Origin of the sequence: Lysinibacillus sp. NPDC094177 (assembly GCF_050279145.1) — a bacterium.
In the GTDB taxonomy this organism is placed as follows: Bacteria; Bacillota; Bacilli; order Bacillales_A; family Planococcaceae; genus Lysinibacillus.
In genome coordinates, this window is record NZ_JBNNTW010000008.1 from 69,117 (window position 1) to 126,787 (window position 57,671).

A 57,671-nucleotide genomic window follows, 5' to 3' on the forward strand; every position below is an offset into this window, starting at 1 on the left:
ACGGCGACAGCAACAAAAGGGTTTTGTCTGTGCGAAAGCGAAGCGACAGCAACAAAAGGGTTTTGTCTGTGCGAAAGCGAAGCGACAGCAACAAAAGGGTTTTGTCTGTGCGAAAGCGAAGCGACAGCAACAAAAGGGGTTCATTCTGTGCGAAAGCGTAGTGCAACGAAGCGACAGCAACAGCACCGAAGTTGGTCACGAAGGCGTTATCACAGGATGTGATGGTTTTAGCCTTCGTTCCTCTATTCGCTGATCCCCAAGGAGTCGCCCAGTTTCCACCGACCAACTTATCAACATGACAAACGTTTTATCAAAAATTTCATCCAACTTTAGAGTTTCATCTGAATACTTTTACGTTTTATCGCCCAACTTTTGAATTTTATCGACTAACTTTCACGTTTTATCACCCAACTTCTGAATTTTATCGACTAACTTTCACGTTTTATCACCCAACTTCTGAATTTTATCGACATCCACCTGCCAAAGCGAGTAGCCTTGAACGGAAATCAACCCTCGTTTTGCTATGAGCCATACTTTAATAGTTTTTCAACAACATAAAAGGAAGCAACCATAATGAAACATGGTGCTTCCTTTTATTATTTTACTTATTGAATTAATTCATCAACATTTACATATGGCAAACCTTGAGAATCTGCAACTGCCTTGTAAACGAGATGTCCATCTATCGTATTAACACCTTTTTTCAATGCAGCATTTTCAACACATGCTTGTCTGTAACCCTTATTAGCAATTTGAAGTGCATAAGGAATTGTATTATTTGTTAAAGCAATTGTTGATGTGCGTGGTACAGCACCTGGCATATTTGCAACTGCATAATGCACAACGCCATGTTTTACATAAGTTGGGTCATCATGTGTCGTTACACGATCAGATGTCTCAAAAATACCGCCTTGGTCAATAGCAATATCTACTACTACTGAACCTGGTTGCATTGACTGAATCATTTCCTCAGAAACAAGCTTTGGTGCTTTGGCTCCAGGAATTAAAACCGCACCAACTACTAAATCTGAGTTTTTCACTGATTCTGCAATATTATAAGGATTGGACATTAATGTTTGAACATCACGGCCAAACAAATCTTCTAATTGACGTAAACGCTCTGGGCTTAAATCAATAACCGTTACATCAGCACCCATTCCGACCGCTATTTTCGCTGCATTTGTTCCAGCTATACCGCCACCGATTACTGTAACTTTACCGCGTGGTACACCTGATACGCCGCCCAGTAAAATACCTTTACCTTCATGATTTTTCTCTAAGAATTGTGCACCAATTTGCGTTGCCATTTTACCCGCAACTTCACTCATTGGTGTTAAAAGTGGTAAAGAACCATTCGCTAATTGTACTGTTTCATAAGCAATACCTACAACTTTTTTATTTAAAAGTGCCTGCGTTAATTCAATCTCTGGCGCTAAATGTAAATAAGTAAATAAGATTTGACCTTCATTGAAGTAATCGTATTCTGATGCTACAGGTTCCTTTACTTTCATAATCATTTCTTGCGCCCATGCTTCTTTTGCCGTCTCAACAATATGAGCACCTGCAGCAAGGTAGTCTGCATTTGTAAAGCTTGAGCCTAAACCTGCTCCAGTTTCAATGTACACTTCATGACCTGCATTTGTTAATGTTAGAACCCCTGCTGGTGTCATAGCTACACGATTTTCATTGTTTTTAATCTCTTTTGGAATACCAATCTTCATCTTTCCTATCCCCTTCCATTACCTAAAAAATAAGCACATTTTGTTACATACGCTTTGATGTATTGATGCACCCCTTGCATTTCCATATTACCAAACATAAACAAAAAATGCTTTAATTTAAATAACAATAAATAAAATTAACAATATTCCTACAACACCAAATATTCAAATTATACACAGTACTCCGGAAAGTGCCCACGCAAGTAACAAAAATATGCTTCTGGTAGTAATATTTATTTTATGGATTTAAGAAGTGCCGAAAATCGAAATCACTGAAAATGCCTTCACTTTTTCACATTTTTTCTTCCGGAAAGTATTTCCTTTAGAAAATCATTTGGTATAATCAAAATATAAAAATCAGGGAGGTAATTCAAATGGCTAATAAATATAAAAGCATTGTAGTTGCAGTAGACGGTTCAAAGGAAGCTGAATACGCTTTCCGTAAATCGATTGACGTTGCAAAACGTAACGAAGGTGCTGTTTTAAATTTAGTAAATGTTATTGACACACGTTCATTCGCTGCAATCGAAGCATATGACCGTTCAATTGCTGAGCGTGCTCAAGCATTTTCTGAGGAGCTATTAAATGGTTACAAAAAACAAGCTGAAGAAGAAGGCTTAACAAATATTAACCTTGTAATTGAATACGGCTCACCAAAAAATATCATTACAAAAGAGCTTTCTAAAATTGTAGACGCAGACTTAATCATCTGTGGTGCAACTGGTCTAAATGCAGTAGAACGCTTCCTAATCGGTTCAGTATCTGAAGCAATTGTACGCTCAGCTAATTGTGACGTACTTGTTATCCGTACACCTGAAAATTAATTTTGTCTTACATAAAAGGTATCCAAAATTGGATACCTTTTTCTTATTGTTGAAAAGCTATTATGACTTTGAAAATAATGTGTCTTATTAAATAAGGCTAAAACCAATGGCGCTACACCATGCAGTGATTTGACAATCGGAAGCTATAGTATTAAAGATTTGATTATTTACTAGGCAAGACTCACCATAGAGAAAAACAGGAAAGTTTTGACACTCCTCTCAAAGTGCTAAGTAGGGTTTCATCTAGCGTTTTCTACACTTTCCTTTTGCACAAGTCCCTGCAAAAACGAGGGGGTTGATTTCCGTTCCGACTGGGCGCTTTCCTGGGGGCGTCCGATGAGCCGCTTCGCTTGCGCTCCAGGGTCTCGGGCCAACAGATGTTTTTTGCGCGAAAGCGAAGCGGCAGCAGCACCGAAGTTGGTCACGAAGGCGTTATCACATGATGTGATGGTTTTAGCCTTAGTTCCTCTATTTGCTGAACCCCAAGGAGTCGCCCAGTCTCCACTCCAATCAACCAATGCACTAAGCGTGTATCTTTTAGTGTGCCACTTAATGATAAAACGAAGCTTCAGCGATAATGTTTATTCGGAGAAAATCAACAGTAGTTTATTGGTACGATTATTTATAGACAAACTAAAAGGTATCCTATTTCGGATACCTTTTATGCTTATTTCCCTTCTTGCCACATCTTCACTTTTTCAAAGAACATAGCAAGAGCTTGTTTATTTTGCATATTTGGTACTTTTGCTAACAATACCTCTTTGGGAGCTTTGAATTCCTTACTTTGCTTTTGTAAAATGACAATGCTCTTTTCAAGGGCTTTATTGGCAAACATTGTATCTGGCAATTGAATAATTGCTTGAATCCAAGCATGCTTTTGAATGTATTTATGCAGTTGTTTCGACTGCTCAGATTCAAAGAGATGGGTTGGTGCAAGGAAAAATAAGTAGCCTCCATCCTTAGTGTAATTAACGGACTGCTCAATAAATAAGTGATGTGCATAACTCATTCCTTCTGAAGCACATAGTTCATAATCCAATGCGACGTCTTCATTCGGATAGTACCCGACCGGTAAATCACAAACAATAGCATCTGCAGGATTTACTAATAAATCTTGTAAAGAATCCTGACGGAATAAGGAAACAGGCTGCTCTGTCAAATCAGCTGTAGCAGCAGCTATACGAATAAGTAGCTCATCAACCTCTACACCTGTTGCTTCTATTTTTCCGTCTAATAAATTCATAACTGTTAGTAGTAAATTCCCTGTACCTACTGCCGGATCCAAAATAGAAATTTTTTCAGTTTTTAGACGATCTGCAAATAGTTGCTCTACAAAATAACCAACTAATAACCCTAGAGTATCAGGTGTCATTTGGTGATTCGGCTGAGATCCTTTTCGCATCCCCTTTAAAACAGCAATTTGAATCGCTTTGCGCACATCTTCTTTTGTAGCACCATCTTGTGAAAAATTAACTTCCCCATCAAGCCATGCCTCTAAGCCATCTAAAATACCCTCTAGCAATGTAACATTATGTTCTTTTTCTATCTTTTCAGCATGTTCATTTAGCATACCAAATAACTTTTCGATATTTTCCATACACAACTTCCTTTCACGCAGAAAAGAGCCGTGACAAAAACTTGTCACAGCCCCTTTGTCTAGTAATATCTTAGCCTAAAATCAATAAATTATGCTAGTGCTTTGACAGCTGCAATTGCCGCTTCATAGTTTGGATGATCTGTTGCTTCAGGAACATATTCCACATATGTCACTTTGTCATTTGCATCCACAACGAATATCGCACGTGTTAGAAGACGTAATTCTTGGATGTAGACACCGTATGCTTCACCAAATGAAAGGTCACGGTGATCTGAAACTGTTTGAACAGCATCAATGCCTGCTGCACCACACCAACGTTTTTGAGCAAATGGAAGGTCAACAGATACCGTATAAATAACTACATTATCACCTAAGTTTGCTGCTTCTTCATTAAAACGACGTGTTTGTGCATCGCAAACTCCAGTATCTAATGATGGTACAACGCTAAATAAACGAATTTTCCCCTCTGAATCTTTTAATGTAACAGGTGATAAATCATTCGCTAATACAGTAAAACCTGGTGCTTGGTCTCCAACTTTTACTTCGTTACCTACAAGTGTTACTGGGCCATTTTTAAATGTTACTTGTGCCATATAAACGCCTCCTAATCTTCATATGTACATAATATTACTAAATGGAGGGAATTAATTGCAACTGAGACAGCTTAGCAAAAATAGTTTTGAAAAATCTTTTCGCACCTGTTCAGTCATGTTTGTTTAAGATTGATGCATTTTCCAAGCTCTTCACCATAACGTTGGGTTCGTTTCGACTAGGCAAACTAAAGAGCTGTCTCATTTAACGAGACAGCTCTAGCCATTATTCTTCGTTTTTTCCCTCTAGCTTTTCAGGCTGAGTTTTTTCTTCTTGAGATACAGATTCAGTCTTTTCCTCTTTGACTAGCAAAGATGGTTGCACAATATCTTTTTCAATATAAATATTTTCATGAACGACTGTTGTTTCTGCAAAAAAATCATGTAGACCTTGATTGTCCGGTAAAATGGCTACGAGAATATAAAGTGGCATAAAAATGCTATTGATGATACGCCCTATCCAATCACGGAATAACACATCTGACCAAGTCAACTTCTCATGTTTTAATGAAATAACACGTAATCCAAATATCATTTTCCCTAATGTTTGCCCCAAAAATTTCGTCATTAATACGAAATAACTGTAATAGAGAATAGCAGATATAATCGAAATTGGTGCATACCACACTGTTTCTGATAATGACCAATCCATGAAATAAAAAATTGGATTAACGAGAATTCCACATACTGCTGTAATAACGAATCCATCTAATAAAAATGCCCAAAAACGAATCCAAAATCCTGCCGTTTTTAATGCATAGTTTTTATTTGTAATTGGCTTATCAATTAGGAGTGTATTCTCCATAGAGGGTGAACCTTGCATAACAATTTCATTGTTTGTCATTGTACTCCCTCCTTAGTTTTCGCCATATAAGTACATCATTTTTGGTGCTTTATAATCTGCCATAATTTTCATCAGCATTTTTTCCTCTGCTGAAGGACCAAACATTGAGCCAATCTTCATCCCAACATATGATTGCCAGCCACCCACATCATATGAATACTCAAATAATTCTGCGTCCTCTAAACCAAAGTCTTTACGCAGTGCAGCAATTGTTGCTTCCTCATCGCCAATCTCATCTACTAAGCCCGCTTCAAGAGCCTTCTTACCACTAAGAATTCGACCATCGGCAACTTTTTTTACATCGGCTTCAGACATATTACGCCCTTTTGCTACAATATTAACGAATTCCTGATAAGTTTCATTAATCATGTCTTGCATCATAGCACGTTCTTCCGGTGTCACTTCACGCATTGGGCTAAGCATATCTTTATGTTCACCAGATTTAAACGTTTCATATTTAATACCGACTTTTTCTGCTAACGCCTGATAATTAATAGATTGCATAATGACACCAATCGAACCTGTAATTGTATCACGTTGCGCAAATATTTTATCTGCAGGTGCTGAAATGTAATAACCACCTGAAGCTGCCATCGAATCCATAGAAACATAGATTGGAATTTGTCGCTCTTCTTTAATTTTCAAAAGCTTTTTATAAATTTCTGCTGATTCCTTTACACCGCCACCTGGTGAATTAACACTTAGGACGATACCTTCCACAGTATCATCATATAAAATATTATCTAATTGATTTAAGAAAAATTGATGATCATAAGAAACTGCTTGCCATGCTGTACTTGAGCCAACATCTTGAATCGTACCATCGACCTTTAAGTATGCAATACGTTTATCCATATCGCCACTTTCTTTAACCTCTTCCATTACCGTCAAGTCATTTCCAGCTACCAAGCTATCAAAATTGCTAAAGAAATCCGATTTAAATATTGCAAAAATAGTGTTGATTCCTAACGAAAATACTAATAGTACACCAGCAATTATTAAAGCGGCCCACCTTTTACCATTCATTCCATTCCGCCTCCTCATAACGTAATACGATTGATACCCTAATTTGTTTCATACTTATCGCAATAATAACGTGATCTTATCACGGTGATGAGCCAATACTATTGCTTTAACCTATTCAACCTATAATACATTACCTAATCTCAAAAAAAAAATCAAAGTTCATAAAAAAAGCAGGAACTTTGATTTTCGACATTATTTCCTAGGAAATTAATGATGATTGATGTAATGGACTTTTTCTTGCTCACGTAGTTCGACACGACGAATTTTGCCTGATGTAGTCTTTGGTAGCTCAGTAACAAACTCAATCGCACGAGGATATTTATAAGGTGCTGTTAAAGTTTTCACATGGTTTTGTAATTTTTTAATAAGTACTTCATCACCAACTTCTCCGTCACAGAGCACAACAAATGCCTTTACGAGATTACCACGAATCCCATCCGGACTTGCGACAACGGCAGTTTCTTTCACTGCTGGATGCTTCAGTAAAGCATCTTCTACCTCAAATGGGCCTATCGTATATCCAGACGATATAATGACATCATCCCCACGTCCTTCGAACCAAAAATATCCATCTCCATCTTTATATGCACGATCCCCAGTAATATACCAATCGCCTCTAAATTGTAAATTTGTACGTTCAGGATCGTTTAAATATTTTTTAAATAACGCGGGTGTTTCACAGTGTACAGCAATATCTCCAACTTCTCCAATTGCAACAGGATTTCCAAAATCATCGATAATTTCAACAGTATTACCCGGAGTAGGTTTACCCATTGAGCCCATTCTAGCCTCCATCCCTACCATTGTACCAACAAGTAATGTATTCTCTGTTTGTCCATAGCCATCTCGTACTTGTAGATTAAAGACCTCGGAAAATACTTTGATCACTTCACTATTTAAAGGTTCACCCGCTGACACAGCTTGACGTATTGTACTTAAATTGAAATCATGTAAATTTTCAAGCCCTGCCATAAGACGGTATTCGGTTGGCGTGCAACACAGAATATTAATATTGAATTTTTCAAGCAGTGAAAGGTATGTTGCTGCATCAAAGTGTCCTTTGTAAACAAATGCTGTAGCACCACTTCCTAAAGTAGCTAGAAACGGACTCCAAATCCATTTTTGCCAGCCAGGCGCTGCTGTAGCCCAAACAATGTCACCTTCTTGAACACCTAACCAATTTGGTGCAGTAGTTCGTAAGTGTGCGTAACCCCAGCTATGTGTATGTACCGCTGCCTTCGGATTACCTGTTGTACCACTCGTATATGCTAAAAATGCAATATCTGTACTCTTAGTCGGCGTAATGCTTATGTAGGTTGTTGGTTGGCTTTGCATTTTTTCAAGCAACGGCTGCCAAGGTTCATGTGCATGACCAATGACAAATTGCTGTATTTCTTGTAAATTTTCTACATTATCAAATTGTTCAATATAAGGCTCAAATGCAACGACGCCTTTTGCATCAGCATGATTGATTCGATATTCAATATCCTTAGTTCTTAGCATTTCTGAGCTAGGTATAATGGTTAAACCTGCCTTTAAGGCAGCAATGTACACAATATACGCTTCAACCGATCTCGGTACCATGACTAAAATAACATCACCTTTTTTTAAACCTTGAGATGTAAATACATGTGCTGCCTGATTCGCCTTTTCAAGTAAAGCTGTATATGTTATATACTGAATTTCCTCGTCTTCGTTATAAACTAATAATGCATTTTTTGTAGAATCCTGAGCATATTTTTCAATTTCCTCTGAAATGTTATACCATTCTGGTGCAATTAAATCTTCTCTTCTCATGGCAAATGCCCCCTTTTGTTACGCTTATTATAAAACTCAATTTTTATCTTTTTCAATGGAATACACTCTAATTCAGTAAAGTAGTGACAACTATCATGCTCTGCTATATGGCATCAGTCACGTTTTGGTTCTATTAATTTCAACTTGGAGTAATTATTGCTGTCGCTTCGTTATCACTTCGCTTTCGCACAGAAATCATTTGTTGCTGTCGCTTCGTTATCACTTCGCTTTCGCACAGAAATCATTTGTTGCTGTCGCTTCCCTATAAAAACTTACTATTGAACATGAATGAATAATATGGTACATTTTGGTCAACTAAAAGCATGATTGCAGGGGGACTCATTTAGAGTTGAGAAGGTAAAACCTGACCCTTTGAACCTGTTAGTTAATACTGACGTAGGGAGCAATTCACATCTATTTACTGATGAAAGGCTCTTTTGCGTGTTTTTTCTACACGAAAAAGAGCCTTTTTTGCACGCTTACGTCCATCCAACAAGGAGGACTTAAATTGGTATTTCATACTATCCGCAAACAAAATCCACTTATTCATTGTATTACTAATTATGTTGTGGCTAATTTTCAAGCAAATGGCTTATTAGCAATAGGCGCTTCTCCAGTCATGGCTGATGACAGTCATGAGGTTGAAGAAATGGTCGCAATTGCCTCGGGTTTATTGATAAATATCGGTACCCTTAACGAGCGAATGAAAGAATCAATGTTACTTGCAGGAAAAAAAGCAAATGCTCTTGGCATTCCCGTTATTTTAGATCCTGTTGCAGCAGGTGCAACAACCTACCGGAAACAAACGGTACAGCGACTACTGAAGGAAATTAAATTTTCGGCAATTCGTTGTAATATTGGAGAGCTTGCGGCTATCGCTAATGTAGACTGGCAACAAAAAGGCGTAGATAGCGGTAGTGGTTCAATATCTTTAGAAGTTGAAGCACAGAAAATAGCTCAACTCTACAAATGTATTGTTATTGTGACTGGTGAAAAGGATTTTATTACTGATGGTAAACATCAGCAATGGGTTACAGGTGGCAATTCTCAAATGACAGAAGTTACTGGAACAGGTTGCTTATTGAGTGCAATTTGTTGTGCCTCCTTCGCTGCAGGAGATAAACCATTTGACCAATTGGTAGAAACATTATCGCTTTATAAAAAAGTGGCAGAGCAAGCCACTTCTTCTTCTCAATATATTGGAGATTTTCAAATTGCAGTATTAAATGAACTACATCGCCTTTCCAAGGATGGTGAAGAATGATGCATATTGTAACGACAATTGCTGGTTCAGATAGTGGCGGCGGTGCAGGCATACAGGCTGATTTAAAAACATTTCAGGAATTAAAGGTATTTGGAACGTCTGTTATTACAGCTTTAACAGCCCAGAACACACTTGGCGTATCAGATGTCTTACCAATTGAAGTGAGCTTTATTGAGAAACAACTTAAAGCGCTAATCAAGGATTTTTCAATTAGTGCTGTTAAAACAGGAATGCTGTTTTCCTCCGAAATAATACAATCAATTGCACATATTTTAGCCAAATTAAATATTCCGCTTATTGTAGATCCTGTCATGATTGCAAAAGGTGGCGAAAGCTTATTACAGCAAGAAGCCATTGAGGCAATACGTAGTTATTTACTACCTTTAGCAACAATTGTAACACCGAACATTCCTGAAGCAGAAACCCTTTCAGGAAGGAAAATCAATTCTTTTGTAGATATTAAAGCAGCAGCTCAGGTCTTATTACAAATGGGTGTTCAATGTGTCATTATTAAAGGCGGTCATTTAGAGGATAAATGTTTTGCTATTGATTATGTATTTTTTAAAGATGGTCGGTCATTTTTCATGCAGTCCACTCGTATTGCAACAAAAAATACGCATGGTACAGGCTGCACATTTTCTGCGGCATTAACAGCTTTTCTTGGCCGTGGATTACCTTTAGAAGAAGCCATTGAGGAAGCTAAAAAATTTATTCAATTAGCAATAACTTATGATTTATCTATTGGTAATGGCCATGGTCCAACAAATCATTTTGCTTATCAAAAATATAAGGATTCCTGTGAGGTGATCATTCATGAAACGTGACAATCTACAGTTATATTTTATTATGGGTACCAGTAATGTTTTAAATCATGAGCCAATAAACGTTTTAGAGAAAGCTCTGCAATCTGGAATTACTATGTTTCAATACCGTGAAAAAGGGCCAAATACACTTATTGGGCAAGCCTATGAAAATTTTGCTCGCAAATGTCAAAAGCTCTGTCATCAGTATAATGTTCCATTTATCATCAATGATGATGTAGAGCTAGCTATAAAACTTAGAGCGGATGGTGTTCATATTGGACAAGGGGATTTTCCTGTGTCGATGGTACGTAAAAAAATTGGTAACATGATCCTAGGTGTTTCTGTTCATTCACAAGCTGAATTACAAACTGCTCTACAATACGGTGCTGACTATGTAGGAATTGGTCCAATTTTTCCAACAACTTCTAAAAGCGACGCCAAACCACCTAGTGGAACTGATTTTTTACAGCAAGTTCGGATACAATATCCGGAACTCCCCATCGTTGCAATTGGAGGCATAAACTGCTTGAATGCACATTCGGTATTTAAAGCAGGTGCGGATGGAATAGCAGTTATTTCTGCAATTTGCGAAAGTAAGGATATTTCTAAAACAGTCTCTACATTTAAATCATTTGTAGGATAAAGTGATATGGGAGGACCTAAAGCTTCTCATTTGATACAGATAAATTACTGCCTGTTAATAGGGATAAAAAATAACCAATTTAAACAAACTAAAACCAGTGCCTTTTACGGTCACTGGTTTTAATTTTAATAATTGCTGATTAAGCAATTATTGGTTGCTGTTTGGCATACCTTTTAATTGAGATTCTGCCATTTGTACAAGACGTTTAGTGATTTCACCGCCAACGGAACCGTTAGCACGAGCTGAAGCGTCAGCTCCTAATTGAACACCAAATTCTTGTGCAATTTCGTATTTCATTTGATCAAGTGCTTGTTGTACACCTGGTACTGCAAGCTGGTTTGAACTGCGGTTTGTGTTTGCCATGTCTCTCACCTCCTTGTGAATATAGAATGTGCGATATTAGATTTTTAATACAAAAATTTTATAGGTAAATTGTACCTAGAAAGGAAGGAGAACTAAAAAAGCCAACTCAAAATAGGCTTTGAGTTGGCTCTTCAGAAATCGCACGTTTCTTCTATAGAAGATCCGCAAATTTATCGGCTTCTTGCTCTTTTTTCGGGAAAATATAGACTTCACGGTTTTTCACTGCTCGTTCAATTAGTTCATCAAAATCCGAGAAGCTTTCATAGTGCTCAACCTTTTCAAGCTTTGGCTTTGTTTTTGGACTTGCAGGAGTAAAAATTGTACAGCAGTCTTCAAATGGCTGAATAGACGTTTCGTATGTGCCGATTCTCTCTGCAATATCGATAATTTCTAATTTATCTGCTGAGATTAATGGGCGTAAAATCGGTGTGTTAGTCACAGCATTAATAGCAGTTAGACTCTCAAGAGTTTGACTCGCTACTTGACCAAGGCTTTCACCTGTAACAATTGCTAGTGCATCAATTTCTTCACGTACTTTGTCAGCAACTTTTAGCATCATACGACGAGTTGTAGTCATCGATACATTAGACGGTACTTTTTCTTTAATAAGAACTTGAATTTCAGTGAAGGGAATTACATGTAAACGTATACTAGCTCCAAATTTCGTTAATTCATTAGCAAGTACCTTTACTTTTTCCAATGAATTTTGGCTTGTATACGGTGGGCTAAAGAAGTGAATCGCCTCTAAGCGCACTCCTCGTTTCATCATTAAATAACCAGCGACAGGACTATCTATTCCACCAGAAAGCATTAATAATGATTTACCATTGGAGCCTACAGGCATTCCACCTGCACCCTGAATAACTTGTGCCATCATATATGTTGCATCATGACGCACCTCTACACGAAGTTCGATATCAGGCTTCTTCACCTTTACTGATAAATTTTGATATTGTGGTAAAACATAACCGCCAATTTCGCGTTGAATGGCATGTGATTCTAAAGGAAATGTTTTATCTGTGCGCTTTACTTCTACTTTAAAAGTAAGCTGTTCATTTTTAAATGTATCCATAATTGTTATGGCAAGTTTTTTCATGGCCTCGATGTCTTTTTCACATGCTGCCACTGGGCTAAATGATTGAATACCAAAAATTTTAGGTAATCCTTTTAATAGAACGTCCATTTGTGTTTCATTTTGAATAGCAATAAACATTCGATCGCGCTCTGTACGAATGTGTAATTGTCCTAAATCCGCAAACGCATGACGAATATTCTCTCGTAAGCGACGAATAAAATCCATCTTGTTGCGACCTTTTGTAGAAAGTTCTCCATATCGAATTAAAATTTCTTTCCAAATCATGATTTAAATTCTCCTTTAAGTTCCATCAATACTTCATCTAATACTTGTTTAAACTTTTCTATATCTTCATTTGTTACATGTGCGCCAAAACTTATACGAATAACACCCTTTTTAAAATGCTCATCGATATTTAGCGCTTCAACAACATGGCTTGTTTTTGTCTGTCTCGATGAACAAGCACTCGATGTCGATACAATTACATTGCGTTTTTGCAATGCATTAATAATGACTTCACCTTTTAAGTCGCGAATACTAAAAGATAAAATATGTGCCGCTCCTTGTGGTGTTGATAAAATATGAACAACTTCCCCATATCCTCTTAATTGCGAACATATTTCTTCATACCATTGACGGTATTTTTTCGCACGGTCATTCATAATCTCTACTGCTATTCGAGCTGCTTTGGATAAGGCTACAGCCTGCGGTACAGCTACTGTTCCACTACGTAAACCAAACTCCTGCCCTCCACCAAGTGCATATGGTTGCCATTTCATTTCTTTACGGAATGCTAGTACACCTGAACCTTTAAAGCCATGAATTTTATGGCCAGAAATTGACATACAGTCTGGTCCCTCGTCATCGTTAAATGATATTGGTAACTTCCCAAAGCTTTGTACAGCATCAACATGAAAAGCTGCACGACTCGATTCATGAATAATTTTTGCAGCCTCAAAAATTGGTTGGATAGCACCCATTTCATTATTTACATGCATCATACTTACTAAAATGGTATCCTTGCGCACTTTTGTACGAAGCTCCTCTAAAGAGATAATTCCATTTTTATCTACTTGCAAGTATTCTACGTCAAAACCCTCTTGTTCAAGTTGCTTCACAGATTCTAGAACAGATAGATGCTCAATTTCAGTTGTTAAAATATGATTTCCTTTATGCGTATTACTACGTGCTAAACCAAATATTGCCGTGTTATTAGATTCAGTACCACCTGATGTAAATAGCACATTTTTTGCTTCTGTATGCAAAATATCTGCTACTTGCTCACGTGCACGCATTAATAATTCGTTTGATTCAACACCCATTGCATGGATGGAAGCAGGATTGGCATAATACTGCTCATTCACTACCATAAATGCTTGCATAACCTCATTTAAAGGTTTTGTTGTTGCACTATTGTCTAAATAGATTGTATTAACTTCCATTAATATTCACACACTTTCAAAACGTTGATTTAACGGTATTTATCATAACGCAATCTTCAGCAATTGACTACTAACTTTAACAATAATTCTAATTTATTCGCTTATTTGTTTGCGTTAATGTGAAAAACCACCCTTTAAAGAGTGGATCTTAAAGACTTGCTATGAACGTTTCTAGCTAAAAAATTAAGCAGCATAAAAAATTTGATTTTTGCATTGTTAGGCTCATCATCATAACGTGTAGTTGATTTCCGTTCCGACTGGGCGCTTTACCGATGTTGGTCACGAAGGCGTTATCACAGGACGTGATGGTTTTAGCCTTCGTTCCTCTCCACTCCAATCAACTTATACACATAGCATACGTTTTTTGAAATGTCATCCTCCACTTTTAGTAAAAGCAAATGCTACTATATTTAACTATATTGAAGCTAATTTCACACTAGTAGTTCAAGAAAAACAAGCGATCCCACAAATTTTTCTTAATTGACTAGTTGATTCATCAACCTTTCTTCATTGTTATAAATTCAGTTGAAGCTGTGAATTCCATAACTTTTTTAAAGCCTAATTTTTCGTAAAGGTGAATTGCTCTTGTATTGAATGTAGCTACTGTTAAACGAAGAGGACTATGATTTTCTTGTTGTAGCTGATTTAAAATAAATGAAAAAAATTCTGAACCATAACCTTTCCCCGTTAGCTCAGGCTTCATCCCTAACCCTACATCAATGCACTCGTCTAAATACGCACCATAATCACGTCCTTTAGGTACTTGTGCAGATGTTCCTGTACAAAAAAAACCGACTAGCTCTTCTTTTTCATTGAAAATTGAATAATATGGACTTTCAAGTAATTCTTTTAGAGATTCATCGCATAGATCATTGTTATAAAAATCATATGGTTCTTCATATTTCCAATTCAAAATGTCAGTCGCATAAATTTCATTCATTCTCCGAATATAAAATTGCATTATGAACACCTCTATTTTTCATCATTTCTAATCAAAAATAATTAAAGTTCCCGCCCCTCTCACTAAGATGTTCTATCTATAACTTTTATATCTACAACGAGGGGTTGATTTCCGTTCCGGCTGGGAGTTTTTATCGCTGTCGCTTCGCTTTCGCACAGTGCAAAGCTTCCTGGACGTCCGATGTGCCTCTTCACTCGCGTTGCTCGCTCTCCAGGGTCTCATGACACTGATCCTCAAGGAGTTGCCCAGCCGGGACGAAGATCAAGCAAGCATGCAGCTTCTCAAACTTCCGAAGATGAATTCACTACTTAAAACCATCTGAATTCCTCAACAAATATTTAGATCTTTTCATGCTAAGAAATTTGCATTTTAAATAACAAAGCTGTCTAAAAAGTACTAACTATACCTTTTAGACAGCTGATGTAATTCTTTATTTACTTGACTATTTTGACACTGTTTCTTCTGCTACAAGTTCTTGTATTCGTTTTAAAGCACCTGGTTCCATTTCTTCAACTGCCGTACCAGCCTCTTCTAATGCCTTAGAATAGCGGAATTGATTAAAGGATTTTTCTGCTTCTTTTAAACGAGTATGTAATTTTGGATTTGTTGCACGATGACGATTACCATACTGAATAATGCGTTCAATCAGCATTACATTTTCAATCAATTCATGCGCCTTCACTTTTACATCCTCTACACAAAGTGTAGCAGTATTTAAATTATTATGAACTGCACCCATGTTGAGAGGTACTTCTTGCAAGCTTTGCATAACTACATAAATATGCTCTGCTGCCTCATCTAGACGAACATCCATCTCTTCAGGGATACCTGGAATATTAGCCTTGTTTAATAGACGATCTGTATCTTGTAATATTTTCTTTAAGCTTTCTACTTGCGTGCGAGCCTGGTTTTCATCAATTCGTAGCTTCTTCATCGTATTTGATAAATGACCTTGCTCCTCATGAATACGTTCAAGCTCATCGTTAATTTCAATCAATTCTTCCTGTAAACTTGAGTATGCAGATTTTTCCTCTCTAACACGCATCGCCAATAAGTCATAGCGACGTTGTAAAGCCTCTAATTGCTTTAATGCAACTTTTGGAATTTCTGCATCTTTTTCATTTAAACGATAGCTTTGCTGCACAAAGGTTGCTTCATCACTTACTAATCTTGTTGAACTAATAACGTTGGTGATTGAGCTTAATAAACGATCACAATTTTGGTCAACATAATTTTTAGCAATAACTTCTTTTTCAAGCAGATCGTAGAAATGATCAATCTCTTCATTTATTTCAGCAACACGTGGTTTAACAACTTTTAAGTTAAGCTCTGCTAATTCATTTTTTAATGTCGCAAATTCCTCATCAAATTTATCAAGCGCCTCAGTCAACTCTAAATGCTGTAAATAATAGGATTGACCCTCCATTTCACGCTGACCACTACGTAATTCCTGTACCGCTCCTGGTAGCTTTACTTGCAATTCAGTCAAAATTGTCGGTACATCATTAATGTATTCAAATGTCTGTTGCGATTCTTGGTTTAAGCTAATAACAATTTCTCGCGCCTGCAAATAGTTCCCATCGCTAGTAAGTACATCGAATTCCTCAAACTTTTGAACAAACTCCTCCAACTTTTTCTCCAAAGCTGGTAATGCTACACCAAATGAATGTTGGTGCGCTAACAATGTTTTACGTGCAGAGCGATAGTATTCTTTTAATTGTTCAATTTCAATACGATTTTTTTCTTCGCTTCCAATTAATTCATTTAGTTCTTCTAAGATTTTATCTTTATTTTGTTCACACTTTTGAATGTAATCTTCTATCTCACGTTCAATTAACGTCGCTTTATTAAAACGAAGTCTATTGATTTGATCCTCTGCATCAAATAAAAGTGAATCAATTTTTGTCATATGTACATCGATGACTTCATCCCAGCTATTACGCCATCGTTCAAACATCTCTTCCGTTTCACCGTTCATGTTTAAAGATTTAACTTTTGAAATTTCCTCATTTATGGGATTGTTTTGTATTTGGGATTTTTCATTTTCAAGTTTAGCAATGATTGCTGTATGTTTTCGTCGCATCATAAATCCTACTATCGCTAAAATTAATAGTAGGATAACCGGAATGATGATATACTCCATCGTAAGCCTCCTATTCTACAATATACGAATTGGCTAGTTGTATTTATTATATACTATGTTATCGCCTTTTGTACTAAAATTTGAGTGTTTTTTATGTATATGCGCCTTTCAAGAATAACAACTACTTAATTTTTGAACAATTGATGCAAATAGAAGTGTATTATCCATAAGCTAAAGGAGTGATGATTTTATGAAATGTGACGGCCATGTTCATAGTCCATATTGTCCACACGGTACTTCTGATTCATTTAAGAAATATATAGAAAAAGCAATCTCTCATAACTTCACAGATATTACCTTTACAGAACATGCACCATTACCATTGAATTTTGTTGACCCTACACCACAGCAAGATAGTGGTATGAATCCAGAATTTTTAATGCCCTATTTTGAAGATTTACAACGCCTTCAAAAGGAGTACGCGCAAGACATTCGCATTCATATTGGTCTAGAGGTTGACTATATTCAAGGCTTTGAACAAGAAACTCGTCAATTTCTTGATACATATGGACACTTTTTAGATGACTCTATTTTATCTGTTCATTTTTTACAATGGCAAAATAACTTTGAATGCATAGACTTTTCTCCAGAAGGTTTTATGGCCTTTTCAGAAAAAGTGGGCTCTATTGAACAGGTGTATAGTTTATATTATGATACAGTCTTACAATCCATTAAAGCAGATTTAGGGAAATTTAAGCCTAAGCGCATTGGGCATCCTTCACTTATTCACAAATTTCAATTAGCACATATGGTGAAAATCGATGATTCTGCTCGGATTCGAGAAGTTTTAGATTTAATGAAGGAAGAAGGCTATGAGCTAGATTTAAATAGCGCTGGATTAAGTAAAACATATTGTCAGGAACCTTATCCACCATTTGCCTTCATCGATTATAGTAAATCTATTGGGCTACCAATAGTTTTCGGTTCAGATGCTCATACTGTTGCAGATTTACATCAACACTATAATGTTATATATCCCAAATAAATAATTTAAAACGAGGTGCTATGATGTTTACACAAATTAATTATGAAGGGCCAATTGCCGAGCAATATAATACATTAGCAAAACAGTTAGATGCCTTGCTTACAGGAGAAAGCGATCGCATCGCTAATTTAAGTAACGCCTCTGCATTACTAAATCAATTTCTACCAAACATTAACTGGGTTGGCTTTTATGTAGTACATGGAGAGGAACTAGTATTAGGACCATTCCAAGGCTTACCTGCCTGTGTCAGAATACCAATTGGACGCGGTGTTTGTGGAACAGCTGTAGAGAAAGAAGAAACAATAGTGGTAAAAGACGTACATGCCTTCCCAGGGCATATTGCCTGCGATGCGGCTTCCCAATCCGAAATCGTTATTCCTTTGATAAAAGAAGGAATAGTTTTCGGTGTTCTTGATATCGATAGTCCAATCGTAAATCGCTTTTCTCAGGAAGACCAAAAGGGGTTAGAGCTATTCGTAAAAACCCTACTCCTTCATTTATAAAAAAATGCCCTGAAATGATTTAATTATTATCATTTCAGGGCATTTCATCTTATAAAGATGCCTGACGTTTTATTTTCGAAAACATCTGCTTATTTTTTATGAAAACGCATCACCATAATGTGCAGTTAATACCCGTTCTACTAGGCACTTTCTCTTCCTATACATGGCATACGAAATGTCATCCCTAATTTTAGTAACGAGCTATTATGATTTTGTTTGATAGGATCGATCATGAATACAAAATCGATTTTTACCACTGTTTTTCGCTTCATAAAGTGCTGTATCTGCATGTAGGAAAACAGATTGAAACGCTGGACGATAAAGTTCATCCCATGTTATGAGACCTGCTGAAATTGTCACCTGAGGATCTGTTGTGCTTGGAATTACTGCAACGATCGCTGCTGCTAAATCGATTGCTTCATTCTCATCAATATTTGGGATATACACAGACATTTCCTCACCGCCCCAGCGTGCACAAATACCACGAGTGCCAATCGTTTCTTTTAACTGTACCGCAATTTGAATAAGAATCTTATCACCAATTTGATGACCATACGTATCATTAATACGTTTGAAATTATCAATATCAATAAGTAGGAACATCCCTGATTGGTCATTTTTAAGCGACTTTTCCACATACTGGTCTAAATAACTTCTTGCATACAATTTCGTCAAATGATCCAAATCTACCATTTCCTGAAGTTGATTTCGTAATATTGAGTTTGCAATTGCTAAAGAAGAGTGATGGATTAATGATTGCATTAATTTAAAGCTATCAAACGAAAAGAAATATGGCTCCTTGTGTAACACAATACTAAAGCCATTAATTTTTTCTTCCATTAAAATTGGGATTGCCATAATTGAGCAATATTCAATTTGATTAGGGGTTAATCGGCTGAAATCAGCAATAAATAGTGGATCATTTGTATGTTCAAAATGTTGTTCAACATGTTTTATATATGTTTGACCCTTTTCAGTGTTAAATAAGGACGTACTAGCATCCGTCACTTCAAAGGTGTCATCCTGTTTAAAAGCGAAACAAACTTCCATTGGTTGAAAGGATTTCATTAACTGTTTTTGAAGGAAAAGTAACATTTCATGTATGTCAATCCTCATATTTAAACGATGTGATGTTTCATTGATGAGTTGTAAATCACTTACAAGGCGATGTGATTGATGATATAATTTTGCATTTTCAAGTGCATTTCCTGATGTTTGTGCTAGCATTTGTACAAAATCCTTTTCTGTCGTTGAAAAAAGATATGTTGTAGGTGCACTTACTTGTAAAATGCCATAAATAGCTTGTCTCCCTTTTATAGGGGCGTTTAATAATCGACAATTCAAATCGCTAGCAAGCTCCGTCGTCAGCTCTCCTGAGACAAAAGCCTCGATCGTCGCAGGTCTTTCAGATAAGTAATCAAAGAGCTTAATATCGATAGTCGTACGGCGGTCTTGATCATTCGATAGTATAAGCTCCACATTAAACTCTGGGAAATTATCCTTAATATTTTTTAAGACATTTTCTAAAATTAAATCAATATCCATAGTGGAATGAAATAAATCTGTCATATTGTACAATTTTCTATATTGATCTTCATTCACTTTTACTTCAAAATTTTCTCTAGTCATCTGAAGAACCTTCGTAAGCGTTTCCACAAACTCTTCCCCGTAATCTGAAGTCATAAAGTCTATCCAAGCATCTGTTGCCTCCACGAGTAGCACACCAATTGGATTTTTGCCCTCTACTTGGAAAAGCACCATATCAGTCATCATCGTATATGCTTTTTTTTCTTTTAATATATAAGGAATCTTCACCATTTTCTGTTGATAAAAGCTAGCTTCAATCATTAACCATGACACAGCATTTAGTTTTGTTTCGATTGTTAAAGCAGCCATCTCTTCAACAGGTATTAAAGAATTACCTTCGAAACTGAGAAATGCCACATTTACAATTCCAAAGCGCTTCTTTAGACACTGTTTCAATGGGTTGAAATACCCATTAAAACCATTTTGTTCCTCAGAACTCACCAAAATGCTCAAAACATCTGATTTTATATATTTTAGCGTTTGTAAATGGTCTGTCATGAAATCACCTTTTCTATATAACGTCCAAATCAATTACTATTAACTTATAGTATATTATACATATTTTGTGTCATTTTGACTATGTTATTCTATTTTACTTTTATATTTTACATTTCACACTGTATCATTAACTATCCTTAGATATTACAATATGTATATAGAGGGAATTTTTACTACTACCCCTTTTTAAAAATAGTTAGTCTAATAATTGACGTCTATGTAATAAGCAGTTACAATGAAGTTTGTGTAAAATAAACGCAGCAGTGGTATGAGCTTATTACTGTATTTTATTCCTCTATCTCGTTTAGTACATCTAAACAGATTCTAATAGATGGTGTATGTGTAACCTAACGGCTGCATAGGCGAAAATACATGAAAATAAAATGCGTATAAGAATGGGTACTACTGGTTTTTGTTTTACAACAAAAAAAACCAAATTTAAAGGAGGAGACAACAATATGTCTCGTTATACAGGTCCATCTTGGAAATTATCACGTCGTCTTGGTATCTCACTAAGCGGTACAGGTAAAGAAATCGAAAAACGCCCTTACGCACCAGGTCAACACGGTCCAAACCAACGTAAAAAATTATCAGAATACGGTTTACAACTTCAAGAAAAACAAAAACTTCGTCACATGTATGGTATGACTGAACGTCAATTCCGTACTGTATTTGACCGCGCTGGTAAAATGAAAGGTGTTCACGGTGAAAACTTCATGATCCTTCTTGAAACTCGCCTTGACAACTTAGTTTACCGTTTAGGTTTAGCTCGCACTCGTCGTGGAGCTCGTCAATTAGTAAACCACGGTCACGTTATGGTAGACGGTAAACGCGTTGATATCCCATCATTCAGCGTAAAACCAGGTCAAGCGATTTCTCTTCGTGAAAAATCTCAAAACCTTGCAGTAGTAGCAGAAGCAGTTGAAGTAAACAACTTCGTACCTGACTACTTAACATTCGATGCTGACAAAAAAGAAGGTACATTCACTCGCCTACCAGAGCGTTCTGAATTATCAGCTGAAATCAACGAAGCATTCATCGTAGAGTTCTACTCTCGTTAATTTTTTAACGTTAGATTACTTACGGTTCTTAAACCTCGCAACCTTGTTCCTACAAGTGTTTGCGGGGTTTTTGTTTATACTCAGATAATCAGAAATTTACGTTTTTATTTGGCGGGATTTTTGGGGAGCATTTTTTCACCTTAGCCAATTAAAAAATAGAATACGGACAAGTGTACACTAACTCAGGATTTATTCAATTTTCTACCACCCTTCCCAAAAGGATATTCTTCTCTAACTCCTTCTGCCTATAAGACTGAATCCATTGAAAAATAATATAAATCAACTTTTGTCCCCTTTTGAACATATTTTGATAATACCTCTTTGGAGAATTAGGATACTGTGTTGATCCTATTGCGATTAATTTACAAACAGGCAATAAATAGTGAAAAAAATCTGGTTCAAGTTGAATATAAAACATACAAATACAAATTTATCTGAATTTTATCAATTTTTGTTCAATTAATAGCAAAACTTGATTTTTAAACATTTATAGCTAATGATATGTTATTAATATACCCGGGAATAAGTAAAGTAGGAGGAAATACCATGCTAAAACTTTTATTAATATTTTAAATAGGAACTATTTTCAAGTAGCGAACTAGAAAATTTTATTCATCACTATTGAATATTTGAGTATTATCGAAAATAAAAAGGGGTATATCGACTACTATAACAATGAACGTATTAAACAGAAACTGGCTGGCATGAGTCCAGTAAAATACCGAACTTATGCCAGCCAATTAGCTGCATAATAAAAACTTTAACTTTAAGTGGGCACCACCAAAGAGTATCTTTTGCTACTTTTTTATTTTTTAGGTGAATTCCCTTTTATCTCTAACACAAAAAATATGATAGATAGTAGTGTTAATATGACTGGAAAAGCTTGATAGTCTACTGTATAAGCACCAGAAGAAAAATTCTTTAATAAACTCAAAAAAAGGAAAAGGCAAAATGCAAAACATAAAGAAATAGTACCTGCTATTAGTTTCATACAAATTACTCCTTTATTAAAATAATAATCTTGTAAATCGTATCTATATATAGTACATTATAGCGAAACTGAGAGAATTACAACAAAAAAAGGAAGGAAAGTGGTATTTTATGAAAACTTCTGTATTAAAATCTAATTTTTTCTACCTGTTTTTTGGTTGTTTAATTCTAATTGTGTTGTTTAGTCCAACATCTAGTGCTTCTGCTGAAAGTAATGAAGATTGGAATATTAAGTTATCAACAGATACACCATATTCTATTGAACAAGAGGATGGTTCGATACTATTTTTTGACAATGAATCTGATTATAATTTTTATTTGGATGAGCAAAATAAGCCTCAATCACGTTGTGCTACATGTAATCAGACTACACAAAAATTGGTTAGCAGTGAAACTAAATATTCGCAATTTATTAACTATCATCCAGTAACGCCTTATTGGAGTCCCGCTGAATATTATATGCTTTCTGTTTCTGATAGTTTTAGTGTAACAGGTTCTAAAATGGAAGGATGTAACTATATCCGTGAATGTTTCCAAATCTGTAGGGGCGAGTGCAAAAATTAATGCAGATCCTAAAGGTAAAAAAGAAAGTAGGTTGGGAATATATTCTGATATTTATTTCACTCGATATCATAATGTAACGAAAAACCCTGTTGGTCAGGTTATTAAATCTTATTATACTAATTTTGCTAGATCAGTAGGTGATCCTTCAGTGAAAGTTGTATATAGATAAGGGAAGGCTATATGTCTTCTTCTATGGTTTTATAGAAGAAAGTCACTCATTTTGAACTGCACCCCAAAAGTTAGACCAAAAATCTAACGATTGGGGTGTATTTATTTTGGCAAAGTACGATTATAAGTTTAAAAAGAAAGTTGTTGAAGCTTATTTTCAAGGTGAAGGTGGTTATAGACATTTAGCCATTCAATTTGGAATTTCAGGCATGGAGTGGTTAGGAGATGGGTTAAACAGGTGACTGCATTAGGATTTGATTCTCTTAGGAAACGCGAAAGACATGCAGGTTAAAGTCTAACTTTTGGGGTTCACTACAGGTGTAGTGACTTTCTTGACTTGAGTATTTACATTTAATCTTAACTTATCTATAAAACCATTTTATTTTACTTCTTTATTAAGTGCATACAGATTACTGTAACGGCGAAAACAGAAACTACTGCTCCAACTTTACTTTCAGGAATTACATACAAGGATTTTAATATAAAAGATATCATCTATATGATGTAGGAATAAGAAAAGACTGATTACTTAATCGGTCTTTTCTTTTCAGAATATCGTAAGTTTAAACTAACGCCTTTAGTTTAAAACGGATTTAAGTAACCTTTTAATATTATTTCACTCGATAGTAACCTCTGCAAAAAACTGAGTTCTTCGGTTTAATTGCAATTAAAAATGAATTAATAATATCTGAGGAGGAAATCAATAAGTTTATCCAACTTACAAATAATATAATTAATTTGATATTTCCTGATACATAGAATGACATAATGCCAGGGACTACCGATAATACAATAAAAGGCAAGCTCATAAAGACCCAAAATCTCGTTTTGGATAGGATTGCATTTGTATTTAGCCAAAAAAATACTCCGCTAAATGTTAAGCTAATATCACCTTTTTTGTTTATGACAAAAATGTGTAGACATTCGTGAATGATGAAGACAAAGATACCTATTATGATGAGTCGAAATATATTAATATGAGTGAACCCTGTTCCAAAGAAATATGGTATCAGAAAAATGATAATCTGAAGTAGATATACAAACTTCATATAATGTTTTCGATACCAATTATTCTGTATGAAAGGAGTCCATTTTGACAAATCCATACTTTCCGGTGGTAAGTGTCGAAACAAAGTTATCATAAGTATTCCTCTCCCTCATCATTTAACCCACTAACATTGAGGCAAAACTTTACAAATTTACATTTAGTTTAACACAAAATCCCATGAAAGCATTCGGAAAATTCTATTAAATATTTCTTGACACTAACTTTAATAATAAAACTATTAAATTTTAACAATAGCTGTGGTGATTGATTTGGATACAATTTCCCTCTCCAGCTTTTTACGTTTAGTTCGCAATATAAGCCCAACCATTAGGTAAAGCAATGTCGTAATAATACCTGCCGTTGGAGAAACAAGAAATTCCTTTCCCTGAGCAATTTTGATATATCCATCAAGAATAAGTGGATTCACAAGTGCATCTTCTGTCATATGCATAAGGACAAGTGGCCAAATACTTTTCGTCATTAAATAAATTTCTGTATACATTACTGTCCAACAGATCATCGTCATAATACCTATCAAGGCAAATAACCACCTATTTACAGGAAGTACACTGAAGATATCACTTTCTGATAAGAAGACTAAAAAATATGGTATATGCCAAGCTCCCCAAACGCCACCAACCATAAAATAAAACCAAAAATCATTTATTTTTAACGATGAAAGTTTACTTGTCAAATAACCTCTCCAAACTGATTCCTCAAAAAAATTTTTAACAAATTGAATCAGTAAACCACCCACGAAAACTGAAACTATTGTATCTAAATTAAAATCTGAAAAATCCATCCATCCAAATATATAGCTTAATAACAAAACTGTAGAAGTGATTAAAGGATAGATCAGGAGCGAGACAACATACCATTTTATGTTACCTTTCAAATTAGGTAATAAGCCTATATCGCGCCAACCATCTCCTGCAAAGGCACGTAACAATATAGTCGTCAGCAACGGTAATACAAGCCAAATTCCCATCCCAAGAGTATCACCTTTAGGCTGTTCAGTGATGAAACGGTCTACAAAAACACCAAGCCACCCACTTAGCAAAACAACAACTATAAAGATTATTAAATTCCGTTTAGTTTTCACTTTCAATCCACCTCCCTGTTTTCAAGTATCGAAATAACCCACATTGTATTGGGACAAGGTGTTTCGGGATGCAGTGCAATGTATTGAGCGATTCCTTGAATAGAACACCAAAATGCTACCGCAAGTGCTTCAGCATTTCCCTGTTTAATTTCACCTAGCAATTGCCCCTTCTCTATTAATGGAATACTCTTTTTTATCAATTTAGCTGCTTCAGTAAGCATTTCTTTTAAATCTTCCGACAAGGAATCAAGATGTTGTGCATTCTCCATAAGCACAAACATTTTTGCTGCAGACGAGTTTGTATTGATCATGTCAAACATATCCTCAGCAGCCGCTGTAAATATTGCTAATGGTGATTCATCAATAAAATTAAAGTCCACCTTAAGTCTTTCACAACCAATGCGAATTAGCTCTTCATAAAGCTTTTCCTTAGAGTCAAAATAATGAAAAAGCAACCCCATGCTCATGTCAGCAGCTTTAGCAATATCAGCAACTTTCGTTTCACCATACCCCTTCCGAATAAACAAGTCTAATGCTGTTTGTAAAATCAAAGCTCTTCGTTGTTCTTTTTGTTCATGTCTAATCGACATTTCTTCCACCCCTTTATTGAGATTATTTTCATTGAAATTTTATTCAATAAAATTGTAAATATCCCTGTAAAGCGCCTAAAAAACAACTTTTTTACGCCTTCGTGGCTAACATCCTGTCGCTACGTTTTCGCACAGAAGACATTTGTTTCCCCGCCGCCCGCAGGAAGCTTTGCTCTGTGCGAAAGCGAAGCGTCAGCAACAATGTTTTATCTGTGCGAAAGCGAAGCGTCAGCAACAATGTTTTATCTGTGCGAAAGCGAAGCGTCAGCAACAATGTTTTATCTGTGCGAAAGCGAAGCGGCAGCGATAAAAGCGCTCAGTCGGAACGGAAATCAACCTTACGTTATGATGAAAACCAATACTGGGTATACGGTCATTCTTTATTTACTTCTCGCATTATGAAATTCTTTATACATTTTAAAAAGAAAGAGAGATTTATTTTTAATATTCTTATAATTTTGACTATTTTATGTACTTTAAAATAATAATTACTCAATTAAAAAACCACTTTATCACTACTATAATATTAAAAACAAATTATCAGTTATTTACTATTCAATACTTCTTTAAAATAGAACCATATTCCAAAAAATATATTTTACTTTCATAGGAAAACAATTTTTAAAACGTTTTCAAATCAACGCTCCTAGACAACCTAAGATTCTATCATATCAAAAACCAATCTAACTTTTTTGTAAAATAATAACAAGAATAAAATTAATAATTTTAATAAAAATACGAGTTGAACTTTTACAAAGAATAGAATAACATGAATTTCGAAAGGTGGTTCGCCATCATTCAAGCAATAACAATTATTTTAAAGGGGTTGGAAATATGTCAGACGTTCTAAAGCAATTTGTTATGCCGAAAACAAACTTATTTGGATCTGGAGCAATTCAAGAAGTTGGTAAACGCTTAAATGATTTAGAAGTGAAAAAGACATTGATCGTAACAGATGAGGGCTTACACAAATTAGGTCTCTCTGAACAAATTGCTAACATCATTATAGCTGCTGGAATTGATGTAGCAATTTTCCCGAAAGCAGAACCAAATCCAACAGATCAAAACATTGAAGATGGGATTGCAGTGTATCATGCTGAAAACTGCGATTCAATCGTTTCTCTTGGAGGAGGTAGCGCACACGATGCAGCAAAGGGTATCGGACTTATTGCTTCGAATGGCGGACGCATTCATGATTACGAGGGCGTTGACAAATCACAAAACCCACTGGTGCCATTAATCGCTATCAACACAACTGCTGGTACAGCAAGTGAAATGACTCGCTTCACAATTATCACGGATACAGCTCGTAAAGTGAAGATGGCCATCGTGGACAAACATGTTACTCCACTACTATCGATTAATGACCCAGAGCTAATGATTGGCTTACCTCCTGCTCTAACTGCGGCAACTGGTTTAGATGCATTAACACATGCAATCGAATCATTTGTATCGACAAACGCAACACCAATTACTGATGCATGTGCGGAAAAGGTACTTCAGCTAGTTCCTGAATATTTACCACGTGCCTATGCAAACGGTGCAGATTTAGAAGCTCGTGAGCAAATGGTTTACGCACAATTTTTAGCAGGCATGGCGTTTAATAATGCATCACTTGGCTATGTACATGCAATTGCCCACCAATTAGGTGGCTTCTATAATCTACCACACGGTGTATGTAATGCTATTTTATTGCCACATGTTTGCCGCTTCAACTTAACAGCACGTACTGAGCGTTTTGCAAGAATTGCTGAATTATTAGGCGAAAACGTTGAAGGGTTAAGTAAACGTGATGCTGCTGAAAAAGCGATTACAGCAATTGAAAACCTCTCTAAAGATTTAAACATTCCAAGTGGCTTCCGCGAATTAGGTGCGAAGGATGAGGATATTGAAATCTTAGCGAAAAATGCAATGTTAGATGTATGTGCTGCAACAAACCCACGTAAAGCAACTTTAGAAGATATTAAACAAATCATTACAAATGCGATGGGCCCTGTAGCGGAAAAAGAAGAATCACTCGAAGCTATCGCACTTTCTTAATAAGTAATCAGAAGGCATGTCTCTTGTAGGCATGTCTTTTTTATTAAGGACAAAATTCGGTCATTGTATGTGTCTCCAACACTCGCTATACTTTTCTTAAAAAGAATTGGAGATAAGAAGATGCGTTTAATCTCAATTTGTCCTAGTAATACCGAGCTTGTTGCTTATTTAGGTCTGACTGATCAGCTTGTGGGTGTCGATGATTTTTCGGATTGGCCACTAGCAGTAAAAGACTTACCTCAGCTTGGCCCAGATTTATCAATTGATATGGATGCATTAGAGGCGTTGCAGCCTGATCTTGTACTCGCATCCTTAAGTGTCCCTGGCATGGAAAAAAATATTGAAGCGTTACAGGCTAGAAATATTCCTCATATTGTTTTTAATGCTAATTCTTTAGAGGAAATCGCACAGGATCTCCATACTTTAGGTAAAGCCTGCGGTGTTGAAGGGCGTGCAAAAGAAATTTCTGAGGAATATTTACATTGTATTGATCGACTTCGCACAGCTGCTCAAACGATTCCTAAAAAACCTACCCTCTATTGGGAGTGGTGGCCAAACCCTATCTTTACACCAGGTAAAATAAATTGGCTAACTGAAATTAGTGCCATTGCTGGTGGGCAAAATCTGTTTCAAGATGTAGAACTAGCAAGCGTCCAAACCGATTGGGATGATGTAGTAAGGCGCGACCCAGACTATATTATGATGGCTTGGGTAGGAGTTGCCTTTGAGCGTATTCAACCGGCTAATCTATTAAAACGTTCACATGCGCAGGAGCTACAAGCCGTTAAAATGGAACAGCTTCATGTAATGGAGGAATGGCTTTATTGTCGCCCATCACCACGCCTCATAGAGGGTGCATTAAAGCTTGCAAATTTGCTTCACCCCAAAGAATATGAGCACATAAAGCTTCCTAGTTTTTTAGATAGTTAAAACGAAACAATATGTCAGTGGCATTGTCGTACTAAATAAAGTGTGGCTGTTCAGCAAAGCGAGGGGGTAATTTAGCGTATATTTTCTGGCATGTTACTTATTTATAGTGATAAACGCAGCATCAGCGCATGCAAAGCTAAGGTAGCAGCTAAACGTTCGCCCATAGGAGAGCGCATAAAGATTTCCTTGACCATTTTTCAACCAAAAGAAACATCCCCTCAAATTCCGAGGGGATGTTTAACATGTTTGTTCGGATTAAACAAACTTCACCATATGGTATTTTTTCTTGCCGCGACGAACAATGCTGAATGCATCTTCTAAACGATCTTTGCCGTCGATTACATATTCTACTTCAGTGACCTTTTCACCGTTCACGCTAATCGCACCATTTGTTACGTCTTCACGAGCTTGGCGTTTTGAAGGTGAAATACCCGCTTCCACTAGTAAGTCCACAATGTTTTTATCTTCTTTCGCCATTTCAATAGAAGGAACATCTTTAAATGCATCTTTCATCTCATCAGCAGAAAGTGCTTTTAAGTCACCAGAGAATAAAGCAGCTGTAATGCGGATTGCTTGGTCTAATGCTTCTTGACCATGAATTAAGCGAGTCATTTCTTCAGCTAGTGCTTTTTGTGCCTTACGCAAATGTGGTTCTTCTTCTACAGATACTGCTAAAGCTTCGATTTCCTCACGAGAAAGGAATGTGAATATTTTTAAGTATTTTACAACGTCAGCATCCGCAGCATTAATCCAGAATTGGTAGAACTCGTATGGAGATGTTTTCTTACCATCTAACCATACAGCACCACCTGCTGTTTTACCAAATTTTGTACCATCTGCTTTCGTTACTAAAGGAATTGTTATACCAAAAGCTTTTGTCTCTTCCTCATGTGTTTTACGAATAACTTCTAAACCAGTTGTAATATTCCCCCACTGGTCAGAGCCACCTACTTGAATGCGACAGTTATAATGGTTGTATAAATGATTGTAATCAATACCTTGAATTAATGTATATGCAAACTCAGTAAATGAAATCCCTGTATCAAGTCGTGATGCAATCGTATCCTTTGCTAACATGTAGTTCACGTTAATTAACTTCCCATAATCACGTAAAAACTCAATCGTATTAATATTGCCAATCCAGTCACGGTTATTAACTAACTGAGCACCATTACCATCTTCTGCAAAGTCAAAAATACGCTCTAATTGACTACGGATACCTTGAACGTTTTTATCAATTTGCTCAACTGTTTGTAATTGACGTTCTTCAGAGCGACCAGATGGATCTCCAATCATACCAGTCGCACCACCAACTAACAAAATTGGACGGTGACCTGCTTTTTGGAATCGACGTAGCGTTAAAAGGGGCACAATATGCCCAATATGCATTGAATCAGCAGTTGGATCAACACCACAGTATAAAGATACCGATTGCTCATCTAATAATTTAGCCATACCTTCAGCATCAGTTTGTTGGTATAACAATCCTCGCCATTCTAAGTCTTGTAATAATTCGTTCGTCATTTTAATTCCTCCTAAGTGTTTGATATTCCGTGTAGGGAGAAACAAAAAAGTCCCCACACGCAAAACATTGCATGCAGGGACGTTAATAACTAACGCGGTACCACCCGGCTTGAAGATGTTATCCATCTTCCTCTTCATTCAACCGCCTTTATCGCAGGCGCGCACGTCTAAGCTCCAAGCACGTAATTCGTCTCTACATTATGACCAGCTTTCACCAACCGCTGGCTCTCTAAACAGGGAATATAGACACTACTGCAAGCTTTTCATCACTAGAAAACTATAAGCATTATTCTATACGATTCTTTTTCATTGTCAATAACTATGTTCGACCTAAATCAATATGTGCTATAATAGACAAGATTTTAGGAGGTCGATACATTGAAAGATTGGATTGAGAAAATCAATGCAAAGATCGATGAATTAATTCAACAAAAATGGATGAAGAAATTACGTATTTCAGGAAGTGTTGCCTGGAACTTATTTTTACTATTTTTAGTCTTTGCATTGGTAGGCACTGTATTTGCAGGTTCAGTTGGCGCCGGCTATTTTGCTTCACTTGTAAAAGAAGAGCCACTACGCTCAAAGGAAGAATTACGAAATGAAATTTTTAACTACGATTCAACAAGTGAGATTTATTTTGCCAACGATATTTATATCGGAAAATTACGTACAGATTTAGATCGTCGAGCAACAACATTAAACAATGTCGCACCTAATGTTATTAATGCGGTATTAGCAACAGAGGACGAGTACTTTCGTGAACATAACGGAATCGTTCCGAAGGCAGTCATCCGCGGACTACTTCAAGACGTAACAAACTCTTCCACTCAAACTGGTGGTTCTACACTAACACAGCAGCTTATTAAAAACCAAGTCTTAACAAATGAAGTATCCTATGAACGAAAAGCAAAAGAACTTTTACTTGCGATGCGTTTAGAGCACTTTATGACAAAGGAAGAAATTTTAGAGGCCTATTTAAACATAATTCCTTATGGCCGTAACTCTTCCGGTCGAAACATCGCAGGAGTTGAAACAGCTGCTGAAGGTATTTTCAATGTAAAAGCAAAAGATTTAACGCTTCCTCAAGCAGCGTATATTGCTGGTATTCCTCAAGCACCGTTTACTTACACACCTTTTACAAATACAGGTGCACTTAAAAGTAAAGAAGCTCTTCAACTGGGTGTTGATCGTATGAAAATAGTACTTTATCGTATGAAAGACGCAGGTTACATTAACGAAGCTCAATATAAAGAAGCACTCGCTTATGATATTACTGCTGATTTCCGTTCACCAGAGATGCGCTCGGAGGATCGCTACCCATGGCTAACATATGAGCTTGAAAGTCGTGCGACAGAAATTATTGCTGAAAAACTAGCAGAAAAAGATGGTATTGATCCAGAACGCTTAAAAAATGAAAAGAAATTAAAAGATAAGTATACGATCCTAGCAGATCGTGATGTCCGCTCAAAAGGTTATCGAATCTATTCAACTATTAATAAAGATATGTACGATTCGATGCAAAAAACAGCGGAAAACTTTAAAAATTACGGTCATACATACACCGTTAAAGACAAGGATCCTGTAACAGGTGAAGAAGTTGATGTTCAAATGCCTGTACAGGTTGGCAGTATTTTAATTGAAAATAATACTGGACGTATTTTAAGCTTTGTCGGTGGTCGTGACTTTGAATTAAAAAAATATAACTATGCTACACAGGCAAAACGCTCAAATGGCTCAACTATGAAGCCATTACTCGTATATGCACCTGCAATAGAATACGGTGTAATTGGTGCAGGTAGCCCGTTAGTCGACGTAAAATTCTCTAAGGGCGGCTGGAGTCCGAGCAACTATATTACTAGTGATGAGCGAGGAATTATACCTGCACGTGAAGCATTAGCAAATTCACAAAACTTATCAGCTTTACGTCTATATTATGATATTCTTAACAGACGTCCTGCCGATTATTTAGTAAAAATGGGGATCACAAGCTTACAGCCTGATGACTTCACAAACCTTGCAGCTGGGATTGGTGCAGTAAAAGATGGTATTACTGTTGAAGAGAACACCAATGCCTTTGCAACCTTCGCAAACGGCGGACAATTTATTGACGCATATATGATTGATAGAATTGAAGATCAAAATGGAAATATCATATATAAACACGAAGTTAAACCTGAACAAGTATTTAGTCCTGAAACTTCTTATATCGTTACAGATATGTTACGAGATGTGTTAACAAAAGGAACTGGTACAGTTGCAAGAAATACGCTGAAATTCTCTGCTGACTTTGCCGCTAAAACAGGTACTTCACAAAATTATAAAGACGTTTGGCTAGTTGGCTATAACCCGAATGTTTCTCTTGGTGTATGGATGGGTTATGATAACAATCAATCACTGTATACATTTAATAATACGTATCAGCAGCCTAGCGTGCGAATTAACAAGCTATGGGGAACATTAATGAATTCTGTGTATGATGTCGATCCACAATTAATTGCCCCTAAAACTAGATTTAAGCAACCGAAAAACGTTGTCACTGCATCATTCTGTGGTATTTCTGGTTTAGCGCCTTCTGCAGCATGTGCTAATGCTGGTCTCGTGCGCTCTGATTTATTTAACGCGAAAGTATTTTTACCTTCTCAGCCTGATGATAGCTTAGCTTCCTCAAGCGTCGTTACGATTAAAGGTAAAACCTATAATGCACTCTCTAACACACCGCCAGAATTTGTAAAACCAGGTGGTGCAGGTATTAATCAAGCATTTATTAAACGAATGCTAGGCAGACTTGGCGGTAACCCAGCAAGCCTATTACCAAAAAATTCGACATTATCGAATTCATCGGTATCAGCTGTTGATTTCCCGGCAGATAATAATCCGCCAGCAGCAGTAACTGCTTCAATTAATGGCAATACATTATCTTGGACTGGCTCTTCAAATGATGTAGTCGGATACAGAGTATATAAAGTAACAAACGGTGGTAGAACTCTTGTCGGATCAGTGCTTGAATCATCACAAAGCATGACAGTAGCAAGTGGTCAAGCCTATGTTGTTGTCGCTGTAGATATTACAGGTTTAACTTCATCGCAATCCAATAGCGTTTCTACTGGTGGTAGTGCCGATGAAAAACTACCTGAACAAGACAATCAAGAAAAAGTTCCACCAACTACTCCACCTACTAACGGAAATGACTCAAACCATAATGGAAACGGATCGGAAAATGGTAATGGGTCTAGTAGTAGTAACGGGAATGGCTCGAATAACGGAAACGGATCGAATAACGGCAATGGTTCCGGGAATAACGGAAATGGCTCAAATAACGGTAACGGTTCCGGGAATAACGGGAATGGCTCAAATAACGGTAACGGTTCCGGGAATAACGGGAATAGCTCAAATAACGGTAACGGTTCTGGGAATAACGGGGATGGCTCTAACGGAGGAAATAACGGAAATACAACTCCACCGCCTGACCCACCTACCCAATAATACACAGGCATACTACAATTACTTTTTTAATTGTAGTATGCCTGTTTTTTTGTCATTATAAAGGGGACTACTAATTTGAAGGAGTGGGGATAATTGGACATTTTAATTTTAGGAGGCACTCGCTTTTTTGGTAAAAAGCTTGTTGAACTTTGTCTTCAAAATGGTCATAGTGTGACTATTTTAACACGTGGTCAAAGTGGAAATCCTTTTGGTACAAAAGTGAAACAGCTAGTTGTTAATCGAGATGATGCCGATTCGTTGTCACAGGCACTATCAAGTCCAACATGGGATATTGTCTATGATAATATTTGCTATTCTCCCAATGAAGCTCTTAAGATATGTGAAATTTTAAAGGGTAAAACGAAAAAATTCGTTTTTACATCTACTCTATCAACCTACGAAATAGATGGCAGTATCAAAACCGAAGAAGATTTTAATCCCTATGATTATGAAGTTCGGATGGGGAACCGTGAAGATTTTTCATATGGTGAGGGTAAGCGTCAAGCAGAGGCAGTACTTTTCAAAGAGGCTACATTCCCTGTTGTTGCTGTACGTTTCCCGATTGTTATGGGTGAGAACGACTATACACGCCGTTTACATTTTCATGTTGAACGAATTATACAGGAACAGCCTATTTCATTACCAAATATTGATGCAAAGATGAGCTTTATTACGGATGAAGAAGCAGCTGCATTTTTGTATTTTGCTGGTATTACACCAATTGAAGGACCTTATAATGCAACAGCTACAGGCGCAGTTTCGTTAAAGGATTTACTGGGGCTTATTGAAGAAACAACCGGAAAGCATGCAAAAATTTCTCTGGTAGGTGGCGATGAAATGTCGCAGTCACCATACGGGGTTCCAGCAGATTGGTATATGACAACTACAAAAGCAGAAGCTGCAGGCTTTACATTTAGTCAACTCCACGATTGGCTCCCTACTCTTGTGAAAACATTAGTAAAAGAGCTGCAATAAAGTGAAACTTTAATCGGTGGGGTGTTCTTTACCCCACTGATTATTAGTCTTCACCAATCGGATATTTACGGGCAGTTAGCCTCCACTAATTTCTTTGTTCTCATTGAATTTAAAGCGGGGGGACCTGACGCTTCTCTTTTGATACAGATAAATTACTGCCCGTTAATGCGGGATAAAATTTTACTAAACTACCCAGTAGTTTGCGGATGGCATTTGTTAAAACGTAAACCATGTAAGTTGATTGGAGTGGAGGCTGGGCGACTCCTTGGGGATCAGCAATAGAGGAACGAAGGCTAAAACCATCACGTCCTGTGATAACGCCTTCGTGACCTACATCGTGTAGGTCCAAGCGGCTCATCGGACGCCCCCAGGAAGCTCTGCTCTGCGCGAAAGCGAAGCGGCAGCGATAAAAGCGCCCAGCCGGAACGGAAATCAACCACACGTTATGGTGATAAGTCTTTTTTGATTAGCTATTAAAAATCTGCTAGACTTCTCACAAAAGAAAGTCTAGCAGATTCATTTTTTATCGTTTTTAATTTGACCTGATACTACAACAGTATCGTTTTTAAAATCTCAATTGCTTCATCGATTTCTGCTTTTGATACGGTTAATGGAGGTAATAGACGAATAACATTTGGTCCTGCACCTACTAATAATAAGCCGTTTTCCTCTGCTGCGGCTATATACGAGGCAACTTCGATATCTCCACAGCCAATGCCAAGAAGCAAGCCCTGGCCCTGTACAGTATACGTAGAAGGTAGATTAGCTTTCAAATGCTCAACAAAATACGTGGATAGCTCTTGTACATTTTGTAAAAAAGCAGGTTCAAAAACATGCTCAAGCACGGTTTCAGCAACACTCATTGCAAGTGGGTTCCCACCGAATGTTGTCCCATGTGTGCCAGGACTAAATGTATCATATAGCTCAGCTGTTCCAAGCATCCCACCGACAGGGAAACCACCACCTAGCCCTTTTGCCAATGTCACAATATTTGGTTTTAAAATCGTTTGCTCATATGCATATCTTGTTCCTGTTCGTCCAATACCTGTTTGAACCTCGTCGATAATTAATAATATGCCTTTGTCATCACAGGCTTTAGCGATTGCTGTTGCGAATTCCGGAGATACACTGTTTACACCGCCCTCACCTTGAATCATTTCCAGCATAATAGCCGCGACAGAATCATCAATCGTTGCTTCAAGTGCTGCCACATCATTAAAAGGAAGAATTGTAAATTTTTCAACAAGTGGTCCGAAGCCATTATGTATCTTGCCCTGACCTGTTGCCGACATCGCTCCAAAAGTTCGCCCATGAAAGGATTTCTCAAAAGTAATAATATGACTTTTCCCTGTATGCTTACGTGCAAGCTTGATGGCCGCTTCATTCGCTTCCGCACCGCTATTACAGAAAAATGCATAAGAAAAATGTGTATCTGCTATTAATCTTTGCGCGACCTTCTCCTGACCAGGAATATCAAATAAATTAGAAATATGCCAAAGCTTTTTACTTTGATCATGAATAGCCTTTACAATGGCAGGATGTGCATGACCAAGACTCACTACTGCGATTCCACTTGTAAAATCTAAATATTTTTTCCCAGCAGAATCTTCGACAACAGTTCCTTGCCCTTTGACAATTTGGGCGCGGCGTTTGCCATAGTTTCCAAATAAAGCACTCATTTTATCAACCCCTACTAAGTTTGCTATAACAATCATCTTCTCTAAACAACTATATTGCTACCTCTATGCCATTAGAACGGTCAATCTTATCTATGAAGAAGAATGACTGTACTGAGTGAGGATGAAGGGAAACTTTAGTCATTCGGGTTTTCATCATCCCCCAGATAAAATCGTCGTACCAACAAGTGATTCTCCAACAATTTGCACTGATGGAATACCTGCATTTAAGCATTCGAGAGCTCCTTGAACTTTAGGTAGCATCCCACCATAAATATGCCCTTCATCAATCCATTGATTGATGAAGGAAGGTGTTGCTTTCGATTGATACTCATCATTAATTCGAATACCACTTACATCCGTTACAAGTAACAAGCTATCTGCATCTAAAGCTAGTGCTATTTCACTTGCTACCGTATCTCCATTAATATTCAATGCCTGACCATGTTCATCTGCTCCAACACAAGCAATAACCGGTACAATCCCCGCACTAATTAATGCTTCTAACAAGGATGTGTTGACGGTTATTACTTCACCAACATAACCGTATACATCTTTGTCTAGATAATCCGCTACTATTAACTGACCATCGAAGCCGTTTAAACCAATTGCAGCAATGCCAGCCGTTGTCAATTCATAAACAAGCTCTGGATTGACCTTTCCTATTAACGTTGACTGTACGATATCAATTGCAGCTTCGCTCGTTACACGAATACCGTTTAAAGCATGTGATTCTATTCCGCGCATCGCAAGTGCACGGTTAATAGCTGGACCACCACCATGGGTAATAATAAGCTCTACTCCGCTCTCTTGGAGTTTTTTAAAATTCTCAAAAAACGACTCATTTAAGCCTTCTAGCGTACTGCCACCAAGCTTAATGACCATTCGTTTACGAGCGGTATGAGGCATTGATTTGAACGTAGTCATAAGTTAGATCACATCCCCACGCATGCCCCTTGCCTTCCCCAATACCAAGTGACACATAAATTTTCACTTCATGCATTTTTAAAATTTGAATTAACGTATCCTCTGAAAATGGAACTGGCTCACCGTTTTCAACCATTGTTGCCCCACCAATTTGGATCGTAATTTTTTCCGGATTAACCGTTGCCCCACTATAGCCTACAGCGGCAATAATACGTCCCCAGTTTGCATCACAACCAAAGACTGCCGTTTTCACAAGTGGTGAACCAACTACTGTTTTAGCAATTTTACGTGCTTCTTCATCTGAAATTGCCCCTTCAACTTCAACCTCAATCAGCTTCGTTGCACCTTCACCATCTTTGGCGATCATTTTCGCTAAGTCTTGAGCTACTGTTTTCAATGTATAATAGAAGTTTTGCCAATCTGGATGGTCAGGAGTTAAAGATTCATTACCTGCTAAGCCGTTTGCCATCACAACTACTGTGTCATTTGTAGATGTATCTCCATCTACTGTAATTGCATTAAAAGTCAAATTTGTAATATCAGATAGTGTAGCCTGTAAAACATCTGATTCAATATTTGCATCTGTCGTAATAAAACCTAGCATCGTTGCCATATTTGGTTCAATCATACCCGAACCTTTTGCAACCCCAGCGATAATAACCTCTTTGCCATCAACGATAGTGCTGTAGCTTGTATTTTTCATAACTGTATCTGTTGTCATAATTGCTTGTGCAAAATCAATAGCACTTTCTAAATTATCCTTTGGCTCTAACTGATTAATCCCACTTGCCACTGGCTCCATATTCATAATTTCACCGATGACACCCGTTGAGCAAACACCTACTAAATTTGCATCAATGTCTAGCTTTTCTGCCATTAATGCCTGCATTGTTTGTGCATCTTTCGCCCCTTGTTTCCCTGTACATGCATTGGCATTTCCAGAGTTGACAATCATCGCCTGCATCTTCTTCGTTAAGTATACAACCTCTTTTGTTACTTTTAGTGGTGCTGCCTGCACAGCATTCGTTGTAAAGACACCTGCTACACTCGCTGGTACTTCACTGACTAACACAGCTAGATCTTTTTTCTTATGCTTTAATCCACAATGTAAACCAGCAGCTTTAAAGCCCTTTGGTGAAACAATATTTTTACTTGATAATTTTTTCATAATACTTGCGGATGCTATTAATGTCATAAAAACTTTCCTCCTTAGTTAATTAATTTTCCTTGGCATATAAGAGTAGCTGACGCTCAGCTTTCGCTACATAAAACATTTCACTGAAAGAAGTTACAGAAAGAACGGAACGACATCTAATCCTGTCGCCTGTGGTAAATCAAATTGAACGTTCATATTTTGAATGGCTTGCCCTGCAGCCCCTTTGACTAAATTATCGATGACGCCAACTATTGTGGCACGATTTGTACGGCTATCTACTTTCACGAAAATATCGCAATAGTTTGAACCTTTAACACGATTTGTTCCTATGCTATTTACATCTGTAACAATCCGCACAAACGGATGCTTTTCATAGGCATTCTGTAAACAAGCTATTAGCTGCTTCTCTGTAACACCAGACATTACAGGTGCATATGAGGTAGATAAAATCCCTCTTGTCATTGGCACTAAATGAGTATTAAAAGAAATGGTTGTATCGACCCCTGCAAACATTGAAATGGCCTGCTCAATTTCTGGTATATGCTGATGTGTATTCGTTTTATAGATTGAAAAGCTTTCATTCGCCTCACTAAAATGCGTTGTTTGCGAAGGCTTATTTCCGGCTCCAGATATCCCACTTTTTGCATCAATTACTAAAAAGCTCGAATCAATCAATCGTTCTTTTAGCAATGGTAACAACGAAAGTAAAACCGCTGTTGGATAGCACCCTGGATTCGCGATAAGAGGAGCATGTTGAACATTTTTTGCATTCCATTCAGTTAAGCCATATACACTTTGTTGAATAACTGCCAATGGCGCCGCTTTTTTACCATACCATGCTTCATAACTTGCTGGATCTTGTAAACGGAAGTCACCAGACAAGTCTATTAATTTAGGACCTTTCCCTACCAATGGAGGTAATAACTCACTTGTCACCCCTGAAGGCGTACTTGTAAAAACAACATCAAATTTCTCTAAAGCCTCATAATCAATTTTTTTTAAAGGCGTATCGGCAATATTGACGAGATGACCAAACTTAGAAGAAAAAATTACACCTTCTTCTGAGGATGTGAATAAATCAATCCGCTCCACCGCTTTATGATTATGTAAAAATCGAATAAGCTCTAATCCACCATATCCGGTTGCACCAACAATTCCTACTTTCAATGCACTCACCTCTGAATTAAGTTAAAATTAGTATACTTCTGCATATTTATTAAGTCAACTGAATTTTTATTTATATTTGAATTTTTTGCTAGCTTTATTGAGTAAGGAATATCGAGAAAAGTTTGAATAACTAAACACTATAAAACAAAGAAAACTCTTAGAAAAAACAAATAAAATCCCTAAAAGGTTAACCTATCCACTAGTAAGGAAATCAGTTTTATCTTCTGCATTTTAATGTATTAAGCAAACCTCATCTCCGTAAAGTGGGGTTGATTTCCGCTCCGACCGAGCGCTTTCTAATGGCGTCGGGGCAACGCGAAAGCGAAGCGGTTGCAGCAGGATGTTGGTCACGAAGGCGTTATCCCAGGATGTGATGGTTTTAGCCTTCGTTCCTCTATTGCTGATCCCTAAGGAGTCGCCTAGTCACCACTACAATCAACATGACATAAGTTATAAAGCAATATCCAATTTTTATTAATGAACCCTGAAATAAAAATAGTTTTACTTACCTCACTTATCTTTTTTTATATTATTGTATTAAATAATAGCAATATGATTTTTTCCTAGAAGGTATAAAATGAGGAAACTAATTTCTCTATTATCGAGTAAGGGATTTTTCTACTTAAAAGGAGATGTATTATTATGCAAAAAATATTAGTATATTCTTTTCTGTTTTTATTATTACTAACAGGATGTTCTTCTGTTATACCAGACAATCCAACAGCAAAAACTATTCTTAAAGAAGATGCCCAAGCAGATATTTTACAACTTGATCAATTAATTTATATAAAAGTAGCCGATCAAGAATCTTTAAAAAAGGGTAATTTTATAAAAGAAGAAAACATAGGAAAAATAAAAAAAACTACGACATCTCTATTTTTTAAAGATTTTTATGCTACCAAATTGCCAGTTGGATCTGAAATTTTCGCTACAAATGATCATGACACTTACACGATTATTGTCGAGATAGATGGTAAACAAATATTATATAAGGCGCTTGTAGAGAGTTAATCCTAACCCGCATATTTCTGGCAGTAAAAAAGAAAACAGGAATTTTTCGTCTACCGAATAAATTCCTGCTTCTTGTACTTCAAAATTAATCTTCCATCGTAGATAAATCACCAGCTGGTAAATTTAACTCCCATGCCTTTAACACACGACGCATAATCTTACCACTTCGTGTTTTTGGTAGCTTATCTTTAAATTCGATTTCTCGTGGTGCTGCGTGTGCAGATAAACCCTTTTTGACAAAATTACGAATATCCTCAATCAATGCAGCTGAAGGTTCAACATCTTCACGTAATGATACAAAGGCTTTAATAATTTCACCTCGTACAGGATCTGGCTTTCCGATTACTCCTGCCTCGACTATATCAGGATGCTCTAGTAGCTTACTTTCTACCTCGAAAGGACCTACCCGCTCACCAGCTGTCATAATAACATCATCTACACGCCCTTGGAACCAGAAGTAACCATCATCATCCATATAGGCAGAGTCCCCGGACACATACCATTCACCTTTTAAGAAATAGGATTCATAACGCTCTGGATTTCCCCAAATTTGACGCATCATTGATGGCCATCCACGTCGGACTGCTAAATTTCCCATTGTAAAAGGTGGTACTTCATTACCAGCATCATCAACAATCGTTGCATGAATACCAGGTAATGGTTTACCCATTGATCCTGGCTTAATATCCATTGAAGGATAGTTACAAATCATATGTGCACCCGTTTCTGTCATCCACCATGTATCATGAATACGGTGACCTAGCTCAACAATCCCCCAACGAATTACCTCTGGATTTAACGGCTCACCAACAGATAAAATATGACGTAAAGAAGATAGATTATAATTTTCTAGCATGCCACTACCAGCACCCATTAACATTCTGAATGCTGTTGGTGCACTATACCAAACTGTTACACTATAATCCTCAATTGCTTGGTACCAAGCTTGTGGTGAGAATCTTCCACCAACAATTAGCATTGTGACACCATTTAACCATGGACCAAAAATGCCATATGCTGTGCCTGTTACCCATCCTGGATCAGCCGTACACCAGTAAATATCATCTTCACGTAAATCTAGTACCCATTGTGTGGATTGATATTGTTGAAGCATTGCGTTATGAACATGCAATACTCCCTTTGGTGCTCCAGTTGATCCAGAAGTATAATGAAGAATCATTCCATCCTCTCTGTCCACCCATTCAATGTCAAATTGAGAAGATGCCTCTTTCAAGCGTCTATTAAAATCTAAAATTTGGGTTGTTTCCTCTATATCAGATCCTACTAAAAAGACGTGCTGTAAATGTGGTAGCTTTTCTAAAGGTACTCGTTCAAGCAACTCTGGTGTCGTCACTAATACTTTAGCTTCACTATCTGCAAGTCTGTCGTAAACAGCACCTTCCATAAATGCCTCGAACAATGGACCTACAATAACACCCATTTTCAATGCGCCTAATAATGAAAAGTAAAGCTCAGGTGAGCGTGGCATGAAAATAAATAATCGATCACCTTTTTCTAAATTTGTTGCTGCCTTAAAAACATTTGCAGCTTTATTTGTCAGCTTTTTCATTTCATCGAAAGAATAAGCCTCTTTACGCTTACCATCATTAAAATAAAGTGCAACTTTGTTTTTTCGATGCGTTTTCGTATGACGATCGATTGCCTCATACGCCATATTCACAAGCCCTGTTTCATACCAACTAAATCCCTTTTCTGTCTCTCTCCAATCATGTGTTGCTGCAGCTTTCTCATAATTAGGTAAATTATATTGCTCCGGTAAAGCATTCAACTTCTCCATCATTTTCATCCCCATGAAACTACCCCTTTCTTTGCTATTGCTTTAGTACATTAGTAAGCAAATTTCAAATTGTAATTTCATTATTTTCCCCCTTCAAAATCCGCTACCTTCTCCAAAGACAACTACGTTATGCAACGCTTGTTATACAACAGTTTATGCAGTGCGAAATTAGTTGATGCTTATTTACACTGCATTCATCTGTTAAATAACAGATGCAATATAAATATATTTTACACGAATTCACCAAGAATGTCTTAATATTTTTATTTTTCCAAAAATACAGGTATATTTTGCAAAAATAAGCGTTTTTCCGCAAGAAATCAGCTATAATGGAATTATTAAACTCAGGTGGTGTAATTATGGAACATAAAAAAACTTTTTTTTCTGTCACAAAGGAAACAAAGCATGGTACTGTGTATGTGGAAGGACCTGTTCCTCCAGAAAAATTAGCTACATATTCATTCCACGAAGGCTTGGTTGCTTTTAGACCTCCAAAGCAACAGCAGCAAGCTATTATAGAAATTGCAGGACTTCCTGAAGGGCGAATTATTATTATTCGAAATGAAAACATTATTGTAGGCTACGTCACTTATCTATATCCTGATCCACTCGAACGATGGGCGGAGGATCGGATTGATAACATGATTGAGCTAGGAGCCATTGAAGTCATTCCAGAATATCGTGGTACAGGTGTTGGTAAGGCACTACTAGCCGTGTCTTTTACGGGAGATGAAATGGAAGACTATCTTGTTATCACTACCGAATATTATTGGCATTGGGATTTAAAAGGGACTGGTTTAAATGTTTGGGATTATCGCAAAATGATGGAGAAAATGATGAGCTCTGCTAACTTCGAATATTTTGCTACAGATGACCCTGAAATTACATCACATCCAGCTAACTGCCTGATGGCACGTGAAGGGAAACGTGTGCCTCCTGAGACAATGGAAAGATTTGATAGACTTCGTTTTAGAAATCGCTTCATGTATTAAAACCAACACAAAGGGGATGAGTATATGATCGTAGAAGAAATTATGAATGATGAGCCCTACACGCTGGCTCCGACAAATACAGTGTTTGAAGCGCTAAAGTTAATGCGTGAGAAAAAAGTACGTCATGTGCCAGTTGTAGATGAGGAGCATCACGTTCTTGGGGTTATCACTGAACGAAATATTAAAGAGGCCTTACCCTCCTCGTTACGGGATGAATCGAATTCTCCAGTTTTTAATGCAAAAGTGGAAGAAATAATGATTAAAAAACCACTTGTCGGCCATCCACTTGATTTTGTAGAAGAAGTAGCACTTACTTTTTATGAATCCAAAGTAGGTTGCTTACCAATTGTCTCTGGAGGGAAATTAGTTGGAATTGTGACTACTACCGATTTACTCTATACATATATAGAGTTAACTGGTGCCACTGAACCTGGCTCAAAAATTGAAATTCGTGTTTCCGATACGCCAGGAATATTATTTGAGATTACAAAGATTTTTCATGAACATCATGTAAATGTCCAAAGCGTCTTAGTTTATCCTGATTCTGAAAATACTCAAAACAAAATTTTAAGTATCCGAGTAAAAACATTGAATCCACTAGCTATGATTGAAAATCTTCGTAAAGAAGGATTTGATGTATTATGGCCTAATTTACCAGGTGTTTCATTACAATGAAAAAAGCAGTATTTGTTTACTCGCCAGAGCAACTCGGATATAAATTTTCAGATACCCATCCTTTCAATCATAAACGCTTGACGCTTACAATGGATTTGTTAAAGAATATTGATGCTCTCGATGATTTAGATATTGTTCCGGCTCGCGTCGCAACAGAGGAGGAGCTTTTACTTGCCCATGATCCAAAATATATTGATATCGTTAAAAGAGCAGGACATGGTGAGCTTTCAGAGGCACAATGTGAAAGCTACGGCATAGGCACCGAAGATACACCCATTTTTGAAAATATGCATGAAGCAAGTGCACAGCTTGTCGGTGGAACACTAACAGCTGTCGATTATGTTATGGAAGGAAAAGCCGAGCACGCCCTCAATCTAGGTGGAGGGCTACATCACGGCTTCCGCGGCCGTGCATCAGGTTTTTGTATATATAATGATAGTACAGTAGCCATTCGCTATTTGCAGGAAAAATATAATGCTCGTGTACTTTATGTGGATACGGATGCCCATCATGGGGATGGGGTGCAATGGAGTTTTTATGAAGATCCAGATGTTTGTACATTGTCTATTCATGAAACAGGCCGCTATCTTTTCCCCGGAACTGGTAATATTACGGAGCGAGGAAATGGACAGGGCTATGGTACTTCTTTTAATTTTCCAATTGATGCTTTTACAGAAGATGAGAGTTTCCTAGAAATATATGAAAAGGCTATGCGAGAAGTCTTTGAATTTTTCAAGCCGGATGTTGTGCTAACCCAAAACGGCGCAGATGCACATTTTTTCGATCCATTAACTCATTTATATGGAACAATGAACATTTATAGAGAAATTCCAAAGCTTGCGCATAAATTAGCACATGAATATTGTGGGGGGAAATGGATTGCCGTTGGCGGTGGCGGCTACGATATATGGCGTGTTGTTCCTCGCGCATGGTCTATGCTATGGCTTGAAATGACAGATCAGCAATTACCGACAGGCCCTCTACCTCAAGCATGGTTAGATCGTTGGCAACCTGAAGCACCAGTGCCTTTTATCCCAACTTGGGAGGATCCAAATCCATTGTATGAACCAATTCCTCGAAAGGCTGAGATTGAAGAAAAAAACGCACAAATGCTAGCCAAAGTGCTACATATTATTCGCAATGAAAAACGCGCTTAACACTATGCCTCACGACAATCGTGGGGCTTTTTCGTTTGCTCTCAGTCATCTATCCGTATACATAAAAACACGTAAATCCTGAACAGATTTACGTGTTAAGTACAATTATTTACTTTTGACAGATTGTCGATGTTCAATACGATGAGGTAAAATAACCGCTTCGTCCTCAACAGGCTCTTTGTTCATCAATTTTGTCAACAAACGCATTGCCACAGCTCCAATATCGTACAGTGGTAACGCGACACTTGTTAGCTGTGGACGAACCATGCGTGCTAATTTTGAATTTTCAAAGCTGATCACTTCGATATCTTCAGGTACATCTTTGCCTGCATCCTGTGCACCATGAATCAATCCAATTGCTAATTCATCACTACCTGCAAAATAAGCAGTAGGAGGATTTTCAAGTGAAGATAAAGTTTCCCACGCCTCTAATCCCATATCATAGCTCGATTCTTCTGCAGCGATTAGCGATTCATCTATAGGTAAACCTGCGTCTTGTAAGGCTTTTTTATAAGCTTCAAGTTTGAATTTTCCATTAATAGTATACGTAAGCGGACCTGTTACGAAAGCGATTCGCTTATGGCCATTTTGAATCAGTAATGTAATCGCCTCATAAGCTGCTTGGTAATAATCAATGTTAACAGTCGCAATTGTTTGCGATTCATCTACTGAACCTGCAAGCACAATTGGTACAGGTGAGTGATCCATAGTTTGTTGCATTTTTTCAGTTACTTCATCACTCATCATGACAATACCATCAACCTGTTTTCCCAGCATTGTATCCAGTAGCTGAAGCTCTTTATCTTCATGTTGATCTGAGTTAGCTAAAATAATATTGTAACGATACATTGTTGCAATATCCTCCACACCACGTGCCAGCTCCGCATAAACGTTGTTTGCAATATCTGGGATAATCACGCCAACTGTTGTTGTTTTCTTACTCGCTAATCCTCGCGCTACCGCGTTTGGACGGTACTCTAATCGTTCAATTACTTCTAATACTTTTTTTCGTGTTGCCGGTTTTACGTTTTGGTTACCATTGACTACACGAGAGACTGTTGCCATAGAAACATTTGCTTCTCTTGCAACATCATAAATTGTAACAGTCATCGTACGTGCCTCCCTTTTTTCCTATTATAGCCTTATAATACGATAATTTTCGTATTCTTTTCAAGAAGCAGTATGTATATGAAAAGAAAAACCAAGTACAAATAGTACTTTTCTAGTCATTATTTTGTCACTATATAGTAAACACCGCCTGCTAATTAAAGCAAGCGGTGTATCAAACAATTATGCATTGATTTCATGGCTCTTCATGAAATTTTGTAGTGTTTGGTAGAAAGCATCAAATGTTGGAATATCCATTTGTTGTTGTGAATCAGAAAGTGCTACAGATGGATCTGGATGCACCTCTGCCATAACGCCATCAGCTCCAATAGCAATTGCTGCCTTAGCACATGGTAATAGTAAATCACGACGACCTGTTGAATGCGTTACGTCTACAAATACTGGTAAATGCGTTTCTTGTTTTAAAATTGGTACAGCAGAAATATCTAATGTGTTACGAGTTGCTTTTTCGTAAGTACGAATACCACGCTCACAAAGAATGATGTTCTCATTTCCTTTAGACATAATGTATTCTGCTGCATGAATAAATTCATCAATTGTCGCTGCTAAGCCTCGTTTTAAAAGTACAGGTTTATTTGTTGCACCCGCTGCTTTTAATAATTCGAAGTTTTGCATATTACGTGCACCAATTTGGATAACATCGATGTAATCTAAAGCTTCCTCTAAATGACCCGGTGTAACGATTTCTGTAATAACACCTAAACCGTATTCCTCTGATACACGTTTTAAAATTTTAAGTCCTTCTAAACCAAGACCTTGGAAGTCATATGGAGAAGTACGTGGTTTATATGCACCGCCACGAATTAATTTTTCACCTTTTGCTTTAATAGATTCTGCTACTGCTGCTACCTGCTCGTATGATTCTACAGCACAAGGTCCAAATACGAAAGATGGTTTTCCTTGGCCAATTAGCTCACCATTCACATTAATGACAGTATCTTCTGATTTTTTCTTGCGAGATACTAGTAATTCTTTTTTCTTATCCGCTTCAAGTTGTTTTAGAGCTGTTTTAAAGATTTGCTTAAATATATAATCAACCGTCATTTGGTTTAATGGACCTTGATTGTGTTCTTTAATAAGATCAAGCATGTGTCGTTCACGTAATGGATCATAGCGATTCACACCTTGTTTTTCTTTAATTTTACCGATTTCATCAACTACTTCTGCTCGTTCGTTAATTAGACGAAGAATTTCCAAGTTTAAACCGTCAATTTGACTACGTAAACTTTCTAAATCTTTTTGGCTCATGCTTTCTTGCTCCTCTCCCTATGACAGACACTTTCAGAACTCTGAAATGTATGTTACATTTTTAGATATTAGCAACATTATAATCAATGTTGCACAGAATGTCACGCATTTTTAATTTAGCGCTTCAACTCGCTAAATTATATAATTATATTAACATATTACGAGAAAGGAAGCGAGTACATTGAGTTCAAAATTATTCGCACTTGATATCGGTACACGTTCTGTAGTAGGCATTATTTTAGCAGAAGATAATGACAGCTTTCACGTGGAAGACATTTTAGTAAAAGAACATAAAGAACGCGCCATGGTTGATGGTCAAATACATAATGTCATGTATGTGGCAGATTTAATCAATGAAATTAAACATGAACTTGAAGAGAAGCATGGTCCTTTAACAAAAGTGAGTGTCGCTGCAGCAGGTCGCTCATTGAAAACTGAGCAAGCAAGCGTGACAATCAATATACGTAATCGACCAATCTTTACAGAAGACGATATAAGTCGTTTAGAATTACAAGCTGTTCAACAGGCACAGCAACAGCTCCTTCAACATAAAGAAGACTCTAAAATAAGCCACTATTATTGTGTTGGTTATTCAGTTTTATACTACCGTTTAGATGGAGAAGAAATTGGTAGCCTACTCGATCAGCAGGGTGATGAGGCACAAATTGAAGTTATTGCTACATTCCTGCCACGAGTTGTCGTAGAATCACTTATTGCAGCTCTTAAACGCGCGGATTTAGAAATGGATGCGCTAACATTAGAACCTATTGCAGCTATTAATGTGCTTATCCCCCCAACAATGCGTCGTTTAAATGTGGCACTTGTTGATATTGGTGCTGGTACATCTGATATTGCCATTACTGATAAAAGTACAGTTGTCGCATATGGGATGGTGCCAACAGCCGGTGATGAAATAACAGAGGCTTTAAGTGACCACTTCTTACTAGACTTCCCAGTTGCTGAAGAAGCGAAGCGTCAACTGCAAACAGAAGAAGAAATTTTAATTCAGGATATTTTAGGCTTTGATCAATATCATCCGAAAGAAGAAGTTCTTCAAGCGATTGATCATGCTGTTAAACAACTTGCAAAAGCCATTGGTGAAGAAATTTTACGTCTTAATAATCAAATAGCTCCTAAGGCGGTAATGCTTGTTGGTGGAGGTAGCTTAACACCAAATCTTACAACCGAACTTGGACTAGTTCTAGATTTACCTGCTAATCGCATTGCCGTTCGAGGGATAGACGCCATTCAAAACATAACGAAGGAAGATCATATTAAAGCATCTCCTGAATTGGTGACCCCAATCGGTATTGCCATTGCAGCAAAAAAAATGCCAATTCAATATATGAGTCTAACTGTCAATGAACAAGTCGTTCGCCTTTTTGAATTAAAGGAAATGACTGTTGCCGATGCATTTTTAGCTGCCAATATTCGAGCAAAGCAATTATATGGAAAACCAGGACATGGATTATCAGTGAATGTAAATGGACAAGATATTTTCATCCCTGGTGGTCACGGTCAGCCCGCAGAAATTTTAGTGAATGGTCATCAGGCATCCACTAAAACGATGATTAAAACAGGTGATGCTATCCAGTTAATCGAAGGCCAAGACGGTCAGCCAGCTAACGCTACGGTGAGAGATATTGTAGATAATGCCGCCATCAAAACAGTGATAATTCAACATACAAAATATGTAATCGAACCACAAATAACTGTCAATGGTTCCCTTGTATCACTCGATAGTGCATTAAATGATCGAGATGTTGTTAAGTTTGAAATAGCTGAAACAGTCGAGGATGTATTTAAGCTCACAAATAATTGGGAGTTATTAAAACAATTTGAGTCATTTTATATTCAAGTAGACGGAAAGCAACTTTATTTACCAGAGTTTTCAGCCCATTTAATGATTAATGATAAACCCTCTAAAATGTCATATGCTGTTCAAGATGGTGATGTTATTACATTTCAGCAACAAACATTCCCTACTGTTCAACGGATTGCTGACCAAATGAATGTTTTACTTGAGGATAAAATCATAATACACTTTCAAAACGAGGTGTTGGAGCTGAAGAAGATGGCGAACGAAGTTTTCGTTAATCATGTAGTAGTATTACCTCTTTCAACCGTTCCAAACGGAGCAACAATCTCATTTGAAGAAAAAGACCGAAGTCGTTGGATATACCAAGATGTGTTCCGCTTCTCCAATTGGCAATTACCTACTACATTTAAAGGTAATTTCACGATTTTACGAAATGGTCAACCGGCAAGCTTCGATATGGAAATTTTCGGTGGAGATAAATTAGAGATTTTACTAGAAAAAGCGCCTATATCTGAACAAATGCGCTAAAGCGCTCGTTTACATCCGACAAGCGCTGGAGAGCCCGAAGCAAAAGTAAACGCTCCACCACTTTTGCCCGAGGGATCGAAGCGACCTCGAGGATGTAGCGTTTTAGCCTAGACGACGACTTTGCTCTAGTTTATCCACAGGCAAAAAATCCATAGTTTCCTTAACAATAAAAAAAGGGATACGTTACATCTTCGATAGTTGTAACGTATCCCTTTTATCTATTATGCGCGAACTTCTTCGCTTTTTTCTTCAGTTTGTTTTTCACTAGCATCCTCTGCTTTAGGTTCTTCACGAGGAATGAAATCCTCCAGTGGCTCTTCACCCTCAAAAGAAACAGTACCATCATCAAAAACAGTTGGTGCTTTTGCTGATTTTAATGTTTTTACTTTCTCTACTAATTGAGTAGATTGTTCTTGAATTTGTTTAGATAATTGAACCGTTTTATCTTTTGCAGTTGTCGAGAAATCTGCACTCTTATCTTTTAAGTTAACAGCTTGTACTGCTACATCGCTTCGTAAATCTTTTCCTGATTTTGGAGCTAGTAATAAGCCTGCTGCTGCACCTACTATACCCCCAACTAATGCGCCAATAACAAAATCCTTCATGTTCACTCGCTCCTCTTCGTAAATCGAATCTTGCGGTTGATAAAGCTGTGGTAATGAACTTTCAAGTTGTTGTTCCTTCACTTCATTATAATTTGGCTTTTGAGTTGTCATGCAACAATTCCTCCCCATCCTATTATCTAATTTACTTAGATTGGTTGTCCATCTGCTTTCGCGGATGCATTCTTCAACATATGCCTAAGACTTTATTTTTATTCCGTTGACATTTAATGTCTACCGAAAAATTATTTTTTACGGCCCCATTTTCTTTTCGATTTTTCCGACTGCTCCGATTCAAAAGAATAAACATCTTCATGAATCACCTCATTGGCCTGATCGATAATTTTACGTTTCTTCCACTTATCTGCAATGCCCATTGCGACATTGCTCCACTGAACAACCTGTGCAATTTTTTCTTCATTTTGTTCCACACTATTAGAAATTGAAGAAGTAATTTGCTGTACAGATGTATTTAAACCATTCACAGAGTCGCCAATTCCTTTGACTGCATGAACAACAGAATTTAACTGTTCAGATTTTTCTTGAATATCCTCTGCCAAGCTATTTGTTTTAGATAGTAAGGAAGTCGTTTCACGTGTAATACCTTCCATTTGTCCTTCAATCCCCGATAATGTACCAGCTAAACTGTTAAGGATTGGTTTGAGCGAAAATAATGTCATTCCAACGCTCACACAAAAAATTAAAAACCCAATTGCTGCAATGATTGCTGCAATATACAAAATAACTTCCATAACTAGACCTCCTGCAAGTAAAAATTCTTTTTACTATTCTTTCCTTATCTTCGACAAAAAAAACTGAATTCCTCCTCATTTTTGAGAAAAAACAGCTTATTCCTTGCGGACTAAGCTGTTTCGTTGTTTTTTAGCACGTCTTCAAAAGCATCTTGGAATTTGTGAACATCACCAGCGCCCATAAATAAAAATACTGCGCCCTTATGCTTTGTTAACACTTCAATTCCTTCAGTGGTAATCACTGCACTGCCTTCAATTAAAGACGCTAAATCTTGGATTGAAAGTGCGCCTTGTGTTTCCCTTGCAGAGCCAAAAATATCACATAAGTATGCTGTATCTGCAAGACTTAGACTATCTGCAAAATCCTGTAAAAAAGCTTGTGTACGTGTAAATGTATGTGGTTGGAAAATAGCTACTAGCTCACGCTCTGGAAATTTTTGTCGTGCTGATTGAATCGTTGCACGGATTTCTGTTGGATGGTGTGCATAGTCATCTATTAAAACATTATTCCCAATATCCGTTTCTGTAAAACGTCTTTTTACACCTTTGTATGTGTTTAAACGTTCTTGAACGATGTCTGGTGAAATATCTTCATATTGACAAAGTGTAATAACAGCTAAAGTATTTAATACCGCATGATCTCCAAATAACGGGATAAAGAATGTACTATAAAATTCATTGCGAACAAATACATCAAATTTTGTACCCTTTGTTGTTTTTTCAACATTACGAGCTTCAAAATCATTTTCAGCCCCAAATCCATAATAAACAACAGGCACCTTCGCTTGAATACGTTGTAACTGTTCATCATCACCGCAAGCAATAATCGCTTTTTTCACCTGTAATGCTAATGATTGAAAGGCTGAATAAACATCCTCTAAGTTTGCAAAGTAGTCTGGATGGTCAAAATCAATATTCGTCATTACAGCGTAATCTGGATTGTAAGCTAAAAAATGTCGACGGTATTCACACGCTTCCATCACAAAGAAGTTAGCATCTTCATGCCCAGCGCCTGTTCCATCACCGATTAAATAAGAAGTTGGTTTATAGCCGCCTACAACATGAGCCATTAAGCCTGTTGTAGATGTTTTACCATGTGCACCCGTAATAGCAATCGACGTATAATTTCCGATATATTCACCTAAAAATTTATGGTAGCGAATAACTTCTACACCGATTTCACGAGCACGCTCTAATTCAGGATGGTCATCAGGAAATGCGTTCCCTGCAATAACTGTCATACCTTCTTTAATATTATCTGCATTAAATATAAAAATTGGAATATTACGCTCACGTAACGGCTGTTCCGTGAAGAAATATTTATCAACATCTGAGCCCTGTACTTGTTCACCAGCATCAAATAAGATTTGTGCAAGTGAACTCATGCCAGAACCTTTAATGCCTGTGAAATGAAAAACTGTCATTAATTAAACCCCCCGGGAATTCAATATCCCTTCTATCATCTATTAGGTGTATCGTATTTTCCCACTAATTATTAGGTATTAATACCTTTGTAAGTTCAAAAAAATACGTACTTATCATCACATCTTGTCTATTATAGCACTATTTATGCATAAGGATAAATGTGTAACTTTTCTAAAAATACTAATTTCGACGTGAAAAAGATAATCTATACGAAAACAATACAATTCTTATTCAAACATAGCAATTAAATCTTCTTCTGTAATGTAACTTTCTCGTGGTTTACTGCCTCTTGCCTCAGACACAAAACCATGCGATTCCAACATATCAATTAAACGAGCAGCACGATTATAGCCAATACGGTATTTGCGCTGAACCAAAGAAGTAGAAGCACCACCCTGCTCATACACAAATCGGCATACATCCTCAAACAGATCATCTTGCTCAGCAGAAACCTCCGTCTTCTTTAAAAGTTCCTCTTGATCAAATATATAATCAGGCTCTCCTTGCTCACGAACATGCTCAATAATCGCTTCAATTTCATCATCTGTCACAAATGTCCCCTGCAAACGCACCGGAGCAGACATACCATTACCTAAATATAACATATCGCCTCGTCCAAGTAATCTTTCTGCACCTTGCCCATCTAAAATAGTACGCGAATCGATTTGTGAAGATACCGCAAAGGCAATACGTGTAGGAATATTTGATTTAATAAGCCCTGTAATAACGTCAACAGACGGTCTTTGAGTTGCAACAATTAAATGGATACCACAAGCACGTGCCTTTTGCGCAATACGACAAATCGCTTCCTCTACATCTGCAGGAGACATCATCATTAAATCTGCCAATTCATCGATGACAATTAAAATATACGGTAATTTTAAGCTATGTTGATTATTTTTATCCGCAATTGCATTATAACGTGTAATATCACGTGCACCCGCATGAGCAAATAACTGATAACGACGCTCCATTTCCTCCACTGCCCATTTCAGTGCAGCTGTAGCAGCCTTAACATCTGTGATGACTGGGCTAACTAAATGTGGAATATGATTAAACGGTGCTAATTCTACCATTTTAGGATCGATAAGCATCAGCTTTAATTCATGTGGTGCAGCTTTATATAATAAACTAACCAAAATTGAATTGATACAAACTGATTTACCAGAACCTGTAGCTCCAGCTATTAAGCCATGTGGCATTTTTCGTAAATCAATGGTTACAGGCTTCCCTGTTAAATCCAGACCCAATGCTGCTTCTAACGGTGAATCTGACTCAAGAAAAGAAGCACTATTTGTCACTTCTGATAATCGAACAGCGCGAGAAACACGGTTCGGTATCTCAATGCCAATTGAGCTCTTTCCAGGAATCGGAGCTTGGATGCGGATATCTTTCGCTGCCAATGCAAGTTTCAAATCATCTGATAGATTGCGGATTTTGCTAACCTTCGTACCATGACTCACTGTTATTTCAAATTGTGTCACGGCAGGTCCTTGCATAATGGATTCTATTTGAGCTGAGATTTGGAAATAAGACAAAGCCTCGACCAACGTTTCTCCCTGTTGCTCCATCCATTCAGTATCCTGTGTTTTTTCTTCAGGCGGCTCTAAAAACTCTTCATCTGGTTTTTGATACACTTTAACTGTTTTTTGAGGAACTTCCATTTCTTGATTTTCCACTAAAGTTTCATCTGCCATAGAAGGTTGCTCTGGATATTCTTCTATGTTAATAGAATCTTCCTCGGGAATAACTAAATTTTCGGTAGCAAGCTCCTCTTCAGTAGTTATTTCTACTTCCATTTCAGTAGTTGCTGAAATTTCGTCGGAGCTCTCAATATCAATCACTGTCTTTTCTAATGTCGAAACGTTAGACATTGATATTACTGGTGCCATTGTAATGACTGATACACTCTCTGTTGCAGCATTGAATGGTGCAGTATTTTGAATAGAAATCTCATTTTCCTCCGTCGATTGTGGCGCTGTTTTATTGTCCATCTCACTATTCTCTAAATGTATAGATTGTTGAAGGTCTTTATTGGATGGCACTAATTGATGTTCTACATCTAAATTAATATCTTCAGAAGAAGCAACCTGTTCCTCTTGGCATTCCTCAACAATTGTTGGTGTTGGCTTCGAATCTTTTAATTGCTGTTGGATTCTCCATTTCTCTTTATCAGTTTTTAGCATTAAAACATTAAATGGAATGCCTCTTTTTTCTTTCTTTTCCAAATATTGTTCTCGCGATTCATCTTGCTCATTATCTTCATTCATTGATGGCTGAACAACTGTAACTTCACCTATGTGGATGGTAGAATTTTCGATTTGTAGTTGTTCTACAACTACTTCTTTCACATGGATTTCCGAATGTTCAGCTGAAAGTTGTTCTACATTCAGCTCATGCTGAACGGCTTCTTTCACTTGATCTTCAAATTCTACGGCAAAGGAAGTTGTTTGCGGTACAGGTAATTCCGACTTTGATTTATCACTTGGATGAATTGTTTGTTCTGTTAATTTATCATCAAAAGTAATCGGTTGCTTTGCTGGTGCTTCAATTGTTTCAGGGATTTCTAAATGGTTAAGTACATCTTTCTGAACTATGCTAATAGGCTCTTTTTCTTCTAGTATATTTTCAATAGCCTCATTTGTTGTCGCTTCTTTTAAAGACTTAGATACTGTAGGTATTTCTAACTCTTTGTTGTGCTCTTCCTTCCGTTTCTCTAATAATTGCTCAATTGGGCTCGGCTTAGCAAAACCATAGACTGGTGAAGGAACATCACTGGGTACAAAACGCTTGCGATTTTCGGGTAAAACACTTTCATCTGCTTTTTCTAATTGATAATTCGTTTTTTTAGGTGACGTCGGTAACTCATTTTGTGCATCTCGAAAAACAAGACTTGCTTTTGAACGATTCTCCGTTTCAGGCTGACTTCGTGTTACCATCGTTCTTCCGGTTCTCTTCGTTCGATTTGCTAGTAGATCCCGAATACCTGAAACCTCGATATCATAAACACTCGAATCCACAATATGATTCTTTAAATGCCTCGGCAGCGATAAATCTTCAATTTGTCCGGAGTAAGAATCGTCCATTTGATTGAATGCTTCTTTTGATGGTGGTATTGAAGGCGAATCTGAAAACTCCTGATCCTCAATTAAAGGAAAACGAAAAGTTTTTTGCTTTGATATATGTGATTGTTTATATGAATGTAACTGCTCAGATTGTTCTTCTTCATAGTCTTCATAAAACTCTTCATATTCGTAATCATTGTCATCTTTATTTAAAAATTTATTCATTTGTTTTTTTAACCAATTCACATTGTTTCACTCATTTCTCATACACTTCATTTATAGCATTAACTAAATCAATTATGCCTCGGCATAATTGCGTCCTTAATCGGCTTTGTGCTAAGGCCTGCACGAGGGCCAACACGATGTTGGTCACTCAGTCGTGTGTTGTTGTTGTTGCTGTCGCTTTCGCACAGATAAAACCATTTTGCTGTCGCTTCGCTTTCGCTACAAAAAAAATTTGCCGAAAGAAGTTAAATGTCTATAACAAAAAGCATACCATAAAAATGTTATAGAAACTTGTATTTAGAGGCTCATTCTACACAAAAAAATCGTTATGTTACTAGCATTTTAGTAGCATAACGATTTTAAGTACATATAATCAATTTTGTCTCGGCAAATTGAAGCTGCCGCTTTGCTTTCGCTACAGAAAACATTTGCCGATGTCGCTGCACTTTAGAACAGCTAAACAGTGCTTCCGAAGGCTTTATCTAGTTGGTGCCTCAAACGCACTACCAGTTATCGCATCTTCCGGTAATACTAAAATCCCTTTTTCAGAAGGTGCATTTGGTATTGCTAATTCGCGTGCTGAACATAGCATACCGTATGATTCAACACCTCGCAAATTACCTTCTTTAATAAGCATTCCAGAAGGCATTACTGCACCAATTTTTGCTACGACAACCTTTTGACCAGCTTCCACATTTGGTGCGCCACATACAATTTGTAATGTTTCCTCACCTACGTTTACAGAACAAATACTTAATTTATCAGCATTTGGATGCTTGTCCTTTGTTTCTACATAGCCCACGACAAATTTTGCAGAAAAATCTACATCAAGGCTGATTTCAGCTCCATTTTTCGTAATAGCTGCCTCTAGCTGTGCTACTAATTCTGGAGTAACTTCAACTAGACCCTTTGCATCAGTTTGTATATAGTTGCTGGCATTAAATAAATTAAATGCTTTAATCTCACCTGTTTGTGCTTCCTTTAATATAGCGATATCACCTGCACGTTCTACCTCTGTTTTTACGATTGATTCTGTTGCTAATTGTACTAGCAATACATCTCCTACATGCTCTTTGTTGTAAAATACATTCATTGTTTCTCTTGCTCCTTTTTAACTCTGTTTTTTGCTAATATAAAGATCGGTTCTAACTCCCCATCTTCATAAATAAATGATAATGA

50 protein-coding genes, 1 pseudogene, 1 riboswitch and 1 other annotated feature (1 of these 53 only partly in view) are annotated in these 57,671 nt (G+C 37.1%); of the genes and pseudogenes, 20 read left to right on the plus strand and 31 right to left on the minus strand.

Annotated elements, in window-relative coordinates:
• The coding region (locus ACQKNC_RS14290) for a hypothetical protein (protein ID WP_427425499.1) at positions 1–253 on the plus strand (253 nt) is incomplete at its 5' end.
• Between the two features lie 352 nt (positions 254–605).
• Here ACQKNC_RS14290 and ald read toward each other — a convergent pair.
• Positions 606–1,721: an alanine dehydrogenase gene (gene ald / locus ACQKNC_RS14295; protein WP_427425500.1), complete on the minus strand. Its 1,116-nt coding sequence runs from the start codon at positions 1,719–1,721 to the stop codon at positions 606–608.
• Between the two features lie 374 nt (positions 1,722–2,095).
• On the opposite strand from ald, the gene ACQKNC_RS14300 reads away from it, so the two are divergent.
• Positions 2,096–2,545, plus strand: a complete 450-nt coding sequence (locus ACQKNC_RS14300; RefSeq protein WP_427425501.1) for a universal stress protein — start codon at positions 2,096–2,098, stop codon at positions 2,543–2,545.
• A gap of 667 nt (positions 2,546–3,212) precedes the next feature.
• Here the strand turns inward: ACQKNC_RS14300 and ACQKNC_RS14305 are convergent.
• From ACQKNC_RS14305 to mbcS, 5 genes are all read right to left on the minus strand, one after another.
• Positions 3,213–4,142, minus strand: coding sequence for a class I SAM-dependent methyltransferase (locus ACQKNC_RS14305; protein ID WP_427425502.1), 930 nt, complete (start codon positions 4,140–4,142; stop codon positions 3,213–3,215).
• Positions 4,143–4,231: 89 nt separating this feature from the next.
• A complete protein-coding gene (gene tpx, locus ACQKNC_RS14310; protein ID WP_427425503.1) occupies positions 4,232–4,735 on the minus strand; it encodes a thiol peroxidase in 504 nt (167 codons plus the stop codon).
• A 223-nt stretch (positions 4,736–4,958) separates the two neighbouring features.
• The gene (locus ACQKNC_RS14315; protein WP_427425504.1) at positions 4,959–5,576 is read right to left on the minus strand and encodes an RDD family protein; all 618 of its coding nucleotides are present in this window, start codon (positions 5,574–5,576) and stop codon (positions 4,959–4,961) included.
• 12 nt (positions 5,577–5,588) lie between these two features.
• Positions 5,589–6,602, minus strand: coding sequence for a signal peptide peptidase SppA (gene sppA / locus ACQKNC_RS14320; RefSeq protein WP_427425505.1), 1,014 nt, complete (start codon positions 6,600–6,602; stop codon positions 5,589–5,591).
• Positions 6,603–6,809: 207 nt separating this feature from the next.
• Positions 6,810–8,399: an acyl-CoA synthetase MbcS gene (gene mbcS, locus ACQKNC_RS14325; RefSeq protein WP_427425506.1), complete on the minus strand. Its 1,590-nt coding sequence runs from the start codon at positions 8,397–8,399 to the stop codon at positions 6,810–6,812.
• A gap of 321 nt (positions 8,400–8,720) precedes the next feature.
• Positions 8,721–8,819: riboswitch (TPP riboswitch) on the plus strand.
• An 88-nt stretch (positions 8,820–8,907) separates the two neighbouring features.
• Between mbcS and thiM the strand changes: the two genes are divergently transcribed.
• Genes thiM through thiE form a run of 3 tightly spaced genes read left to right on the plus strand, consistent with a single transcriptional unit; the run spans position 8,908 to position 11,109 of the window.
• On the plus strand, positions 8,908–9,663 hold the full coding sequence (gene thiM / locus ACQKNC_RS14330; RefSeq protein ID WP_427425507.1) for a hydroxyethylthiazole kinase: 756 nt from the start codon (positions 8,908–8,910) through the stop codon (positions 9,661–9,663).
• Complete coding sequence (thiD, locus tag ACQKNC_RS14335; protein ID WP_427425599.1) at positions 9,663–10,487, plus strand: bifunctional hydroxymethylpyrimidine kinase/phosphomethylpyrimidine kinase; 825 nt, start codon at positions 9,663–9,665, stop codon at positions 10,485–10,487. Before thiM ends, thiD begins: the two co-directional genes overlap by 1 nt.
• Positions 10,477–11,109 carry a thiamine phosphate synthase gene (thiE, locus tag ACQKNC_RS14340; protein WP_427425508.1) on the plus strand — a complete coding sequence of 211 codons (633 nt, stop codon included), beginning with the start codon at positions 10,477–10,479 and terminating at the stop codon, positions 11,107–11,109. The genes thiD and thiE overlap by 11 nt, the downstream gene beginning before the upstream one ends.
• Before the next feature lie 147 nt (positions 11,110–11,256).
• Here thiE and ACQKNC_RS14345 read toward each other — a convergent pair whose 3' ends face one another.
• The 5 genes from ACQKNC_RS14345 to ezrA form a co-directional block, all read right to left on the minus strand.
• Entirely contained in the window at positions 11,257–11,472 is a 216-nt protein-coding gene (locus tag ACQKNC_RS14345) for a small, acid-soluble spore protein, alpha/beta type (RefSeq protein ID WP_427425509.1), read from the minus strand.
• A 151-nt stretch (positions 11,473–11,623) separates the two neighbouring features.
• Positions 11,624–12,832: a tRNA uracil 4-sulfurtransferase ThiI gene (gene thiI, locus ACQKNC_RS14350; protein ID WP_427425510.1), complete on the minus strand. Its 1,209-nt coding sequence runs from the start codon at positions 12,830–12,832 to the stop codon at positions 11,624–11,626.
• A complete protein-coding gene (locus ACQKNC_RS14355; RefSeq protein WP_427425511.1) occupies positions 12,829–13,989 on the minus strand; it encodes a cysteine desulfurase family protein in 1,161 nt (386 codons plus the stop codon). The genes thiI and ACQKNC_RS14355 overlap by 4 nt, the downstream gene beginning before the upstream one ends.
• 496 nt (positions 13,990–14,485) lie before the next feature.
• A complete protein-coding gene (locus ACQKNC_RS14360) occupies positions 14,486–14,950 on the minus strand; it encodes a GNAT family N-acetyltransferase (protein ID WP_427425512.1) in 465 nt (154 codons plus the stop codon).
• A gap of 442 nt (positions 14,951–15,392) precedes the next feature.
• Complete coding sequence (ezrA, locus tag ACQKNC_RS14365; RefSeq protein WP_427425513.1) at positions 15,393–17,093, minus strand: septation ring formation regulator EzrA; 1,701 nt, start codon at positions 17,091–17,093, stop codon at positions 15,393–15,395.
• Positions 17,094–17,283: 190 nt separating this feature from the next.
• Here ezrA and hisJ point away from each other — a divergent pair, with 190 nt between their 5' ends.
• Positions 17,284–18,078: a histidinol-phosphatase HisJ gene (gene hisJ, locus ACQKNC_RS14370; RefSeq protein WP_427425514.1), complete on the plus strand. Its 795-nt coding sequence runs from the start codon at positions 17,284–17,286 to the stop codon at positions 18,076–18,078.
• Positions 18,079–18,101: 23 nt separating this feature from the next.
• Positions 18,102–18,581 (plus strand): GAF domain-containing protein, encoded by a 480-nt coding sequence (locus ACQKNC_RS14375; protein WP_427425515.1) that lies wholly within the window; start codon positions 18,102–18,104, stop codon positions 18,579–18,581.
• A gap of 204 nt (positions 18,582–18,785) precedes the next feature.
• Here ACQKNC_RS14375 and ACQKNC_RS14380 read toward each other — a convergent pair whose 3' ends face one another.
• Complete coding sequence (locus ACQKNC_RS14380) at positions 18,786–20,666, minus strand: sensor domain-containing diguanylate cyclase (protein ID WP_427425516.1); 1,881 nt, start codon at positions 20,664–20,666, stop codon at positions 18,786–18,788.
• Positions 20,667–21,124: 458 nt separating this feature from the next.
• On the opposite strand from ACQKNC_RS14380, the gene rpsD reads away from it, so the two are divergent.
• Both rpsD and ACQKNC_RS14390 read left to right on the plus strand, forming a co-directional pair.
• Complete coding sequence (rpsD, locus tag ACQKNC_RS14385; protein ID WP_427425517.1) at positions 21,125–21,727, plus strand: 30S ribosomal protein S4; 603 nt, start codon at positions 21,125–21,127, stop codon at positions 21,725–21,727.
• A gap of 656 nt (positions 21,728–22,383) precedes the next feature.
• Positions 22,384–22,479 (plus strand): annotated as a pseudogene (locus ACQKNC_RS14390) (IS3 family transposase); the annotation flags it as partial.
• A 53-nt stretch (positions 22,480–22,532) separates the two neighbouring features.
• Here ACQKNC_RS14390 and ACQKNC_RS14395 read toward each other — a convergent pair.
• Positions 22,533–22,718, minus strand: coding sequence for a hypothetical protein (locus ACQKNC_RS14395; protein WP_427425518.1), 186 nt, complete (start codon positions 22,716–22,718; stop codon positions 22,533–22,535).
• Positions 22,719–22,828: 110 nt separating this feature from the next.
• On the opposite strand from ACQKNC_RS14395, the gene ACQKNC_RS14400 reads away from it, so the two are divergent.
• A complete protein-coding gene (locus ACQKNC_RS14400) occupies positions 22,829–23,281 on the plus strand; it encodes a hypothetical protein (protein WP_427425519.1) in 453 nt (150 codons plus the stop codon).
• A 275-nt stretch (positions 23,282–23,556) separates the two neighbouring features.
• Positions 23,557–23,691, plus strand: coding sequence for a hypothetical protein (locus tag ACQKNC_RS14405; protein ID WP_427425520.1), 135 nt, complete (start codon positions 23,557–23,559; stop codon positions 23,689–23,691).
• A 369-nt stretch (positions 23,692–24,060) separates the two neighbouring features.
• Here ACQKNC_RS14405 and ACQKNC_RS14410 read toward each other — a convergent pair whose 3' ends face one another.
• The 3 genes from ACQKNC_RS14410 to ACQKNC_RS14420 form a co-directional block, all read right to left on the minus strand.
• Positions 24,061–24,555 (minus strand): DUF3267 domain-containing protein, encoded by a 495-nt coding sequence (locus ACQKNC_RS14410; protein ID WP_427425600.1) that lies wholly within the window; start codon positions 24,553–24,555, stop codon positions 24,061–24,063.
• Between the two features lie 180 nt (positions 24,556–24,735).
• Positions 24,736–25,599 carry a CPBP family glutamic-type intramembrane protease gene (locus ACQKNC_RS14415; RefSeq protein ID WP_427425521.1) on the minus strand — a complete coding sequence of 288 codons (864 nt, stop codon included), beginning with the start codon at positions 25,597–25,599 and terminating at the stop codon, positions 24,736–24,738.
• Between the two features lie 2 nt (positions 25,600–25,601).
• Positions 25,602–26,189 carry a TetR/AcrR family transcriptional regulator gene (locus tag ACQKNC_RS14420; protein ID WP_427425522.1) on the minus strand — a complete coding sequence of 196 codons (588 nt, stop codon included), beginning with the start codon at positions 26,187–26,189 and terminating at the stop codon, positions 25,602–25,604.
• Positions 26,190–27,023: 834 nt separating this feature from the next.
• Between ACQKNC_RS14420 and ACQKNC_RS14425 the strand changes: the two genes are divergently transcribed.
• Positions 27,024–28,229, plus strand: a complete 1,206-nt coding sequence (locus ACQKNC_RS14425; RefSeq protein WP_427425523.1) for an iron-containing alcohol dehydrogenase — start codon at positions 27,024–27,026, stop codon at positions 28,227–28,229.
• Between the two features lie 120 nt (positions 28,230–28,349).
• A complete protein-coding gene (locus ACQKNC_RS14430) occupies positions 28,350–29,159 on the plus strand; it encodes a cobalamin-binding protein (RefSeq protein WP_427425524.1) in 810 nt (269 codons plus the stop codon).
• 255 nt (positions 29,160–29,414) lie between these two features.
• On the opposite strand, the gene tyrS is transcribed toward ACQKNC_RS14430, so the two are convergent.
• Complete coding sequence (gene tyrS, locus ACQKNC_RS14435; RefSeq protein ID WP_427425525.1) at positions 29,415–30,683, minus strand: tyrosine--tRNA ligase; 1,269 nt, start codon at positions 30,681–30,683, stop codon at positions 29,415–29,417.
• A gap of 72 nt (positions 30,684–30,755) precedes the next feature.
• Positions 30,756–30,959: a binding site (T-box leader), on the minus strand.
• A gap of 102 nt (positions 30,960–31,061) precedes the next feature.
• Between tyrS and ACQKNC_RS14440 the strand changes: the two genes are divergently transcribed.
• A complete protein-coding gene (locus tag ACQKNC_RS14440) occupies positions 31,062–34,166 on the plus strand; it encodes a transglycosylase domain-containing protein (RefSeq protein ID WP_427425526.1) in 3,105 nt (1,034 codons plus the stop codon).
• A gap of 93 nt (positions 34,167–34,259) precedes the next feature.
• Positions 34,260–35,141: an NAD-dependent epimerase/dehydratase family protein gene (locus ACQKNC_RS14445; protein ID WP_427425527.1), complete on the plus strand. Its 882-nt coding sequence runs from the start codon at positions 34,260–34,262 to the stop codon at positions 35,139–35,141.
• 109 nt (positions 35,142–35,250) lie between these two features.
• Here ACQKNC_RS14445 and ACQKNC_RS14450 read toward each other — a convergent pair whose 3' ends face one another.
• From ACQKNC_RS14450 to argC, 5 genes are all read right to left on the minus strand, one after another.
• Positions 35,251–35,499: a hypothetical protein gene (locus ACQKNC_RS14450; protein ID WP_427425528.1), complete on the minus strand. Its 249-nt coding sequence runs from the start codon at positions 35,497–35,499 to the stop codon at positions 35,251–35,253.
• 190 nt (positions 35,500–35,689) lie between these two features.
• On the minus strand, positions 35,690–36,820 hold the full coding sequence (locus ACQKNC_RS14455) for an acetylornithine transaminase (protein WP_427425529.1): 1,131 nt from the start codon (positions 36,818–36,820) through the stop codon (positions 35,690–35,692).
• Positions 36,821–36,973: 153 nt separating this feature from the next.
• Complete coding sequence (gene argB / locus ACQKNC_RS14460; protein ID WP_427425530.1) at positions 36,974–37,744, minus strand: acetylglutamate kinase; 771 nt, start codon at positions 37,742–37,744, stop codon at positions 36,974–36,976.
• A complete protein-coding gene (gene argJ, locus ACQKNC_RS14465) occupies positions 37,707–38,939 on the minus strand; it encodes a bifunctional glutamate N-acetyltransferase/amino-acid acetyltransferase ArgJ (protein WP_427425531.1) in 1,233 nt (410 codons plus the stop codon). Before argJ ends, argB begins: the two co-directional genes overlap by 38 nt.
• Positions 38,940–39,032: 93 nt before the next feature.
• Positions 39,033–40,067: an N-acetyl-gamma-glutamyl-phosphate reductase gene (argC, locus tag ACQKNC_RS14470; protein WP_427425532.1), complete on the minus strand. Its 1,035-nt coding sequence runs from the start codon at positions 40,065–40,067 to the stop codon at positions 39,033–39,035.
• A 642-nt stretch (positions 40,068–40,709) separates the two neighbouring features.
• On the opposite strand from argC, the gene ACQKNC_RS14475 reads away from it, so the two are divergent.
• A complete protein-coding gene (locus ACQKNC_RS14475) occupies positions 40,710–41,078 on the plus strand; it encodes a hypothetical protein (protein WP_427425533.1) in 369 nt (122 codons plus the stop codon).
• Between the two features lie 85 nt (positions 41,079–41,163).
• On the opposite strand, the gene acsA is transcribed toward ACQKNC_RS14475, so the two are convergent.
• Positions 41,164–42,891 (minus strand): acetate--CoA ligase, encoded by a 1,728-nt coding sequence (gene acsA / locus ACQKNC_RS14480; RefSeq protein ID WP_427425534.1) that lies wholly within the window; start codon positions 42,889–42,891, stop codon positions 41,164–41,166.
• 344 nt (positions 42,892–43,235) lie between these two features.
• On the opposite strand from acsA, the gene ACQKNC_RS14485 reads away from it, so the two are divergent.
• Genes ACQKNC_RS14485 through ACQKNC_RS14495 form a run of 3 tightly spaced genes read left to right on the plus strand, consistent with a single transcriptional unit; the run spans position 43,236 to position 45,700 of the window.
• Complete coding sequence (locus tag ACQKNC_RS14485; protein ID WP_427425535.1) at positions 43,236–43,868, plus strand: GNAT family N-acetyltransferase; 633 nt, start codon at positions 43,236–43,238, stop codon at positions 43,866–43,868.
• A gap of 24 nt (positions 43,869–43,892) precedes the next feature.
• On the plus strand, positions 43,893–44,543 hold the full coding sequence (locus tag ACQKNC_RS14490; protein WP_427425536.1) for an acetoin utilization AcuB family protein: 651 nt from the start codon (positions 43,893–43,895) through the stop codon (positions 44,541–44,543).
• Positions 44,540–45,700, plus strand: coding sequence for an acetoin utilization protein AcuC (locus tag ACQKNC_RS14495; protein ID WP_427425537.1), 1,161 nt, complete (start codon positions 44,540–44,542; stop codon positions 45,698–45,700). The genes ACQKNC_RS14490 and ACQKNC_RS14495 overlap by 4 nt, the downstream gene beginning before the upstream one ends.
• 105 nt (positions 45,701–45,805) lie before the next feature.
• Here the strand turns inward: ACQKNC_RS14495 and ccpA are convergent, their stop codons facing one another.
• Both ccpA and ACQKNC_RS14505 read right to left on the minus strand, forming a co-directional pair.
• On the minus strand, positions 45,806–46,810 hold the full coding sequence (gene ccpA / locus ACQKNC_RS14500) for a catabolite control protein A (protein WP_049667456.1): 1,005 nt from the start codon (positions 46,808–46,810) through the stop codon (positions 45,806–45,808).
• Between the two features lie 180 nt (positions 46,811–46,990).
• On the minus strand, positions 46,991–48,076 hold the full coding sequence (locus ACQKNC_RS14505) for a bifunctional 3-deoxy-7-phosphoheptulonate synthase/chorismate mutase (RefSeq protein WP_427425538.1): 1,086 nt from the start codon (positions 48,074–48,076) through the stop codon (positions 46,991–46,993).
• Between the two features lie 181 nt (positions 48,077–48,257).
• Here ACQKNC_RS14505 and ACQKNC_RS14510 point away from each other — a divergent pair, with 181 nt between their 5' ends.
• On the plus strand, positions 48,258–50,423 hold the full coding sequence (locus ACQKNC_RS14510; RefSeq protein ID WP_427425539.1) for a cell division FtsA domain-containing protein: 2,166 nt from the start codon (positions 48,258–48,260) through the stop codon (positions 50,421–50,423).
• Positions 50,424–50,644: 221 nt separating this feature from the next.
• Here ACQKNC_RS14510 and ACQKNC_RS14515 read toward each other — a convergent pair whose 3' ends face one another.
• The 6 genes from ACQKNC_RS14515 to ACQKNC_RS14540 form a co-directional block, all read right to left on the minus strand.
• The gene (locus ACQKNC_RS14515) at positions 50,645–51,139 is read right to left on the minus strand and encodes a YtxH domain-containing protein (protein ID WP_427425540.1); all 495 of its coding nucleotides are present in this window, start codon (positions 51,137–51,139) and stop codon (positions 50,645–50,647) included.
• 131 nt (positions 51,140–51,270) lie between these two features.
• Entirely contained in the window at positions 51,271–51,777 is a 507-nt protein-coding gene (locus ACQKNC_RS14520) for a DUF948 domain-containing protein (protein ID WP_427425541.1), read from the minus strand.
• Between the two features lie 110 nt (positions 51,778–51,887).
• A complete protein-coding gene (murC, locus tag ACQKNC_RS14525) occupies positions 51,888–53,201 on the minus strand; it encodes a UDP-N-acetylmuramate--L-alanine ligase (protein WP_427425542.1) in 1,314 nt (437 codons plus the stop codon).
• A gap of 228 nt (positions 53,202–53,429) precedes the next feature.
• Positions 53,430–56,513, minus strand: a complete 3,084-nt coding sequence (locus ACQKNC_RS14530) for a DNA translocase FtsK (protein WP_427425543.1) — start codon at positions 56,511–56,513, stop codon at positions 53,430–53,432.
• A 457-nt stretch (positions 56,514–56,970) separates the two neighbouring features.
• Complete coding sequence (gene ytpR / locus ACQKNC_RS14535) at positions 56,971–57,585, minus strand: YtpR family tRNA-binding protein (protein WP_427425544.1); 615 nt, start codon at positions 57,583–57,585, stop codon at positions 56,971–56,973.
• Positions 57,582–57,671, minus strand: partial view of a DUF1444 domain-containing protein gene (locus tag ACQKNC_RS14540; protein WP_427425545.1) — the end only. Its footprint extends 735 nt past the window's final position; 90 of the gene's 825 nt are visible here — the last part of the coding sequence; its start codon lies off the right edge, out of view; it ends in the stop codon at positions 57,582–57,584. The genes ytpR and ACQKNC_RS14540 overlap by 4 nt, the downstream gene beginning before the upstream one ends.

Excerpts from the sequence above, each read along its gene's own strand:
- ACQKNC_RS14375 (WP_427425515.1), top strand. The coding sequence starts at position 18,102 with ATGTTTACACAAATTAATTATGAAGGGCCAATTGCCGAGCAATATAAT.
- ytpR (WP_427425544.1), bottom strand. The coding sequence starts at position 57,585 with ATGAATGTATTTTACAACAAAGAGCATGTAGGAGATGTATTGCTAGTA.
- argB (WP_427425530.1), bottom strand. The coding sequence starts at position 37,744 with ATGACTACGTTCAAATCAATGCCTCATACCGCTCGTAAACGAATGGTC.
- ACQKNC_RS14505 (WP_427425538.1), bottom strand. The coding sequence starts at position 48,076 with ATGAGCCAAAAAGATTTAGAAAGTTTACGTAGTCAAATTGACGGTTTA.
- hisJ (WP_427425514.1), top strand. The coding sequence starts at position 17,284 with ATGAAATGTGACGGCCATGTTCATAGTCCATATTGTCCACACGGTACT.
- ACQKNC_RS14455 (WP_427425529.1), bottom strand. The coding sequence starts at position 36,820 with ATGAGTGCTTTATTTGGAAACTATGGCAAACGCCGCGCCCAAATTGTC.
- murC (WP_427425542.1), bottom strand. The coding sequence starts at position 53,201 with ATGACAGTTTTTCATTTCACAGGCATTAAAGGTTCTGGCATGAGTTCA.
- thiE (WP_427425508.1), top strand. The coding sequence starts at position 10,477 with ATGAAACGTGACAATCTACAGTTATATTTTATTATGGGTACCAGTAAT.
- ACQKNC_RS14400 (WP_427425519.1), top strand. The coding sequence starts at position 22,829 with ATGAAAACTTCTGTATTAAAATCTAATTTTTTCTACCTGTTTTTTGGT.
- ACQKNC_RS14305 (WP_427425502.1), bottom strand. The coding sequence starts at position 4,142 with ATGGAAAATATCGAAAAGTTATTTGGTATGCTAAATGAACATGCTGAA.
- thiI (WP_427425510.1), bottom strand. The coding sequence starts at position 12,832 with ATGATTTGGAAAGAAATTTTAATTCGATATGGAGAACTTTCTACAAAA.
- ACQKNC_RS14485 (WP_427425535.1), top strand. The coding sequence starts at position 43,236 with ATGGAACATAAAAAAACTTTTTTTTCTGTCACAAAGGAAACAAAGCAT.
- ACQKNC_RS14345 (WP_427425509.1), bottom strand. The coding sequence starts at position 11,472 with ATGGCAAACACAAACCGCAGTTCAAACCAGCTTGCAGTACCAGGTGTA.
- ACQKNC_RS14395 (WP_427425518.1), bottom strand. The coding sequence starts at position 22,718 with ATGAAACTAATAGCAGGTACTATTTCTTTATGTTTTGCATTTTGCCTT.
- ACQKNC_RS14360 (WP_427425512.1), bottom strand. The coding sequence starts at position 14,950 with ATGCAATTTTATATTCGGAGAATGAATGAAATTTATGCGACTGACATT.
- ACQKNC_RS14410 (WP_427425600.1), bottom strand. The coding sequence starts at position 24,555 with ATGGATTTGTCAAAATGGACTCCTTTCATACAGAATAATTGGTATCGA.
- tpx (WP_427425503.1), bottom strand. The coding sequence starts at position 4,735 with ATGGCACAAGTAACATTTAAAAATGGCCCAGTAACACTTGTAGGTAAC.
- ACQKNC_RS14495 (WP_427425537.1), top strand. The coding sequence starts at position 44,540 with ATGAAAAAAGCAGTATTTGTTTACTCGCCAGAGCAACTCGGATATAAA.
- rpsD (WP_427425517.1), top strand. The coding sequence starts at position 21,125 with ATGTCTCGTTATACAGGTCCATCTTGGAAATTATCACGTCGTCTTGGT.
- tyrS (WP_427425525.1), bottom strand. The coding sequence starts at position 30,683 with ATGACGAACGAATTATTACAAGACTTAGAATGGCGAGGATTGTTATAC.
- argJ (WP_427425531.1), bottom strand. The coding sequence starts at position 38,939 with ATGACATTAATAGCATCCGCAAGTATTATGAAAAAATTATCAAGTAAA.
- ccpA (WP_049667456.1), bottom strand. The coding sequence starts at position 46,810 with ATGACTGTTACAATTTATGATGTTGCAAGAGAAGCAAATGTTTCTATG.
- thiD (WP_427425599.1), top strand. The coding sequence starts at position 9,663 with ATGCATATTGTAACGACAATTGCTGGTTCAGATAGTGGCGGCGGTGCA.
- ACQKNC_RS14315 (WP_427425504.1), bottom strand. The coding sequence starts at position 5,576 with ATGACAAACAATGAAATTGTTATGCAAGGTTCACCCTCTATGGAGAAT.
- ACQKNC_RS14420 (WP_427425522.1), bottom strand. The coding sequence starts at position 26,189 with ATGTCGATTAGACATGAACAAAAAGAACAACGAAGAGCTTTGATTTTA.
- ACQKNC_RS14425 (WP_427425523.1), top strand. The coding sequence starts at position 27,024 with ATGTCAGACGTTCTAAAGCAATTTGTTATGCCGAAAACAAACTTATTT.
- ACQKNC_RS14475 (WP_427425533.1), top strand. The coding sequence starts at position 40,710 with ATGCAAAAAATATTAGTATATTCTTTTCTGTTTTTATTATTACTAACA.
- ald (WP_427425500.1), bottom strand. The coding sequence starts at position 1,721 with ATGAAGATTGGTATTCCAAAAGAGATTAAAAACAATGAAAATCGTGTA.
- ACQKNC_RS14430 (WP_427425524.1), top strand. The coding sequence starts at position 28,350 with ATGCGTTTAATCTCAATTTGTCCTAGTAATACCGAGCTTGTTGCTTAT.
- ACQKNC_RS14300 (WP_427425501.1), top strand. The coding sequence starts at position 2,096 with ATGGCTAATAAATATAAAAGCATTGTAGTTGCAGTAGACGGTTCAAAG.
- sppA (WP_427425505.1), bottom strand. The coding sequence starts at position 6,602 with ATGAATGGTAAAAGGTGGGCCGCTTTAATAATTGCTGGTGTACTATTA.
- ezrA (WP_427425513.1), bottom strand. The coding sequence starts at position 17,093 with ATGGAGTATATCATCATTCCGGTTATCCTACTATTAATTTTAGCGATA.
- ACQKNC_RS14515 (WP_427425540.1), bottom strand. The coding sequence starts at position 51,139 with ATGACAACTCAAAAGCCAAATTATAATGAAGTGAAGGAACAACAACTT.
- ACQKNC_RS14380 (WP_427425516.1), bottom strand. The coding sequence starts at position 20,666 with ATGACAGACCATTTACAAACGCTAAAATATATAAAATCAGATGTTTTG.
- ACQKNC_RS14355 (WP_427425511.1), bottom strand. The coding sequence starts at position 13,989 with ATGGAAGTTAATACAATCTATTTAGACAATAGTGCAACAACAAAACCT.
- ACQKNC_RS14520 (WP_427425541.1), bottom strand. The coding sequence starts at position 51,777 with ATGGAAGTTATTTTGTATATTGCAGCAATCATTGCAGCAATTGGGTTT.
- acsA (WP_427425534.1), bottom strand. The coding sequence starts at position 42,891 with ATGGGGATGAAAATGATGGAGAAGTTGAATGCTTTACCGGAGCAATAT.
- ACQKNC_RS14450 (WP_427425528.1), bottom strand. The coding sequence starts at position 35,499 with ATGAGCCGCTTGGACCTACACGATGTAGGTCACGAAGGCGTTATCACA.
- mbcS (WP_427425506.1), bottom strand. The coding sequence starts at position 8,399 with ATGAGAAGAGAAGATTTAATTGCACCAGAATGGTATAACATTTCAGAG.
- ACQKNC_RS14490 (WP_427425536.1), top strand. The coding sequence starts at position 43,893 with ATGATCGTAGAAGAAATTATGAATGATGAGCCCTACACGCTGGCTCCG.